The organism is uncultured Anaerococcus sp., assembly GCF_963512375.1.
Lineage (GTDB): Bacteria > Bacillota > Clostridia > Tissierellales > Peptoniphilaceae > Anaerococcus.
Genome location: NZ_CAUPMI010000014.1, coordinates 1 through 57,671 on the forward strand (window position 1 = coordinate 1; position 57,671 = coordinate 57,671).

Genomic DNA, 57,671 nt, shown 5'->3' on the forward strand with positions numbered 1-57,671 from the left:
AAAGTAAAATTAATTTCCTTTTCTCCTTGACTTTTGTTAGCAGGTTTTTGTGTCTACTTTTATAGTGCTGATATATAGGTGGTAAGTTAATTTTTTAAGAGGGTATTTATATGGCTAATTATTTTTAAGGGCTTAGAACGTAAATTATGAAGCTTTGTTGAAATTTCAACGTTTATTTTTTATGTTTATTTATTTTTTTATATATATTGGTTTTATGTGGTATTTATCGTAAAAACTAGCAAAAAAGTCTTGACATATATACCACTAGTGGTATACTAATATTAAGATAAGAGATACATAATAAATAAAAAAATAAGGAGATCAAAATGAAAAAAATTAAAGCAGTAGTAAAAGTAGAAGACATAATTGATTGGTTCGAAGATGGCGAAGAGATTGTAAGAGTAGAAATTGATAAAGACGGTTGGAATGCAGTTTTAAAAAGTGAAGCAGCTGGCTATGAAGATACAATTTATAAATTTGATCTAGAAAAATACGACTTTGAAGAGTGCGAAAATGCAGAAGAATATAGAGATTGGTTAAATGACTCTTTTAGACAAGAAATAGAAGTAGAAGAGTATACAATAAATATACAATTTGCATAGATTATAGCCCCTTGATTGGGGCTTTAATAAAAAGGAGATATAACTTGACAGAAAATAAAACAAGCAAAGCACAAATCAAGGCAAATAGGAGATGGGAGAAAAACAATCCAGAAAGGGCTAAGTATATAAGAAACCGCAGCGTGGCAAGAACCTTTGTCAGACATTGGGCGAATGAAGAAGATATAGAAGAGTTGCTGGAGATATATAAAAAAGAAAATCCAAACGCAGGTATATAAAAGCCTTTAAAGTAAAATAAAAATGACAAGAGGTGAAACAGAAGAATGAAATCAAAGCCATTAAAGGTTGGAGATAGATATGGTGAATGGGTTGTAATTGATAAAGGGAAAAAAAGCGGACATAGCCTTTGTAGATGTTCTTGCGGAGTAGAAAGAGAAGTAAATAATCAATCCTTAAAAAATGGCAGGTCTAGGTCTTGCGGTCATGTAACAAGAGAAAGAATGGATGCAAGAATTTTAGGCAAAAAATTTGGCAAACTTACCCCTTTAAAAAGAGTTAGTGGTAGTAAAAGGGCTAAGTATCTTTGCAAGTGCGATTGTGGCAATGAAGTTGTGGTTGATGGTAATGGTCTACTTTATAAAGGTAGAGTTAGTTGCGGTTGCATTAATAAAATGTATATAAAAAGCAAAAAGCCGTCAGACTTAAAGGAAGGTACAAGGATTAAGCACTTACTACCTAAATTAGATCCTAGGTCTACCACTGGATATAGGGGAGTAACGTTTTTTAAAAATGATGGGTTGTATATATCAAGCTTGAAATTTAAAGGCGAAAGTGAATACTTAGGATATTTTAAAACCGCCGAAGAAGCTTACCTAGCTAGGCTAGAAGCAGAAGAAGAGATGTATAAGCCTATTTTAAAAAAATATGGTCTATGGAATGAAGATAATTTTATAATTAAAAAAGGTGAAAAATATAAAGAGTGGAAGGTATTATTCCCTAATTCCTTACCAGGCAAAAGTTTTTGTAGGTCTGATACTGGAGAATTAAAAGAGATATCTAATGCAACCTTACTAGATGGAGATGATAGGAGATTTAAGCTATTATTGCCAAAATATAGCCCTAAAACTAATACAGACTATAGAGGGGTAGTAAAGGACAAGAAGACAAATTCTTTTACAGCTACAATTAAAATAGATGGTGTAGATAAAGACCTAGGGACTTATCCAACCGCTGAAAAAGCGTATTTAGCTAGGCTAAAGGCAGAGGATAAATTTTATAAGCCTATTTTAAGGAATCATGGACTATTACAAGAAAAGCCATTAAAAATTAAAAAAGGTGATAAGTTTGGAGATTGGACAGTATTATACCCCTATTCCTATCCATCTAAGAGTTTATGTAGGTGTTCTTGCGGGGTAGAAAAGGAAGTATATAACTCTGGCCTCATAAGTGGTAGGTCTACTTCTTGTGGTCATAGCAGTTATAAAAAGCTAGGTGATAAAGACTTTGGTAAAAAAGTTAGGATTGCTAAGTATAAGGAAATTGATAAAAAGATTTTAGACAAAACCTTTGGGGAATTAAAGGTAATTAAAAGAGTTAATTCTATTGGGGAATCTAGGTACTTATGCAAGTGTAGTTGTGGAAAAGAAGTAGAAGTTAGGGGTGTGGATCTTTTAAATGGCAATACAAAATCTTGCGGCCATGTGAGGGACGAACAAAAAGAATTAAAAGATAAACTTGTAGATGGAACTAGCCTATATGGTATCACTCAAGGCTTATCAAAAAACAACACTAGTGGATATAAGGGTGTAAGCTATGATAAAAAATATAAAAAGTATATAGCTTCTTTAACCCTTAATTACAAAAAAAAATACCTGGGGGCATACGATACGGCAGAAGAAGCATATCAGGCTAGGCTGGCTGGTGAAGAAAAGTATTTTAAGCCTATACTAGAAAAGTATGAAGATAAATTGGATAAATAAAAGGGAGGCTTGGGGCCTCCTCTTTTAAATTGTTACCAACCTGTTACCAACGGTTAATGTTTTTAAGATTTTTTTGTAAGTTTTTATCATTCAAAGCTTGGAGGTGCGGTGATTGCAATATTTGATTGATGACCACCACCGGCACCAAATACATTATAAGCGTTGGTTTTCCAACGTTTATTTTTTTAGGAGTACATAAAAAGTACTTATAATTTTATTAACAATCTCTTACAAGTGAATATATTCAATGCCTATGTCCTTATGGAAAAACCAAAACTCTTGCTCCTTGGTGAGCTCTTTAATAGTATGGATCAGGAAGGTGTAGTAGAACTTAGGGGAAATAATTAAGGCTTATGTTAGAAATAGCAGAGCAAAAATGCTTATCACATCCTACAACAAGGAAGATATAGATATTTTATCTGACCACGTTCTTGTTTTGAAAGACGGTAAGTTGACCAAGGTAAAAAGTTGAGAAAAATACCCAATATTTTTTCGGTATTTAAGTAGCAGGCTTTTACTAAAATAAAAAATTTGATATAATGAATTTGTTATCACACCCTATACTGATAGCAGTTAGGAGGTGAGTTATTTGGAAACATTGCACTTTTTCTTAGTGTCCGTTATGGTTGGTGTAACTACACATTATGTCATCAAATGGTTAGACGGGCATTCTAGTGATAACTAACCAAATAAAAAAGACGAGCTGGCACTCGTCTTTTTTAGTGAATTATTTGTACTTGCACTTTTTCACTTATAAATATTATACTATTTTATAAAAAGTTTTAAAGTTTAATTCAAGCAAAAATCTGATATATTGAATTTATCAGAAAACCCATACTTATAATAGTTAGTAAGTGGTTTATGGACATACTACATTCCTTTTACTCACTTATACTATACTACAATTTTCTTATGTTTAGAATTTTTTTCTTAATAATTTATAATTTCAAAAACAACTTTGCAGTTTTTACTCATGTATTATTTGTTCGATTCATTTAGAATATTATCAAGAGGTGATTATATGAATATAATTGAAGTGAAAAACATGAGTAAAAAATTCAAAAATAAAAATCTATTTAATGATTTTTCTCTAGAAATTGAAGCTAATACAGTCCATGCTCTAGTAGGTCCTAATGGATCTGGTAAGACTTCTCTGCTTAGAATACTCACTGGTCTTTATGAAGAAGATGGTGGCGAGGTTAGACTGAAGGGAAGTCATGCCATGTTACTTGAAAATGACTACTTGTATGAAGATAAGACAGGTCTAGAAAATATCAAATTATATGGTTTATATTTTGGCTATGGTCTAGATCCTTATCAAAAATATTCTGACTTGTTAGATCTTACAAATGAGCTGGGTAGAAATGTTTCGACATATTCTAAGGGTATGAAGAGAAAATTATCTTTGTTAATTATTGTAATGATGAATAGAGAGATAATATTTTTAGATGAGCTAACTAGTGGGGTAGACCCAATCTCAAGGGTCGAGATAAGAAAACTCATAAAATTATTAAAGAATGAAGGCAAGACTATAGTTCTTACAAGTCATGATCTTTTTGAAATTGAAAAAGTAGCCGATAAAGTATCTATGATAAAATCAGGAGTCTTACTTTTTACGAAAAATATCGGAGAAATTAAGGGAGAGAGCTTAGAAGATTTATTTATAGAGGAAGGCACGAAATGAAAAATAAGATGAATATTAATAGGGCTTGTCGCTACTATTTAAGTAAAGACAAGGATTTTATTGTAAATTTTTTATTATTTACCTTGATTTCTCTTGGCTTTATTTTTTTACTATATAAAGGGACCTTTGATTCTAGAGGAGATGATTATATTGTATTGATGCTATATGTACTAATGCTTGGAATTTCAATAATTATGTCTAATTCTATGGTTGTCAATCTTACGGTCAAGGACAAAGTAAATAAACGTATCGAATTTATCCTAGGCAAGGAATTAATATAAAAGATGTGATTAAAGCATATGCAATAGAAATGTGGAGACTATCTTCTATTGTTTCATTTTTATTGTTTTTCCTAACTTATGTCCTAGTAGATTTTCAGATTGAATTTAAGTGGATTGTGGGAATATTTGTAACAATGATAGGGATGACATACTTTGAAATCCTATTTTTTAACCTTATAAGTTTATCCCAAAAAAACTTTAAGTTTTTCAAAAATATAGTTTTCTTTGGAACAACAATTTTAATTTACATGATAGGCATATTTTCAGCGAAAATCCTATCATTAATAGAAAAATATAACCTAAACCTTATTTATATCATTTTGGGAATAAATATAGGATTAGCTTTAATCTTTGCAATATCTTCTATGAAAGATTTCTCTAAAATGAATAATGAAGATGTTCTTAATAAAGAAGGGTCATGGTCATGAACTTAGTCACTTGCGATTTAAGAAAACTTTTAGATAAAAATGCCTTATTAATGTCTCTTATGGCACTAATCTGCTCCTTTATGGCTTTGTTTTTTGGCGATGGAGGTAGTCAAGAAATAAATAAGGTCATGAATATAGTTGAAATTGATGGGATTTTAATACTTTTTCTAATGTTTGGAGTGGAACTTGCTAAAAACACCTTGGTATCAGATAAGATTAGCAAAAAACTTGAATTTTTACTTGCGAATGGACTTTCTATAAAAAAAATCCTAGGCAAATATTTGTTTAGTATCTATTTAGGGACATTAATTATAGTCCTTCCAAGCTTAATATTAAATTTACTAAAATTTGAGAGTAGCTTAATTATTATTTTAAATTTGCTTGTATCAAGTTTTCTTTACACTCTAATAATCGTTTTGATAATACTTGATACTAGAAACATGAATAAAATAAATTCTCTCCAAATTCGTTTGATAGGACTATCTTTACTAGTCATGATAAGTTCTTATCTAGTATATAATTTTACAAATTCCTTGGCATTTTATTTACTAACCAAGCTTTTGATTTTAGGATCAGTAATAATATTTTTGGGTATTAATACCAACAAAGAAAGGATTGTAGTCAGCTACTATTGAGATATGTATAAGAAATTAGAAAAAATTGTAAGCATTCATTTAATGATAATTATATTTTGGGGTCTTCTTTTTAAAAACAAGACCTTAGTAGAGGAAGGCCCAATTTTAAATGGCATTTCACTTATTTTATTTTTTACCTTATATGGACTTATATACACAGAAATTTCAAATAAAAAGATACCAGGAAAATTTTCTATTTTGGCTATACTCACATCACTTTTGCCACTAAGCTTGATTTTAATAAATGCTTTACCTTATAAGTTTATATTCGCTCTCATAAGCATCATTTCGACAAGTCTATTCATAAAAAAATACCTGGTTTTAGAGAATATAAAATATATAAACATCTTGCCAATATCTAGAAAATCCACCCAGATTTTTACTATAGACCTTGTATTTTTTATTTTTGCTGTGATTTATTTATTTGATATAGATACGGTAATGATAAATATATTTATCCAAATAATTTTTCTTATTACAGAATTTTTCTTTATTCTATTTTTAAAGGAAAAAGAGCTAGCATATGATAAAACTTTCAAACTTTATTACCTATCAGATTATATGGCTAGTGAAAGAGATGAATTTGCAAGAATTATCCATGATGATATTATCCAAGATATATTTGCGAGTAAAAATTATTTGTCTTCAAAAAATCCTGATATAGAATATACTAAAAATATTCTAAGAGAACTTGAGAAAAAAGCAAGAAACATAATGAAATTCTATCAGTCATCTTTATTTGAAAAAGCAAACTTAGAAACATCGCTCTTAGCCATATTTGATAATGTAAGTTCACTATATCCAGATAAAAATATTGAAATTACCAAACTTATCGATAGGGATCTAACAGAAGATAAAAGATTAATTAGACTAATTGCAATAATATCAAAGGAACTTATAAATAATGTTTACAAGCACTCAGATGCGACCTATTTAAACTATAAAATGTATAAGAATGAAAGTCTTATAGTTATAGAAATGGATAGTGATGGAGCAAGCCATTATGATTATGAAAAAATAAAGGAATCAAAAAGAGGAGTCTTGCTTCTTAATCTTTTAATAGATTCAAATTCAGGAAATATTTCTTATGGCTTAAATAAGGATATATTATCAACACGAGTTTGCTTGGAGGTAGAAAGAGATGAAAATTATTTTGTTAGATGACCATAAATTATTTGGTCAGTCTCTTAAAATGCTTTTAGAAGAGCAAGAAGAAATTTCATGTACTTATGTATCAAAAGTCCAAGAGTTTTTAAAAATGAAAGAAAAAGAAGACTATGATATTTTCTTAATTGACATAAATTTAAAAGATGATAGGACTGGTCTTGATTTAATTAAAGATTTGCTAGCTGAAAATCCCAAACAAAATATAATAGTCTTAACCTCTTATGATTTGGATAATTACAAGGATATGGCTTTTAAGTTAGGAGTAAAAGATTTTATAAATAAGTCTGTTAAAATTGAGGAAATGCTAGTAAGGCTTAAAAATGTTTACCAAGGCAAAAGCCCATCTAGGAAGACTTTAATCCTAGAAGCTCTTACTCAAATAGAAATAGAAGTTTTAAAGGAGCTGGTAAAGGGTGCTGATAAAAAGAAGATTGCCCAAAAACTTTTTATCAGCGAGAGAACTCTTTACAATCATCTGGCAAATATTTATGACAAGCTAGGAGTAAATAATGCTATAGAAGCCTATAATAAGGCCATGGAGCTGGGTTATATTGACCCTGTGATGTAAAATTGAAGGAGAATTTATGAAAAAAACGAAAAAGTGCCCAAAGTGTGGAGCAAGTGATATTTTATTTGTGCCAGGATCTGCTGGTGCTTACGGGACTGGAAATAATATTATGACAGGCCTTACAATTAAGTCAGCAGTGCCTGTTGATAGGTATATTTGCACTAGATGTGGCTATAGCGAGGAGTGGATTGACCTTGACTACATCGATAAATTAAAAAAGAAATATGATGAGATTTAATTAAAAAGGGAAGCATTTGTGAGAATGTTTCCTTTTTTCTTTAAAAATTTGTCAAAATACGTTATACTATAAGGTAGAGATAAGATTTGTTGCAGAAAATAGAAATATTTTTTGTTAAGGAGATATAATGAAAAAAACTGTAATGTTAATTGATGGTTCATCTTTGATTTACAGGGCCTTTTTTGCTCTTCCAAATTTGACCAACAATGACGGAGTTATGACAAATGGCGTTTATGGATTTTTGACCATGTATAAGAACGCCTTTGATAAATATAAGCCTGACTATGTCCTAGTTGCCTTTGATAGGTCGGGTGGAACTTTTAGAAATGAAGAATTTAAGGATTATAAGGCAAATAGGGATAAGACACCAAACGAGCTTTCCTACCAGTTTGGAATACTTAAGGATGTCCTTGAATCTATGGGAGTTAAATACACAGATCTAGATGGTTTTGAGGCTGATGATATAGTTGGAACCTATGCAAAAATGGCCAAGGAAGCAGGGGATGAAGCGGTCCTTATAACAGGAGATAGGGACTACCTCCAACTAGTAGATGATGGAATAATTGTCTACTTAACTAGGAAGGGTGTTTCAGATACTGTTGAATACAATGTCGAAAAAATTAAGGAAGAATATGGGATTAGCCCTAAGCAGCTTATAGATGTCAAGGGTCTTATGGGTGATAAGTCTGATAATATTCCAGGAGTGGATGGGATTGGTGAAAAACGTGCCCTCCAATATATACAAAAATATGGGTCTATAGAAGGCCTATATGAGAATATCGACGATATCACAGGCAAGAAGACCAAGGAAAATATCGAAAATGGAGAGGCCATGGCCTACTTATCCAAGAAAATTGGGACAATTGTCACAGATGCTCCAGTAGAATTTGAATATGATGACCTAGCCCTTGGAGAAATTGATAAGGAAGGCCTTAGAGAAAAATTTGCCAAACTTAATTTTAATAAGTTCTTGGATGAACTTGATTCTGATGGCAAGGAGGCTCCAAAGCTTGAATTTGAATACGAAGAGACATCTGATTTTAAGGATTTAATTGAATCTATAAAGGAAGATAAGGAGTTTTTCTTCAAATCCATTTACAATGGCGATAATTATATCCATTCAGAAATCTTTAGGCTTGCCATAAAAACAAAGGCTTCTAAGGTCTTTATAATTAAGCCAGATGAAGACTTTGTTAAAGCCTTTAAGGATATTTTTGCAGATGAATCCATTAGGAAGACTAGCTTTGATATCAAGGAAGAAATTGTCCTTCTAGACAAAGTCGGTATAAAGCTTAAGGCTCCTTACGATGATTTGATGCTTATGCACTATCTAATTGACCCATCTAGGTCCTCCTATGATTTGAAGGTCCTAAGCCAGTCCTATGCGAATTTTGAGGTTGATAACGTAGAGGCTTTATTAGGCAAGGGTGCTAAGAAGAAAAAATACCAAGATATTGATGCTGATAAACTAAATGCTTATTTAGCATCCCTAATCTATGCAATAGAATATTCCAAAGACAAGCTTTTAGAAAATCTCAAAGAATATGAGATGCTAGATCTATATGACAATATTGAAAAGAAACTTGCCGGAGTCCTTGCAGCTATGGAAATAGTTGGCTTTGCCACAGATAGGGCAATCCTAGAAGATATTAAAAAAGGCTTAGATGAGCAAATAGCAGACCTAACTAAGGATATATATGACTATGCAGGAAGCGAGTTTAACATAAACTCCACCAAGCAATTGGGAGAAGTCCTCTTTAAAGACTTAGACTTACCAGTTATTAAAAAGACTAAGACAGGATTTTCAACAGACCAATCAGTTTTAGAAAAACTTAGGGACAAGCACCCAATAATTGAAAAGATTGAAAAATACAGGGAAACCTACAAACTTCGCTCAACCTACATCGAGGGCCTAGAAAATGCCATAGATGGAGATGGAAGAATAAGATCAACCTTTAGGCAAAATATTGCTTCAACCGGTAGATTATCAAGCCAAGAGCCAAACCTACAAAACTTGCCGATAAAAACTGACGAAGGAAGAGCCATTAGAAAGGCCTTTAAGGCAGCTGAAGGAAATATCTTAATCGATGCCGACTATTCACAAATTGAGCTAAGGATTTTGGCAAGCCTTGCTGATGATAAAAATATGCAAGATGCTTTTAACCACAACATCGATATCCACACCCAGACCGCATCTGAAGTCTTTAATACACCTCTTGATAAGGTAAGCAAGCTTCAAAGGTCTGAGGCAAAGGCTGTAAATTTTGGAATAATCTATGGCATAAGCGATTATGGCCTATCACAAAACCTAAATATCCCTAGAAAACAAGCCAAAGATTATATTGATTCCTATAAGGCTTCATATCCTCAAATTAAGGCCTATATGGATAATGTCGTAAAACTTGCCAAGGACCAAGGCTATATAGAAACCCTCTTTCACAGAAGACGCTATATTCCAGAGATTTCGTCAAGAAATTTCAATGTCAGAAGCTTCGGTGAAAGGATTGCCCTAAATACCCCGATCCAAGGCACAGCGGCGGATATAATTAAAATTGCCATGATAAATACTCACCAGGCCCTTTTAAATGAAGGCCTTGATGCCAGGATAATTTTACAAATTCACGATGAAATAATTATAGAATCTTCCATGGAAGATAAGGATAGGGCTAAGGAAATCCTACAAAAATGCATGGAAGATGCAGCCAAGCTTAAGGTAAAGCTTGTGGTAGATATAGGTTTTGGGGAGAGCATGTATGAGTCCAAATAAGATTGTAATAACAGGGACAATTGGCTCAGGCAAGTCCGCCTTAAGCTCTATAATAAAAGATTTAGGCTTTGTAGTTATAGATAGCGATCAGGTAAATAGAAAGCTATTAGAAAAAGGCCAAGCAAATTATGAGGCCATCAAAAAAGATCCATTTTTTAGGAAGGCCTTTGTCTCTGATGAACTTGATAAAAACAAGATGGCCAAGATGATTTTTGCAAGTCCAGATCTCATGAAAAGATTAAATAAACTTACCCATCCAAATATAATGGCAGAGATTGAAAATCAGATAGGAAGTCTTGATGAAAAAAATGTCTTTGTAGAAATACCACTTTTTTATCAGATGGAAGCAAAATTTGACCCTGACCTTATCTTATTTGTAAGGGCAAGTGAGGAAATTCAGATAAAAAGGTTGACTGAGCGTGATGGGATAAACGAACTTTATGCCAAAAGCAAAATAGCCACTCAAGAAAAATCTATCATGGCTAAGGATGATGGTAAAATAATCATAGACAATGATGGCTCTATAGAAGACCTCAGGGTAAAAATAATAGAAATTTTAAGGACGGAAAATATTTTATGAAAGCACTCAAAGCTATAGGAAAATTTATAGGTTTTATCCTACTTGCAATCTTGCTTCTATTTGTCATAATTTATGGCATAATAGCCTATCAGACATCTAGGACAAGGATTAACTACCAAGATGAAATCTATGAATATTCAGAAAAATACAATGTAGACCCGCTTCTTACAGCATCAATCATAAAGGTAGAATCAGACTTTAACAAGGATGCGCAAAGTCATCAAGATGCCAAGGGCTTAATGCAGCTGCTTGACCAAACAGCATCCCATGCAGCTGAGCTTACAAATAAAGAATTTCATCCAGAAAAGCTTTCAGAAGTTGAATACAATCTTGACCTAGGTCTTGCCTATTATGATTATCTTTATAGGTATTACAACAACAGGGACCTAGCCCTAGCAGCCTACAATGGTGGGGTGGGTAATGTCGATAAGTGGATTAATGAGGGAATAGTGGATGCGACAAATCCAAATCCTTTAGATATTCCCTTTGAAGAAACGAGACAATATGTAACAAAAATTGATGCAAACTATGATGTCTACAAGAAGTTTTACAAAAATGGCTTGCCTAGCAAGGAGAGACTTGCAAATCTAAAACAGCTAGCCTTTGATAACTTTATGACATTTTTAGAAGATATTATCTCAAATGTAAGATAAATATTGAGAAATTTTCGATTTTATTCTATAATAGTATTATAGAGAAAAAATAATAAAAGGAGAGAAAGATGGCAACTAATACTATGACATTTGCTCATGGTGTTAAGATGGCGGAATATAAAGAGCTAACTGAAAATAGCAGCCTTAAAACAGCTGCTATTCCAAAGCTTGTTACAATTCCACTAACTCAACACATAGGCGCACCTAGTAAGTGCATTGTCAATAAGAAAGATGAAGTTGCTGTAGGAGATTTGATTGCTAGTGCAGTTGGTAACTTCTCAGCAAACATACATTCCTCAGTGGCAGGTATTGTAAAAGACATAGTCGATATACAATCAGCCTCAGGTAAAAATACCAAGGCAGTAATAATTGACACTGAGGGCTTCGATCAAGAAAAAACTTATGTTGAATCTGAAAACGTAAACTTAAGCAAGGAAGAGATCGTAGCAAAGATTAAGGAAGCCGGAATAGTTGGTATGGGTGGAGCAGCCTTTCCTGCTCACATTAAATATTCACCAAATAAACCAGTAGATACTGTAATTGTAAATGGTGCAGAGTGCGAACCTTTTATCACCTGTGATGACTACATAATGAAAAATTATCCCCTACATATAATAAAGGGTTTAATTCAAGTACTTAAGGCAGTGGATGCCAAAAAAGGTTTTATAGCCATAGAAGATAATAAACCTAAAGCTTACGAAACTATGACAAAGGCCCTAGAAGAATTTGCGAAATCTAACAAATTCGAAGGCACTATAGAAGTAGTAAAGCTTGCGACAAAATATCCACAAGGTGATGAAAAAAGACTTATAAATGCAATCCTAGATAGGGAAGTACCATCAGGTGGACTTCCAATGGATGTAGGAGCAATTGTATCAAATATTTCTACAGTGAATGCAATTTATGAAGCACTTTTCATGGATAAACCTCTATACGAAAGAATCCTAACTGTTACAGGATCATCAGTCAAAAATCCTACAAATATGAAGGTAAGACTAGGTGTAAGCTTTGGTGAGCTTCTAGAAGAAGCTGGTGGTTCAGATGATATAGCTAAGGTTATAAATGGTGGACCAATGTGTGGTATTGCCCAACCAGATCTAACAAAACCAGTAGAAAAAGCAACTAACTGTATCCTAGTTTTAGATAGCAAGGAAGCCTTCATCGAAGACGCAGATCCTTGTATAAGATGTGGAAGATGTGTAAGTGTATGTCCGGTATTCTTACTACCAAACTACATCCACAAACACGCTCTAGATGGTAGATTTGAAAAGGCAGACCAAGAGGGCGCTCTTGATTGTATAGAATGCGGTTCATGCTCATTTGTGTGTCCTGCAAGAAGACCTTTAGTAGAAGCTATCAAATTTGCTAAGAGACAAATAAGACAGGCAGGAAAATAGGGGGAATTATGGAAAATAATAAACAATTATTAGTAACTGCTTCTCCACACCTTAGAAGTAAAAGGACAGTAGCAAATGACATGCTTGATGTTATTATTGCACTTATTCCTGCAGGAGCTGTCGGAATTTACTACTTTGGTTACAGGGCCCTAGTATTAATACTAGCATCAGTAATAACCTGTGTTCTATCAGAAGCAGCCTTTAATAAATTAACAAAGAGAAAAAATACAATAAAAGATTTATCAGCAGTTGTAACAGGTATTTTATTAGCCTACAACGTGCCATTTACTTTACCAGTTTGGCAAATAGTGATAGGTTCAATGTTTGCTATAATCGTTGCAAAGATGTTCTATGGCGGAATTGGTCAAAATATTGTAAACCCAGCCCTTGCAGCTAGAGCCTTCCTAATGGCTTCTTGGTCAGATACAATGACAAATTTCGTGCCAACTGAAAGAGTTGCAACTCTAAAAACTATAAGCGATGTATCAATGGTTTCTCAAGCAACACCATTATCAGATCCAAAAGCTTACAGCCTAATGGATTTATTTATCGGACACATTCCAGGATGTATTGGTGAGATTAGTGCTATAGCCCTACTTATAGGTGCAGGATACTTACTATTTAGAAAAGTAATCCATATAAGAATCCCACTTACATATATAGTTACAACAACAGTCCTACTTGCAATATTTGGTAAGGGCTTTGATGTCAATTATTTACTAAGTCAAATCTTATCAGGTGGTCTAATCCTAGGTGCTTTCTTTATGGCAACAGATTATACTACAGCTCCAATAACTCCTAAAGGACAAATAGTATTTGCCTTTGGTTGTGGTTTCTTAACAGCAGTTATAAGACTATGGGGCGGATATCCAGAAGGTGTATCTTACTCAATCCTACTAATGAACCTCTTAGTACCAGTTATTGAAAAATATACAAGAGATAGGATTTTTGGTAAAGCAAAAGCTAAAAAAGGAGGGGAAAATGAATAAGAGTCTTAAATTAGGTATAAAATTACTATTAATAACATCAGTAACTGCCCTAGCCCTTGCTTTTACAAACAATATGACTTCTCCAATCATAGAAGCTCGTAAACAAGAAGAGCTAAAAGAATCCCTTGCTATAGTTTATAAAGCAGATTCCTATGAGCCAGTAGAAGTAGCAGATAAGCCAGACACCATCCAAGAAGTATACAAGGCAAAAGGAGAAAGTGGCGATGGATATGTATTCCAAATCCAATCTCCAGGCGGTTACGGCGGCGATATACAATTCTTAATTGGTGTTGATAGTGACCATAATATAACAGGATTTGCTCCACTAAGCCATTCAGAGTCAGCAGGCTTTGGTAAACAGATGGAAGAAGATTTCTTCAAAGAAGGAATGGTCGGAGTAAATATGGACAGTGAAGTTAAGGCATCAGCCTCAGGTGGGGAAAATGAAATAGTTGGCATCTCAGGTGCTACAATTTCTACTACTACTATCCTTAGAGGTATCAACGATGCAAGAGAAGTTCTCTCTAAATTAGAATAGGAGCTATCATGGCAAAAGAAAATAAAAAAGAAAAGGTAAATTTTGGTAAAATATTTACCGATGGAATCATAAAAAACAACCCTGTCCTTGTACAGATGGTTGGTATGTGTTCTGTACTAGCCATATCTTCATCCTTAACTAATGCTGTAGGTATGGGAGTATCAGTAACCTTCGTACTTGTAATGAGTAACTTAGTAATATCCTTACTACGTAACTTCATATCAGATGAAATAAGAATACCTTCTTTCATCGTAGTTATAGCAGGCTTTGTAACCATTGTTCAAATGCTAATAAAGGCCTATGCACCAGCCCTTGATCAGTCTTTGGGTATCTTTATACCACTAATAGTAGTAAATTGTATCATCCTTGCTCGTGCAGAAGGATTTGCATCACAAAATGGACCAATCGCATCAATAGTAGATGGTATCAGCCAAGGTATAGGCTATACTATTGCTATATCAATACTTGCCTTCTTTAGAGAATTATTAGGAGCAGGTACACTTTTTGGCATGGCAATCTTACCAGAAGAATACACTATAGGATTTATGCTTCAACCAGCATCATCATTTATAGTACTTGGAATGATTTATGCAGCCTTCCATGCGATTACAAACAAGAAGAAAGCTAGATAGGAGTTATCATGCTAGTAGAATTATTTAAAATCATAATAGCAACTATATTTGTATCAAACTACGTACTTGGACAATTCTTAGGTATTTGTCCAACCCTAGGTGTTACAAGTAAGGTTGAGACTGCTAGAGGAATGGGTTTTGCGGTAATATTTGTAATAGTACTTGCAACAATTATAACTTGGTTTATCCAATATTACATATTAGAGGCCTTTAATGTACAATACCTACAAACAGTAGTATTTATCTTGGTTATAGCAACTCTAGTTCAATCAGTAGAAACAGTAATGAAAAAATCAATGCCTGCCCTTTATGGAGCTTTGGGTGTTTATCTACCACTAATCACAACCAACTGCGTGGTTCTTGGTGTAGCAATCAAAACAATAGACTTATCTTATAACTTAGTAGAAGCAACAGTATATGCCTTTGCATCATCAATAGGATTTATGCTAGCAATCATGATCCTAGCTTACCTAAGAGAAAAGACAGAATATAACAACGTTCCTGAGTCATTTAAGGGAGCTCCACTCTCTTTAATAACCCTAGGTCTAATGGCTATAGCCTTCATGGGCTTTGCAGGTTTAGCATAGGAGGAAGCGATGAATTTATTATTACCAATGGCAATACTCGCCGTAATGGGTTTTATATTTGCGGTAGCATTAGGATTTATCTCAGATAAATTCCACGTAGAAAAATCAGTCAAAGAAGCAGCAGTTAGGGATGCCCTACCAGGCGCTAACTGTGGTGCTTGTGGTTATCCTGGTTGTGATGGACTTGCAGCAGCCATAGCAAAAGGTGAAGCAGAAGTGAATGCCTGCGCTATAGGCGGACCAAACACTATAGCAGCAGTAGCAGCTGCAATGGGTGTAGAAGCTACAGCATCAGACGATAGAAAAGTAGCTATAGTAAAATGTAATGGTACTACAGAAGCTGCTAAAGATAAATTTGCCTACCAAGGTCTAGAAGACTGTAGGGCACAAATTGCCCTATTCGGTGGTAAAAAAGCTTGTAACTATGGATGTATAGGATGCGGCACTTGTGAAAAAACCTGCCCATTTGATGCAATACATATCGTAGATGGCGTTGCCCTAGTAGATAGAGAAAAATGTGTAGCTTGTGGCAAGTGCGTAGACGTATGTCCAAAAAATATAATCGAGCTTATACCATTTTCACAAAAACAAGTAGTCCTTTGCTCATCCCATGACAAGGGTAAAGATGCAAGAGCAAACTGCTCCAATTCATGTATAGGTTGTACAATTTGTGCAAAGACCTATCCTGAAGCATTTGCAATGGATAACTTCCTATCAAAAGAAGTTCACGGTGATGAATTTGATATGGAATTATTAAAGACAGCATGTGAAAAATGTCCAAATAAATGTATAACAATAAATGAATAAAAACGAAGCCTGTGGCAACCATTTTGATAAAGTTAATTCCTACATAGGAAAATATTAAAATATATAACTACAAAGCATTCTTATACTTTATCAAAATCGGAAGCCCTGGCTTCTTTTTTTATCTTCAATTTTACATAGAAAATCCTAGTTTTATAGGGTAAAAAGCATATAATATTATAATTGAGTAAAATTATAATATTTATAGAAGGGATATATAGATGAAGATAAAAAAAGGTGATATAATCGTAATAGTCGGACTTCTGTGTCTGTCTTTAGGATTTAATTTTTTGATATATAAAGCAAGCCAAAAGTATGATGGTGACATATTGGTAGTTGAACAAGATGGGAAGGTAATAGAAAGACTTCCTCTAGAAAAAGATGGAGAATATATAGCAAGGTACGGTGGCCATTATAATAAGATAGAAATAAAGGATGGCAAGGCCAAGGTAGTTGAAGCTGATTGCCTTGATCAAATTTGTACCCATATGCACGCCATCTCAAAAGAAGGCGAAACAATTATATGTCTTCCTCACAGGCTCTTTCTTGAAGTAGAAGAAAGTGATAAAAAAAACCAGAAGGAAGAAAAAATTGATAAGGTGGTAAGATAATGAATACTAAAAAGTTAACAAATATGGCCCTTCTCTTAGCCCTTGCCCTAGTTATATCAGTTGTTGAATTACAAATTCCAATGCCTCTTCCTGTTCCAGGTGCAAAACTTGGACTTTCTAATATAATAATACTAGTAAGTCTTTATTTTTATGGATTTAAGGCAAGTCTTACAATTTCCATATTAAAATCCTTCATGCTGGTTTTAATAACAGGTGCGGTTACTTCATTCTTTTATTCAGCGGCAGGAGCGGTTTTATCGACGATTGCCATGGTAATCGCTTTAAAGTTTCATGATAAACTATTTTCTTTTATAGGCGTAAGTGAAATAGGTGCCTTTGCCCACAATTTAGGACAGATAATCGTATCTACAATAGTGATGGAAAATATAAAAATGTTTTATTACCTTCCACTCCTAGTATTTATTGGGACCTTTACAGGATTTTTTGTAGGCCTTTCATCCAACTTTATAATAAAGCATATGAAAAAACTAGATATTGGAGAAAAGCTTAAGTGAAAAAAACTATAAAGCAGATGAAGGAATCTGATAGACCTATAGAAAAATTAATAGAATCTGGCTTCGAGGCTCTGACAAATACAGAGCTTCTGGCCATTATTTTACAAACTGGAACAAGCGAGAAAAATGCCCTAGAACTTGCTGGAGAAATTCTAGATGCTTTTTCTACAGAAGACCTCCTTCAAATAGATGTAAGAGATCTTACAAAAATTAAGGGAATAAAGGAAGCAAAGGCTACTAAGGTAATAGCTAGCCTTCAGCTTGGAAAGAGGCTTAAGGAAGAATACCTGAATAGAAAATATGACAAGATTACATCTAATGAAGATGTCTACCAAATGTTTAGAAATATGCTTGCCATGGAAGATAGGGAGCATTTTTACATAGTTTTATTAAATAATAAAAATATGGTTATAGGTAAGGAATTAATATCTATAGGTGACTTAAATTCATCCATAGTCAACCCTAGGGAGGTTTTTAAGAAGGCTATAAAAAAGAGTGCCAAGTCTATTATATTAGTTCACAACCATCCATCAGGCAATCCAGACCCATCTAAGGCTGATATTATGGTTACAAGAAGGCTCATAGATGCTGGAGAAATACTTGATATAAATGTGCTTGACCATATTATAATTGGTCACACTGATTATGTATCTTTAAAAAGAGATAATTATATATAGGAGAATATTATGAAATTAAAGTTAATTGCTACAGATTTTGCCATAGACCTTGGTACTAGCAATATTTTAGTTTATAAAAAAGGCGAGGGTCTAATTATAAATGAACCATCAAGCTTAGTCCTTGATGATAACTATCAAAAAGTTTTGGCAGTAGGCCAAGAAGCCAAGGATATGCTAGGTAAGACCCACCAGGATATACAGGTTGTAAAACCAATTAAAAACGGGGTGATAACAGACTTTAACCTCACTGAAGCCATGTTAAATTACTTCTTTGAAAAAGTAAATGAAGGCTTTAGCTTTATCCAACCAAAGGTTGTAATAGTAATCCCATCTGGGATAACAGATATACAAAAAAGAGCGGTAGAAGATGCGGCTCTCCATGCAGGCAGCAGGGATATAATCCTTGTAGATGAGTCTCTAGCTTGTGCATATGGAATGAACCTATCACCAGAAGAATCTAAGGGTATTTTACTGATAAATATGGGAGCTGGAACAAGCCAGGTAGCAGTAATTTCCCTAAATGGGATCGTAACATCAAAGACTATCAATAAGGGCGGCGATTATTTAGACGAAAAAATCGTAACTTATTTTAGGGAAAATAAAAATCTAGAAATTGGTAAAAACACAGCAGAAAAAATTAAAATCAAATTAGCTAGCCTAAAGGTAAAAGATGCTAATATGGAAATGTCTGTCGACGGAAGAGACTTAATCGATTCTAAGCCAAGGACAGAAATGATAAAATCAAACGAGCTCGTTTCAACAATTTTGCCTTTTGCTGATGAGATATGTGATATGGTCTATGAAGTCCTTGAAAAAACTCCTCCAGAAATATCAGCTGATATTAAGAAAAATGGTTTTGGTCTATCAGGATCCTTATCACAACTAGCTGGTATGGCTGAATACATCGAAAAGAAAATAGGTCTTAAATCATACCATTCAGAAGACCCAAGCACAGATGCAATCTTAGGTGCAGGTATGATTTTAGAAAATCCTGAAAAATTTATGAAGTATCGTAAGTAGGTTATTATGGCATATAAAAGAGTAAAAAAAGAAAAAACACCATATATAATAACTATCATAAGTCTTTTGGTAGTAATATTGATATCAAGCCAAGTAGACGGACTTTCAAAAACTGGATCAAACATAGCAAACACTATTTTAAAGCCAATAGAAAGTGTAACTTATTCGATTTCATCTGCCATAATAGACCAGCTCGAAAGAACAATTGGATCTAAAGAAACCAGGTCTGAAGTTCTAAGACTTGAGGCAGAAAATAGAGCCCTAGTTATGGAAAATGCAAGGTACGCTACAGCTATAAATAGGAGCGACTTCTTAAAGAATGAAGCAGAAGCTACAAAGGGTTCAGACAATAAGTATATAAAGGCAAAACTAATAAATACAGATGTAAACTCCATGACCACCCACTTTAACATAGATAAGGGCAAGGTCGATGGGATTGAGAAAAATGACATAATCCTTCAGGCTGTTGGAGATAGCAAGTTTTATACAGGTCTTGTAGGAAAGGTTACAGAAGTTTATCAAACTACAGCCAGAGTTGAAACCATAAATTCAAGCCAAAATGACGTCTCCTTTGTAAATGCAAATTCAGGAGACTATGGAGTCATCGATAGGTTTGATAAAAATACCATCCAAGGCTATATGCTTGATATAGAAAGCAAGATAGAAGAGAAGGATATACTTCTTACAAGCGGACTAGGTGGTATATATCCATATGGTATATATATAGGAAGGGTTGCAACAGTAACCATGACCCAAGACTCCCTAAGAAAGAATATTACAATAAATTCACCAGTTGATTTTTCACATCTTTATAGGGTTTTGGTCTTAAAAAGTTCTAACAATTACAATTTAGATGAAAAACCAGCTAGCCAACAGACTAAGCAAAAGGAAGGAGAAATTCATGAATAAATTTAAGAGCTTTTTGATTTTATTTATAACCTTCGTTTTGCAAACATCAATTTTTGCAAAAATTGACATACTAGGAGCAAATGTTAATATAATAATACCAGCGGTAATAGCCCTTTCTCAGATCTTGCCAGATAAGACAGGAAGGGTAGGAGGCCTAATAGTAGGACTTGTAGAAGATTTCCTATTCACCCAGTTAGTGGGAGTGAGGGCACTTTCTTACTACCTAATAGGCCTATTTTCTGGAGGACATATAATAAAAGTATCAAAGGATAAGACCAAGGGCTTTATAATTTGTTTGATTGCAAGTTTGTTTAATTTCTTGCTAGTAAATGGTATATATTATGTATTTGGCAAATCAATCTTATCAATAGCAGATTATCTTGGACTTGAAATCTTTATTGAAGCCATCCTAAACTCCCTAGTATATCTAATTTATTATTATCTGATAAAGAAAATAATGTATATACCAACTTATAGAATTTAGAGGAATATATGCGCGATAAAAAAGAGAATAGACTTATCTTTATTCAAGTAGTAGTCATAGCCTTGATGCTAGTGATAGGAGTAAGACTATTTAATGTAATGGTCTCAAAAGGGGATTATTACAGAGACCTATCTGACAATAGAAAGGTCAAAGAAGTCGATGAGCTAGCAAGCAGGGGTAATATCTACGATAGAAATGGCAAGCTTTTAGCAAGCTCAATTCCATCCTTTGCCATAAAACTTTATAAGGATGAGCTTATGGCAATAGATGCAGATAAGAGACAAAGCCTCATATCAGACCTTGTAGATATACTTGAAGAAGATGGAGTTAATTATACAGAAGACTTCAATATAAAACTAAACACCTTCAAATATAAGGACTTTAAAGATTATTTTAGTCAAAAAGAAATGCCAATTGAAAAGGTAGTTGATACAATCATTGACAATGAGCTAGTAGATGATTTCCTATTTTCCTTTTATGAAAAAGATGGAATGAAATATGAGACTGTAAATACAGCCATCCTTGCCCTTAAAAAGAGGGGAATAGATATACCAGCCCACGCAAGTCAAGTAAATGGCAACCTAAAGATAGAATATAAGAAAAATTACGAGAAAAAGTTAGCATCAATTAGTTTTACAAAAGATGATGATGTAAGAGATGTAATCATAGATTCTGTAGGCAACGATAGGTCAGTACTCCTATCTGTCTTACAAAACTCACACGCTAGACTATTAGCCTATGAGCTTCTAGACTCAAACAAGCTTTTAGGAAAGCTAAGCATGGACCAATACGCCATAAAGGCTGATCAGGATTTGGTGGAGAAAAAAGCAAGACTACATAAGGTCTTTGACAAGATAAGCCTTGATTCAACACCAGCTGATGACTTTTATGAAATAGTAAAAAATGCCACAATAAGCGATGTCCTAACATCAGCTATGGTTGATGATAAGGGAGCCTATGTAATTCCGGCCAATATGCTTATTGAACAACTTGAAAATAAGGGCATCTATGCAAACTTTGAAACAGAAGTCATAACTGAGTCAAAAGATGATAAGAACCAATATTCAGTAGATCTGAGGTTTAGAAATCCTCAAGCAGGGTCAGCGGTAGATGAGCTTGTAAGACTTGCTGATGAAAATGGACTTCTAAAGCCACTTCTCTTATCAGAATATGTTAAATATATGGCTCAAAATGCCAATACAAGAAGTAATATTTATCCAAATATTGATATAACTGAAGATGATCCAAAAGATTGGTCATATACCTTTACAACAGATAAAAAAGATTTCTACACCTACTATGCAAGTAAGGATAAGACAAATTCTATAAAAGAAACTGTTGATATACTCATGAATGAAAAAAGCGGTGAGCAAGTCCTAAAATATCTTAAAAAGGTTGCAAAACTTGAGGACTATAGCGATGTAGAAGCTGTAGGAATACTCACCATAGATAACACCTTAAATCGCCAAGGAAACTTTGGCTATAGGCCAATAAATATTGTATACAACCTAGATGAGTCAACCGTTTTAAAAATCGAAGAAAAAATTGATTCAGCTTCAGGAATAGTAGTTGAGACCATCCCAATAAGATCCTATCCAAATAGAAATCTTGCCAGCCACGTGCTTGGTTATATGGGACCAATTGCAACACCAGAAGAAGTAGATAAGTATGTAAAAGAGAGAAATTACCTAAGAGATGAAATAATTGGTAAGACAGGTATAGAAGAATCCTACCAAGACAACTTAAAGGGTAAAAATGGTAGGTCACTTGTGACAGTCGATTCAGCAGGAAATAGGCGACAGTTAATATCACAGACAAAATCTGAACCAGGTGATGATGTCTACCTATCAATAGATGCTAAGCTTCAAAAGCAAGCCGAAGATTCCCTAAAAGGAGTCCTTGAAGCCCTAAGAGAAACAGGTTTTTATGAATCAGAATATGGGTCATTTAGACCACTAAAATTAGCACCGCATGCAGAAAGTGGGGCTGTTGTAGTATCTGATGTTAAAACAGGAGAGGTTTTAGCCCTAGCTTCATATCCAAACTATGATCCAAACCTCTTTTCTACAGGTATTTCCCAATCAGATTGGGAAGCCTTGCAAGTAGAAGAAAGCGATGGACCGCTAGCCCCAAGACCAATGCTAAATATAGCAACTCAAACTGCGGTAATGCCAGGTTCAACCTTTAAGCTTGTAACAGCCCTAGCAGCCCTAGAAAAAGGTCTAGACCCTCTAGCAGTAAATAATTGTCACGGTTTTATGGATATAGGAAATAGGAGATTTTCTTGCCTAATCTATACAGAAACAGGTACAACCCACGGAGAAGAAAATCTCTATGGTGCCATAAGAGATTCATGTAACTATTATTTCTACACCCTAGCCTTAGGAGAAAATCCAGAAGATGGTGATTCTCTAGGAACAAAGCTTGAGCTAAATGATATAAGACTAGCTGCAGAAATGCTAGGTCTTGATAAGGAAACAGGGATAGAAATCAATATTCCAAAAGAAGCCAAGGGCAATGTTCCTTCAATTGGTAAGAAGGTAGAAGTAACCAAGTTAATGTTAAAAGATTACCTAGAAAAAAACCTAACCCTCTTCATAAAAGAAGGAGTAAAAAAGACAAAAGAAGAATATGACCAGGACATAAAGGATATAGTCAAATTTACAGATAATCCAAAAGAATGGTCAAGGAAGGCCATAATAGATTTCTTTGATGAAAGAGGCTATGATCCACTAATGGTGCCAGAAGGACAGAGAGCAGGCCTAGCCGATACCATTAAATACACCTATTTAAATCAAGCTGTTTGGGATATAACAGATATGCTAAATATAGTAATAGGCCAAGGCCAAAACTCCTACACACCTATCCAGATGAATAGGGCCATAGCAACACTTACAAATGGAGGATATTTAAATAAATTCACGCTAATCAACAAGATTAAAAATCACGATTCTGGTGAAGTGCTCTTTGAAAATGTTCCTGAGCATCAAAGAATAGATATAAAAGATCCAAAATATTTGGAAGATATCAAATATGGTACCCTCCTAGTAAGCCAAAAAAATGCTGTCCTAAATCAATTGCCAGTAGACATTGGTATAAAAACTGGTACAGCAGAAGTAGAAGGTCAAAACCCAGATGGAACAGACTATGACACCTACGCATGGATGGTAGGATTTGCTCCTTATGACAATCCAGAAATAGCCATATCTATAGTCCTAACTCAGGGTGATACTTCATACAATGCATCTCCGATAATGAGAGACATAATAGCAAGGTACTTTGACCTCAATATAGAAATGATAAATGCAGAGCCAACAGAAGAAGACATTAGAAACCTGGGAGAATCTGCAAATGGTCATAATCAATAAAGGATGTTTTTATGAAAATATATTTAATAAATGGTGAAAATAATATAGGAAAGACAGATTTTGCAGTAAATCTTTCTGAAAGACTTTCCCAAAAAGATAAGGTAGTACTCACTTCATTTTTTAGGGATGAGAAAAAAAACCTAGAAGACTTTTTTGGCAAGGATGGAATGGTAAGCTACGATATAGCTGACTATTTCCTAGGACTTGCGGGTCTTGATAGGGTAGTAGTAAATGAAAATACAAACCTTAGCTTCATAATTCCCCCTCTAATCGAAGATAAATATGATTTTAAGGTAGAAGATGTCTACACTTTAATAGACACTTTAGATGCAGATATAGTAATAATTGATAACCTTGACCTAGATATAAAGGGCGCAATAAAAATCGACATAATATCTGAAAATGATATAGACAAAGACTTAAACTCAGATTATTTCTTTATAAACAAGGCCTCACAAGACTTTGATGTAAGAAACTATAAGGATAAAATCGACGGCAAAAAGCCTAAATATTTAGGAACAGTCAAGGAAAATGAATTCTTCAAAAATGTAATAGAAAATCTTTTGGCAGATAAAAATGAAGAGATACCAAGCCTTGGATTTTTTGAAAAATTAAAGAAAATTTTTAAAAAATGAGAAATATTTATATAGACCCTAAAGAAAAAATAATATTAAGGGAAGAAGATAAGAGAGTTATGGAAGTCATATTCTATGACTCTCTTCTTAATAATATCTACAGGGGCAAAATTGTCAACAAAATAGATAGCCTGTCTTCATATTTTGTAGAGATAAGTGATGATGAAAATTTATTTTTAAAATCAAGTCTTTCATATGCTATAGGGGACAATGCCATAGTAGAATATGTAAGAGTACCTGCTAATGGCAAGCTAGGGCTTGCTAGCGAAAATTTCATCCTAGAAAATGAATCCTATAAGCTATCAAGGTATCCCTTAAAGGCCAAGGCTAAGCGTAAGGCAGGTAAGAAAAAAGATGACATCTTATTTAAAGAACTAAATGAGAAAAAAGCCTGGCTGATAAATCAAGAAAAATTCTACCCTAGTCCGAAACTTCTTATAGAAAATTCCATCAAGGATTCTTACCTTAAAAAATATGAATCTTATAAGATAAGTGAGATAGATATAAGAAATTCATTGGTTTTTACAAACTTGATCAAGAACTTAAAAGAAAGTAAACTAGCCTACAAGGACTTATCCATAATAATAGATGAGCTCGAAACCCTAACAGTAATAGATGTAAACACAGGAAGCCGCAAGTCAAAAATGCAAAAAGAAGATTTTTTGTTAGGAATAAATCTAGAGCTAATAGATTTTATAGCCTACAATCTTAAGTTAAGAAATATAGGTGGCATGTGCTTAATAGATTTTTTAAGGGTTAATAATCAAGAAAAAATCACAGACGAAATGCAAAAAGCTATAGAAAAATATCAAATAGAAGCAGAAATCTTTGGCTTTACAAAGATGGGTTTATTTGAAATATCCATAAAAAGAAGAGGAGATAGTCTAAAAAAAGCCTTAAGAAAGAGAAAGCTCATTTCTTAGGGCAAACTTTTGGACTAGGTCCTCTTTTTTCTTTTTTGATAATTTTTTAAGCCTAGCTTCAAGCCTAAGGCCAATAGATTTGCTATCAACTCTCCTATAAAAAACTATGCTAACAGGTAGCCTAGATCTAGTGTACTTTGCTCCCTTGCCGGTATTATGGACCTCAATTCTCTTATCAAGGTCATTAGTATAGCCCGTATAAAGGCTATTATCAGAACATCTTACCATATAAACAAAATGCATTATTTAAATCTTTCATCAAGAACCCTATTGATTATATCAATATCGAAGCCCTTGCCAGCCAAATGCCTAAAGACCTTTTGCCTATTTTCAAAAGAATAATCATCCTTAATCTTCTTATCGGCAAAAAAACTAGCCTTTTCAAGCTCTCTGTCATCATCAACAAGACCTATGTATTCTTCAATAAGCCTATCATCCACATGTTTTAACTTAAGCATGTAAGAAATTTTATTCCTAGACCACCTAGAAATCTCATCCTTATCGGTAATAAAAGATTTAACATAAGCATCATCATCTAAAAAGCCATAAGAATCTAAAAATTCAATAACCCTATCGATAACATCATTAGAAAACTTCTTTTCAGCAAGCTTCTTTTTTATTTCATAGGTAGATTTTTGAGAATAGGATATTTTAGACAGAGCAAAATTTTTAGCCCTGTTATACTCATCGTTAGCCAAGATTTTCTTATAGGTATCAAAGTCTAACTCTTCATCCTTTTCTAGATTAAGCTTATAATATAAATCATAATCTACAAAGAATCTCTCATTAGAAATACTTAGTCTTATTAAATTATATTTATCTGAATACTCAATCTTTTCTATAATCATTGCATAGATAGTATTGCATTATAGATCAGTGGAGCAATCATAGCTATAGCAATAATGATAGCAAATAGTTTTAAAATAAACTTTCTTGTATTTTTCATAATTCACCTCTCTTGATATTCTACTTCAAAAGATAAAAAAAGAAAATGAAGAAAAAATTTGCATTATTTTTAAAATCGTGGTATTATATTTATTGTCAGTGAGAGAGCTAAACTTCTTACACAAATATTATTTTAATAAAAATTAAAAAAATATTTGACAAAACAAAATAAAAGTTGTATACTGTAATAGTCAGTGAGACATTAGTAGAGAACAACTTAGCGTGGTGGGTATAGTCCAGTTGGTTACGACACCTGGTTGTGGCCCAGGAGAGCGTGAGTTCGAATCTCACTACTCACCCCATGCGGGATTGGCGGAATTGGCAGACGCGCTAGACTTAGGATCTAGTGAGAATTTCTCGTGAAGGTTCGACTCCTTTATCCCGCACCAAACTACAGACGTTTGAGATAACGTCTTTTTTTGTGTCTATTTTTAATTTTCAAATAAAAGATGACTTTTCATTATATTTATGATAAAATATACATATAAACTTATTTTCAAATATTTTGCAAAAAATCGTTTTTGCACTTTTAATTTTTGCTAAAATAGTTTATACTTTATATAAGCTAGGAGGAATATTTTGCAAGATTTTAAAAGAATTGTATTAAAGTTAAGTGGAGAAGCTTTATCTGGCAAGGCTGGTTTTGGCTTTGATGATGAAGTTATTGATAACATTTGTACTAATATTAAGACTTTATCCCTAAGAGGAATTGAGGTTGCTATTGTTGTTGGCGGAGGCAATTTCTGGAGAGGTAGGTCTGGTACAAATATCGACAGGGCAAGCTCTGATAATATAGGTATGCTTGGCACTGTTATGAATGGACTAAGAATTCAAGGCACCCTTGAAGAAATGGGACTTGATACCAGGCTAATGACAGCAATTTCTATGACTGAAGTGGCAGAGCCTTATATAAGAAGAAGGGCCATTAGGCACCTTGAAAAGGGTAGGATTGTAATTTTCTCTGCTGGTACTGGATTACCTTATTTTTCAACAGATACTACAGCAAGCCTTAGGGCGCTAGAGATTGATGCGGATGTTATTCTTTTAGGTAAAACTGGTACCGACGGCATTTATGATAAGGATCCAAATGTCTATGATGATGCGGTGAAATTTGATAAGTTAACCTATAAGGAAATCCTACAAAGAGAGCTTAAGATAATGGACACAACTGCTACATCCTTGTGTATGGATAATGATATGCCACTTATAGTCTTTAATATTGATGACCCATCTAATATGGTAAAAGTATTTGAAAATCAAGATTTAGGTACAAGAGTAAAGGAGAGTTTTTAATATGCTATATGAGCAAATAAGACAAGATGCCGAAAAAGGCATGAAAACAGGAGTAGATTCTTTTGAAAGAAGAATTTCAACTATTAAGGCTGGTAGAGCAACTGAATCTGTCCTAGATGGAATTACATTTTCATACTACGGCACAGATACTCCAATCAATCAAGCCGCTACTATTTCAATTCCAGAAGCTAGACTTCTTGTTATAAAACCATGGGATAAGACTAATATTGCTCCAATTGAAAAGGCAATTTTAAAGTCAAATATTGGTATAACACCACAAAACGATGGTGAAATCATTAGATTACCTTTCCCTGCTCTTACAGAAGAAAGAAGAAAAGAATACACCAAAGAAGTTGATGCTTACGCAGAAGATGCAAAAATTGCTATAAGAAATAAAAGACGTGATTCTATGGATGAAATCAAAAAGAGTGAAAAATCTGGAGATGTAACTGAAGATGATAGATATACTCTAGAAGATGAAATTCAAAAAATCACAGATAAATATATTAAATCAATCGAAGATATTGCAAAGAAGAAAAACCAAGAGTTGATGAACGTATAGGTGAAAGAAGAACGTTTAAATAAAATAAAGGACCTATTAAATAAGGACATAAGCCCAAGGAAAATTTCTCCTAGGCTTATGTTCTTATTTTTAAAGCAATTATCGCTTTTATTAAATTCTGGCATATCTCTTTTTGATAGCCTAAGGATAATAAAAACTCAAAAGCTAGATAAGAGATTAAATTTAGCCTTGGATATAATAATTGAAAATTTGGATATGGGAAAGAGCCCTCATGAGGCTTTCCTTATGGCGGAAAAGTACTTTACTCCCATAGTTATAGCTTCTGTTAAATCATCAGATAAGACCGGAAGCTTATCACTCATCTTAGATGATTTATCAGAATTTATCTATGAAGATAGCAAAAACAAGGAAAATATCAAAGAGGCTTTGACCTACCCTATCATAGTCTTAATTGTGACAATTTTTGTGGTGGGAGTGATTTTACAATATGTCATGCCCACCTTTGTAAGTGTCTTTGAGACGGCTGAGATAAAGTTGCCTCTAATAACTAGGTTTTTGATTGGGTTTTCAAGCTTTTTATCAGCAAACTTTATTTTTATTATCCTAAGCTTAACCTTGATTGCTTTTCTTATTTTATTGGTCAGAACAAATGAGAGAAAAAAGATAAAAATGGATGAGTTTTTCTTTAAGAATGGACTTTTTTCAAAGCTTAAGAAGCTTAATTTAGAATACCAGCTTACTTCTCTTTTTTACATATTAAGAGCTGGTGGGATTGATCCACTTTTAAGTTTTGAAATTATAGGAGATTCTTTTAAAAATACTTACTTAAAAGAAGTTTTTGATCAGATAGGAAGAGATATAGATAGGGGGCTAAGTCAGGCTCAAGCCTTAAGTAGGCCTGGGATTTTTTCTCCTCTCTTAATATCGATATTTAAGATAGGTGAAGAAACTGGTAGGCTTGATGACATACTAAAGAGGTCCAAGGACTATTTTGCTAGCGAATATATTTTCAGGTCCAAAAGACTTGCAAGGCTTGCAGAGCCGGTCCTAATTATTATAATGAGTGTAATTGTTTTTATTGTCGTAATAGCGGTGGCTCTTCCTATGTTTGATGCAGTAAATATTGGAGTATAAGATGAAAAATAAAAAGAAAAAGGGATTTACCTTAATTGAATTAATTATTGTAATAGCTATACTTGGAATTTTGGCAGCTATAGCCATACCTAGGTATAACAAGTCAAAAATAAAAGCGGCAGAAACTGCTCACCAGGCTAATATTGAGATGTTAAAATCAGCTGCTCTGCTAAAGGCTCTTGACCTAGGCGAGTCTGAGAAATTTGATTGGAAAAAAGATGATGAAGAAAGTATGAAAGATGCTTTATCATACTTAGATAAATGGCCTGAAGGCCCAAAAGGGTTAAAAGACTCAGGTGACTATGAAGTCCATTACAATAATGGCGATTTAGTTATTAAATTTGCTGGAAATAAAGTTTACCCTAAGACGGAGTGATTATGGTAAAAATACTAGTATTTGCCCTAGGAGCCTGTCTAGGCTCCTTTATATCGGCCCTGATGGCCCGTAGGAGGCTTGGTATGTCAATTATTAAGCCAAATAGCTTCTGCGAATCCTGCGGCCAAAGGATAAGGACTTATGACCTGATTCCGATAGTATCTTTTATAATATTAAAGGGAAGGTGTAGGTTTTGTAAAAGTAAGATTTCCTATAAGACTTTTCTAACGGAAATTTTAGGAGGTCTTCTCTTTTTAATCTCCTTTAATATCTATGAAGGATTTAGGGCTCTAGTACTAGGTCTAGGCCTAATTATCGGTCTTTTAATAGCCTTAACAGACCATGAATATATGGAAATCTATGATATTGATTGTTACATTTTAATAGGCATAGGTGTTTTATATAGGTTGATCTATCTTGGATTTTCTTTTAGATTTTTTAAGATTTTGCTCATATTTACCTTGGTATTTTTATTAATTAGATTTTTGTCAAAAGGAGGCTTGGGAGATGGAGATTTATTTTTCTACCTGGGTCTATTTTTATATTTAGAAACTAGACAATTAACTAGCTTAATACTCCTTTCCCTATGGATAGGAGCTATTTTTGCTATAATAAAATCTATAAAAATAAGAAGCCTTAAGGGAGAAATTGCCTTATGCCCGTCCATTTTCCTAGCCTTTGTTTTCATTTTGATTTTAGGATAAAAGTATGAAAAAAGCCTTTACTCTTTTAGAATTAATAATAGTTCTTGCCATTATAGCTACGATAACTGCTATACCACTTCTTAAAGTGTCAATAATTGATGATCTAGCAGCTGATATTGAAGTCGAAGCCTTTGTAAATGACTATAACCTTGCCAGGCAAAAAGCTATGGCAAGAGGGACAAACTATTATCTAATTTTAAGAAAGGATTCTTATTACATAGGAGAAAAGCACGGAAGTATCGTAAATAAAGATGGAAAAGATGATATCAACTTTAAGCATATTAACTATTTATACATAGATAATACCATAGAATTTCGTGATGATGGTTATGCAAGTCCAAAAGATGGGGGCTCGTTTAAACTAGCCTTTATTAATAAGAAAAGTAAGAAAATACGTAAATTTACCATAAGTGCACTCACAGGATATTTAGATGAAAAGTAAAGCCTTTAGCCTAATTGAAATAATCGTAGCTCTAATGATTTTAAGTCTTATAGCCTTATTTGTCTTTCCATCAGCCTTTAATAATATGAAGATTTCTGAAAATACAAAAGATAAGGCAAAGATAACATTTGCCCTACAAGGAGGACTTGAAATTGGCAAAAGACTGCCAATGGGTGATAACACAAAATATATCGCTGGTTATGACATAGATATATCAGTAAGCCCTTATGATAATCCAGACCTTAAATCTGATAGATATATTAAAATCAGGGCGAGTTACCAGGGAGCTAGTTTGGAAGTAATCGAGGTAAGGAAATGAAAAAAGCCTTTAGCCTTTTAGAATTAATCATAAGTCTTGCCATAATATCAATTTTAATTGTAATCTTATTTTCTTTTTTTAAGGTCAATTTCAAAACTCTCTCCTCATCCTTTTATAGGGAGAAAGAATATAAAGATGCTTGTACAGCCATGCTTTATATAGACACAAATATTAGAAGGTCAAAAAAAATCGAAGCTATGAATAATGACCAGTGTAATTTTTACTTTTATAAGACAAAATCAGATGAAAATGAAACAAAGTCAGATAAGAAAAAGTTCTCAGAGAGTAAATGTTATTTTTATCAGAAGGACGGATTTTTGAGGATAAATGGTGATAATTTGGCAACTGGCCCTGGTGGAACATCAAATAATATATCAAGGATAAAAGATGTAAAGTTGATACTTGATGAGGAAAATAAGATCATTAGAATTTATCTAAAAAGTTCCAGGGGGAATTTCAACTTTGAAACAGCAATAGATGTAGGAGATAAGCTATGAAAAAGGCCTTTATAAGCATTTATGTGCTGATAATTTTATTAGTCCTAGCTCTGAGCGTTAGCTTTATTAGTGGACAAAATGAAGTTGATACAGATCTAGCCTTAAATATTTCTAACAAGAAGCAAAGTCTCTTTGACTGCGAAAGCTTTGCAAATGTAGTCATAGAGGAATTAAGCCTTGATAAGGATACAAATATAGAAAATTTAAAAGCAAGCTTATCTTTAGAGTCAGAAATAATAATAAATCCTGTTGAAGATTTGCCTTACCAGCAAGTAAATATTAATGCAAAATATAAAGATACAGTAAGTATAGCCCTAATTAAATATGATTATGATAAAAATAATAGATTCATTCTTATAAATAAGCGAATTTATTAATATTGCTAAAGTGACATTTAAGGTATAATGTAGGTAAATAGAAGAAAAATATTGGAGGAAAAATGAAAGTATTAGTAATTAATTGTGGTTCTTCATCACTTAAATATCAATTATTCAACATGGAAAATGAAGAAGTAATGGTAAAAGGCCTAGTAGAAAGAATTGGAATCGAAGGCTCAAAACTTATCCAAGAAAAGGGTGATGACGAATATATAATAGAAGAAGCTATGAAAGATCACACTGAAGCTGTTGCTCACGTATTTGATGCTTTAGTTGATAAAGATAATGGTGTCATAGCTGACCTTTCAGAAATAGATGCTGTAGGACACAGATTTGTACACGGTGGAGAAAAAATCACAAAATCTGCCCTAATTGACAAAGAAGTAAGAGATGCTATAGAAGAATATACAAAATTCGCACCACTTCACAACCCAGCTAACCTAATGGGTCTAGAAGCTTGTGAAAAACTACTTCCAAATGTTAAAAACGTAGCAGTATTTGATACAGCTTTCCACCAAACTATGCCAGCAAAAACTTACCTATATGGTATAGACTATAAATATTACGAAGATGAAGCTATCAGAAAATACGGCTTCCACGGCACAAGCCACAACTTTATTACTAATAAAGCAGCAGAAGTACTTGGCAAGGATGTAAAAGATTTAAATATCATTTCAGCTCACCTTGGTAATGGTTCATCAATTTGTGCTGTTAAAAATGGTAAATCATTTGATACATCAATGGGACTTACTCCACTTGAAGGTCTTGTAATGGGTACAAGATCAGGTGATATAGATCCAGCTGCTGTAACTTACATCATGAAAAAAGAAAATCTTTCTCCAGAAGAAATGGAAAATGTTCTAAATAAAAAATCAGGCGTTCTAGGAGTATCAGGAGTATCCTCAGACTTTAGAGACCTTGAAAATGCTGCAAAAGAAGGCAATGAAAGAGCAAAAGCTGCCCTAGATATGTTTGCCACAAGAGTAAAAAGATATATAGCAGGTTATATGGCAGAAGTAGGAGCTTGTGATGCAATAGTATTTACAGGCGGTATTGGCGAAAACTCAATTTCTATGAGAGAAGATATCATGGAAGGCTTTGAATTATTTGGAATTAAAATAGATAAAGAAAAGAACAATGTACGTGGTGGTTGCCATGTAGTTTCTACAGATGATTCTAAAGTTAAGGTAATGGTAATAGCTACAAACGAAGAATTAATGATAGCAAGAGATACAAAATCTCTAGTAGAAGCTTGACAAGCAAAGTTTTAGCTTATATAATATAAAGGATTGCTAAAACTGATAAGAGGAGGTGTCATAGATGGCAGTACCAAAAAGAAGAACATCAAAAACAAGAAAAAATAAAAGAAGAGCCTCAGCTTATACTTTGAACAGATCAAACTATGTTGAGTGTCCAAATTGCCACGAAATGAAGCTACCACACAGAGTTTGCCCATCCTGTGGAGAGTACAAAGGCGTAGCAGTAGTTGAAGAAAATTAATTTTTAAAAGAGATAGTGTTTTTAGCACTATCTTTTTTATTACCTAAAGATAGCCTAAGTTTGTAAGAAAAGTATAATGTACATAAATTATTGTATATAAAGAGGATGAAATGAAAATTGTAATAGATACCTACGGAGCAGATGAAGGCGCTAAGGTCTTGGTAGAAGGTGCCATACTTGCTCTAGAGGATAAGGACTTTATTCCTGTATTTGTAGGAAATGAAAGAAAGTTAAAAGAAATAATAAATGGAAGGATAAAAGATTACGAGATAATTCACACTGATGAATTTATCTCAAATGATGAAGAGCCAGTAAGGGCGATCAGAAGGAAAAAAGATTCCTCAATAGTCTTAGCCTATAATAAATTAGAGGTAGAAGGCTATGATGGGCTCTTATCAGCTGGTTCTACTGGAGCCCTTCTTGCAGGTGGTATATTTATATCTAAAAGAATAGAGGGTGTGGATAGGCCATCTCTTGCAGCAAGCCTACCAAGCACAGGCGAAGTATGCATGCTAATGGATACAGGGGCTAACATGGACTGCAAGCCAGCTTATCTTGAAGAATTTGCTATTATGGGTAAGATATTTTTACAAAATGTCCTAGGAATTGAAAATCCTAAGATAGGTCTATTAAATGTAGGCGTAGAAAGCCACAAGGGCAACAAACTTACCAAAGAAACCTACAAGCTCTTAGAAGAAAGAGACCTTAACTTTGTGGGCAATGTAGAGGCAAGAGACCTGTTTACAGGCAAGGTCAATGTCCTTCTTGCTGATGGTTTTGCAGGAAATGTAGCCATAAAGACAGCAGAGGGAGTCCTAGACCTACTTAAGAGTGAGCTTAAGGGAGTATTTTATAAGTCTTTTAAGAATAAAATGGCTGCCCTTGCTATTAAAAATGACCTTAAAGGATCCTTAGGCAAATTCAGTGCTCAAAAAGTTGGAGGAGCACCTTTGTTAGGGGTAAAATCCTATGTATACAAGGCCCATGGCAATGCAAATGAAATAGCTATATCAAATGCAATAAAAGGCCTAATTCAATATATAGACATGGATGTAATTAATAAAATTCAAGGAGAATTAAATGATTAGAGAACAATTAACAAAACTAGCAGAAGAAAACTTAGATATTGACGTAGCTAATATCGATTTTGAAAGCAAGATTTCTGACTTAGATATAGATTCAATCGACCTTGTAGACTTCATAATGCTTGTTGAAGAAGAGTTTGAGATTGAGTTTTCTGATGAAGAGCTTGACGAAATCGAAAGCTTAGCAGACATAGTAAGTCTTATAGAAAGTAAAAATTAATGTCTTTGTCAAAAGATAGACTAGAAAAAATAGAAGAATTTGAGAAAAATATAGGCTACACATTCAATGACAAGGCGTTGATAGATGTAGCCTTAACTCATTCTTCCTTCACAAATGAAGCGAGAGGAAACATAAAGTCAAACGAAAGGCTAGAGTTTTTGGGAGATACCATCCTAGATATGGTAGTAAGTGAATACTTATTTAAAAACTACACACAAAAGCCTGAAGGTTGGCTAACAAGAACAAGGTCAAGAATAGTCTGCACAGATTCCTTTGCCAAGGCAAGTGAGAAATTTGGCCTAACCAGGTATTTAAGATTTGGAATGGGAGAGAAAAAACAAGGGGGCAAGCTCAAAAAGCATGTCAAGGCTGACACCTTTGAGGCAACTTGTGCTGCAATTTACCTAGATTCATCCTATGATAACTTGTGCAAATTTTTATACAAAAATTATAAGGATGAAGTTTTAGAGATAATAAATGATGATTCCTTATTTTTAGACTACAAGACCCGTCTACAAGAGTATTACAATGCCAAAAACAAGAAAAATTTGACCTATGAACTCATCAAAGAAGAAGGTCCAGAGCATGATAAGACCTTTACCATGGTAGTCAAATTAAATGGAAAGGCCCTAGCGGAAGGAATAGGCAAGAACAAAAAAACAGCCGAGCAGATGGCAGCCAAAAAAGCATATGAGCGTATCAAAAATGTCTAATCAAATAATTCCAATCTTTATTCCGTTTTTGGGTTGCCCACATGATTGTGCCTTTTGCAACCAGGTAAAGATAACAAATTATAGGGATAAGGCAGACGAGACAAGCATTGTAAAGCAAATAGAAGACTACCTAAAATATTTCAAAGATAAGAAGACAAGCAAGGAGATTGCCTTCTATGGAGGATCCTTCACAGGCCTTCCCCTTGAGACGATGACTTCATACTTAGAGATAGCAAGGGGCTACAAAAAGAAGGGAATTATTGATAGAATCAGACTCTCAACCAGACCTGATTATATAAATAATTCAATTCTTGAAATCTTAAAATCCTACCAGGTAGACACCATAGAGCTTGGAATCCAATCCTTTGACCAAGAAGTCCTAGATTCAAATGAAAGGGGCCATAAGGTAAGCGATAGCGAGAAAGCAAGTAAGCTTATAAAAGATTATGGATTTAAGCTAGGCCATCAAATAATGCCAGGCTTATATAAGGATTCTAGGGAGAAAATAATTGCAACAGCCCTAAAGTCAGCAAAGATTGGCCCAGACCTAGCAAGAATTTATCCAACCTTGGTAATTAAAGACACCAAGCTTGAAAAGCTCTACCAGGCAGGTCTTTACAAGCCCCTTAGTCTAGAAGAGGCCATAAAAATATCTGCAGAAGTCCTAATGATATATGAATATAAAAATATTAATGTCATAAGGATTGGCCTTCAGCCTACAGAAAACATAAACGAGGGAGCAGACGTAGTAGCAGGCCCCTTCCACCCAGCCCTAAGACAAGAGGTAGAATCTTACATCTATAGGCTTTATTTGGAAAAATTAATTGAAGACCTGGATTTAAGAGATGACCTAGAAATTTTTACAAATGATAGGGATATTTCTATAATTGCGGGTAACAAAAAATCAAACAAGAATTATTTTTATCAAAAATATAAGATTAAGCTTAAGTTTAAATCAAGCGATTCATCTTATATTATTTCTTGTGAAAAAAAATACGACCTAGATATAGATAAATTTATAGATACTTATGTAGAAGAAAAATACGGTGGTGATTTAAATTAGACTAGAAAGTATAGAACTAAAGGGTTTTAAATCCTTTGCAAATAAGACAAAAATTGAATTTGATAGTCAAATTACTGCTGTAGTTGGACCTAATGGATCAGGTAAGTCTAATATTTCTGATGCTGTAAGATGGGTCTTGGGAGAGCAATCCATAAAGAGCCTACGTGGTTCAAATATGAAAGATGTAATCTTCCAAGGTGCAAATAATGCGATGAATATAGCAGAAGTCTGTCTTAATTTCTCAAACGAAGATCAAAGGCTAGACCTTGCTTATGATAAGGTAAGTATCACTAGGAGAATCTACCGTTCAGGTGAAAATGAGTACAAGATAAATGGCAAAAGATGCAGGCTTAAGGATATTAGAGAGCTATTTTTCGATACCGGAGTTGGGAAGGAAGGCTATTCAATAATTGGCCAGGGTAGGATTGATGAAATTATTATGTCAACTCCTGCCGATAGGAGGGCGATTTTTGAGGAAGCTGCCGGAATTTCTAAACACAAGTACAGGAGAGAAGAAGCTGACAAAAAATTAAAATCTGTAAGCGAAGACCTTGACATAATCGAAAAAGAACTAGAATACAAGAAAAAAGATTACGACCTTCTTAAGGCTTACAAGGACAATTATCTAGCCCATCAGAAATTAAGCGAAGAAATTAATAAAAAATCATATTTTTACCTAAAAAATAAGTCTTTTGACCTTGTTAAGAAAAGAGATGATATTAACTTAAAAATTAAGGGGATTGAAGAGAATCTTACATCTCTTGAATCAAGTCATTCTGAAATTTTGGAAAAACTTGGCCCCTTTAAGAAAAAATATGAGACTCTAAAGGCAGATCTTGATAGGTCAAAAGCAGAAGCGGAGACTTATGAGAAAAATATCGAGCGCTCCAAGGCAAGTCTTGACCTAAATATCCAAAAAAAGGATTACGACCTTAGAGACAAAGATAGGATAGAAGAGGCCCTTGAAAGCCTAAAGGAATCTTTAACGAGTGAAGGTGAATCCTACGACCTAAAAAATAAAGAGCTAGGAGAAATTGCTGAAAAGATATCATCCTTAGAAAGTGATTTAGCAAAGGCTAAAGATATAAAAATATCTTTAGAAAAAGAGATTTCAGACTTAAATAATATCTTAGCTGGTCAAAGGTCAAGTGTAGAAGAAATAAAAGAACAAATTCTAGATTATGAAGTTTTTGAGAAGTCTAGGGCGATAATTGACCAAAAAAGACAAAAAGATTTGGCGGAGAAAAAACAAAGATTAGCTACCCTTGATAAGGAAATTTCAGACCTAAGTCAAAAGTTACAAGCAAGCAAAGACGATCATGATGCCTTGCTTTTAGAAAAAAATAACCAAGAAATAATCCTAAGAGATCTAGCAGATGGTATTAAAAATGCGGATGAAAAGTATAGGGAAACTTTAAATGAATTACACAACTTAAAGCTTGAAATTAAATCTTTGATGGCTGATATGAGGATAGAAAAAGATAGTCTTGATAAAAATCAAGGATACTTTTATCAAATACAAGACTTCCTAAAAAAGACCAAAGAAAGCGCGATGGCAGGTTTTTATGTAGATACACTTGCAAATTTAATTTCGGTAAAAATTGGATATGAGGAAATCATCGACAATCTCATGGGCCCAGGCCTTCAAAATATTGTCACAAGGACAAAAGAAGATACAAGAGAGCTTATTAATTTTATAAATAGGGAAAAATTGGGTAGGATTACCTTCCTGCCTATAGATTCAATTAAATCCTATAGAAAGGAAAGACCAAACTTTCCAGAAGTTATAGCCATGGCCTACGAATTAGTGGCCTATGATGAGAAATTATCAGGTGTTATAAATCATTTCCTAGGATCAACCGTAGTTGTAAAAGATATAGATGATGCAATTAATCTTTCAAGAAAGATTAAGGGTTATAGGATAATAAGTCTTAACCTCGATATTATAAATAACTGGGGCTCTATGGTTGCTGGCTCTGACAAAAATAAGAGATCTAATGTCAACCTATTAAACCGAAAGAAAAAGCTAAGGGATTTAAGCCTTAATATAGAAAAGGCTGATGAAAAGAGAAAGGCCCTTGAAGAAGTCTTAGGCCAATTAGACTTGGAAATAAATAATAAGAGGGAAAATCTTCTAAAAGAAAAAGAAGCCTACGACCTAAGAGAAGGAAGCATCAAAGAGATAAGTGATGAGATCTCAAGGTTTAAGCTAAGAATAGAATCCCTAACAAGTCATAAGATAAGCTTAGAAAATGCCGACCTTGACTATGAAGAATCAATAAATAATATTGACATTGATGCTTTAAGGAAGGATTTTGAAAAGCTTAGTCAAAACTTATTTGAAAATGAAGATATCCTAGAAGGTAAAAATAAAGAATTTGACCAGCTAAGAGAAGAGATATCTAGCCTTACAAATAAGCTTGAGATAAGTAGGCGTGATAAAGTCTTAGCTGACAATGCTAGAGCAAATCTTGAAGAAAAGCTTAGAGATATAAAAGAAAATATCAAAATCCAAGAAAAGCTAGCGAGAAATTTATATAAAGATCTAGAGGAATCCACATCAAAAAATGATAAGCTTATAGCTTCGATTGACTTATATACAAAAGAATTTGAAAATTTAAAAGAAAAAATTAAGGTCTTAGGTCAAGATATAGAAGCATGTGAGTCAGAAAATTCAAAACTTATTGACCAGAATACAAAAATTGAAGAAGACCTCAACAGGGAAAACCTTGAAAAGGTAAAGCTTTCCTATAAATTAGAAAATTTGAATGTGTCTTACAGTCAATTAGAAGATGAAATATCACCATTCATAAGCATTTCCATAAAAGACTTGTGGGAGAAATACAAGCCCTGCGAAAGTCTTGAAGTTAAGAAAAATGACCTAATCGACTTACAAAAAAGGATAAATGAGATTGGGTATTTTACTCCTACAGCCCTTGAAGACTTTGATGATGTAGCCAAAGAGCTTGATTTTGTCGAAGTTCAGATAAAAGATTTGAAAAATTCTAAAGACGATATAGAAAAGATGATCCTAGCCCTAGAAAAGGAAATGAAGGAAGAATTTTCTAAAAACTTTGCTATAATTAATGAAAATTTCACAAAAATCTTCAAAACCCTCTTTATGGGAGGAGATGCAAGGCTAATCTTAGACAGCGAGGACTTTCTTACTGCTGGAGTAGAAATAGAGGCAAAACCACCATCAAAGTCCTTAAAATCAATCTCACTTCTATCTGGTGGGGAGAAGGCTCTTACTGCAGTGGCCCTACTTTTTGCGATTTTTGAACAAAACCCAGCCCCATTTTCAATCTTAGATGAAATAGATGCGGCCCTAGATGAATCAAATATCAAAAGATATATAGAATACCTAAAGAGCCTATCAGATAAGACTCAATTTATAATGATAACCCACAGGCAAACAACCATGCAACTTGCAGAAAAAATTCATGGTGTAACAATCGATGACCAGGGTATAAGCAAGCTTTACTCTATAGCCTTTAAGGATAATTGAAAATAAGCCTAAAACCAGTAAAATATAAAGGATAAAAAGAGATAATATTGCAACTCTAAATAAGGAGGAAATATGGCAATTAGAAATATAAGAATAGATGGAGATCCAATTTTAAGAAAGGTCTCAAGAGAAGTAGACCAAGTTACTGATAGGATCAGAATTTTATTAGATGACATGGCAGAGACAATGTATGATGCAAATGGAGTAGGCCTTGCCGCTCCACAAGTAGGAATACTTAAGAGAGTAATAGTAGTAGATCCTCAAGATGGACAGACAGGTCTTGTTAAGCTTGTAAATCCTGAAATAATAGAAAAAGATGGTGAACAAGTCGGTGTAGAAGGTTGCCTTTCTGTACCAAATTTCAATGCTACAGTAAAAAGAGCTGAGCATGTAAAGGTAAAATACCTAGATGAAGATGGCAATGAAAAGATTTGGGATACCCACGGTTTCCCAGCAGTAATCCTATCTCACGAAATTGACCACCTAGATGGAATATTATTTAAGGATAAGTACATCGAAGAAATAAAATTTGAGGACCAAGAAGAAATAAATGATTAATATATGTTTTATGGGCAATCCAAAGTTTGCAGTGCAGACTTTGGATGTTCTTTATAATGATGAAAATATAAACCTAAGCCTAGTTGTATCAAGCAAGGATAAGAAGAGATCGAGAAATAAATTTTCCCCAACAGAAATCAAAAAATATGCAGAAGATAAGGGCATTAGGGTAGAAACACCAGATTCTGTAAATACAGAGGAATTTGTAGGTCTACTTAAAGACCTTAAAATCGACTTTATAGTAGTAGTTGCCTTTGGTCAACTTTTAAAAGATGTATTATTAGATAATTTTAAGGACAGGATAATAAACCTCCATCCTTCAAAATTACCGCTTTATAGGGGGGCAAGCCCTATACAATTTTCCCTCCTAAATGGAGAAGAAGAAACATCAGCCACAGCCATGCTCATAGAAAAAGGCATGGATTCTGGTGACATCCTAATCCAAAAAGATTATAAAATAGACCCAAGTGAAGATTATTTTGACCTAGAAGATAAGTTAGGTGCCCTAGGTGCTGAGGCTATTAGAGAGGCTATTTTAAACTTTGATGAGGTCTATGCAAAAAGAATCAAACAAGATGATGCTGAGGCGACCTTCTGTACAAAAATATCCAAGGAAATGGGTAGGATTGACTTTACAAGGACAAGTAAGGAAATCCTAAACCAAATCAGGGCCCTAGTTGGATTTCCTGTGGCTTATTTTCCATATAAGGGAGAAAATATCAAAATTCATAAGGCAAGCCTAGCTTCTGATAAAAAGGGCAAGGCTGGGGAAATCTTAGCTGCAAATAAAAAAGATTTAATTTTGATAGGAACAGGAGATTCTGCCATAAGAATTGAAAAAATTCAGGTCCCAGGCAAAAAAGCCATGGATACAAAGAGCTTCTTATTAGGAAACGACCTAGAGATAGGATATATCATAGAAAATGACTGATTTAAAGATAATATTTAATATTCTCTACGCCATAGTCTACCAGGATAAAAAATCCAATGACATGATAAATAAATATGCTGACAAGGCAGAAAACCTAGCCTTCGTCAGCAAAAATGTTTATGGAGTATTGGAAAATAAAATCTATATTGACTACATGATAAGGAAATTATCAAATATAAGGCTTAAGAAAATCCACAAGTCAATCCTACTTATCCTAGAAATTGGAATCTACAATATACATTTCTTAGATACAAAGGACTATGCAACAGTAGATAAGTTGGTTGACCTAAGTAAGGAAAAAAACAAAAAATCGTCAGCCTTTGTCAATGCTATTCTTAGAAATTTTATAAGGGATGAAAAGGAAATAGCAACCATCTATGAGACTGATGACATAAAAAGTCTTTCGATTAGGTATTCCTTTCCAGAAGAAATTACCAGATATATTTATGATAACTATGGGATGGACTATACCAAGGCATATCTTAGAGATGCAAATAGCCTTAAAAATCTTGCAATAAGGGTAAATAGGTTAAAGATAAGCAAAGATGAATTAAGAGAAAAGCTAGAAGCAGAAGGCTATGAAATTCAAGATGGTAAAATTGCCAAAAATGCCTTGATAGTCAAAAATCCAGCCTCCCTTGCAGCAAGTAAATATTTTAAGGAAGGTTATTTCACTATCCAACAGGAATCATCAATGAAGGCTGTAGAAGCCTTAGAACCTAAGGAAAATTCTAAAATCCTTGACTTATGCGCAGCACCAGGTACCAAGACTTCTTATTTGGCAGAAATTACAAATAATACCAGCCAAATAATAGCAAATGACATCTCTTCTTCAAAAAATAAATTGATTGAGGAAAATATTTCAAGGTTGGGACTAAAAAATATTTCCATCACAAACCACGATGCTTCTGCATTTGTAGAGGATTTCGAAAATAAATTTGATTATATTTTAGTAGATGCTCCATGTTCTGGCCTTGGGGTAGTAGGAAGAAAAGTAGAAATACGATATAATAGAAATAAGGAAACGATTGTAAGACTTGCTAGCCTGCAAAAAGAAATCCTTGACCAAGCGATAAAATACCTTAAAAAAGGCGGAATTCTACTCTATTCAACCTGCACCATTGGTCCCTTAGAAAATAAAGAGAATTTTTTATATCTAAAGGCTATGGAAAATCTAGAAAGCATAGATATAGATGGAGAAGCTTTTAAGGAATACAAGAGTTTTGAAGATGGATATGATGGATTTTTCATATCCAAGTTTAGGAAGATAAATGATTAGTATAAATGATAAAAATACAAGCCAAATTGAAGACTTATTTAAAGAAAAATCTTATCAAAAATTTAGGGCCAAACAGGTCTTTCACAATATCCATGTAAATAGGATAAATGATTTTGATCAGATGACAGACCTTCCCCTAAAAATGAGAGAAGAGCTTAAAAATGACTTTAAGATTGATGGTGTAAAGCTTTTGGAGACTTTTAGCTCAAAGCTAGATTCAACCAAGAAATATCTTTTAGAATTAGATGATAAAAATATTATAGAAGCTGTATATATGGACTATAAGGATAGGTCTACAATCTGCATATCAAGCCAGGTTGGCTGTAGGATGGGTTGTACTTTCTGTGCATCTACCAAAAATGGTCTGGTAAGAAATATGACAGCTTCTGAATTAATAGAAGAAGTTTATCTTCTAGAAAGATTAAATGGGCCTATTTCAAACATTGTAATAATGGGTATAGGCGAGCCTTTGGATAATTTTACAAACATAGAAAAGTTCATCGAAATTATTACAGACCCCAAGGGTAGAAATCTTTCTCATAGGTCCATAACCCTATCAACATCTGGACTTGTCCCACAAATCTATAAGCTAGCTGATAGTAAGCTTGATGTAAACCTAGCTGTTTCTCTTCACTATGCAGATGATAAAAAAAGAGCTAAGTTTATGCCAATTGCCAAAAAATATTCAATTGACCAGCTTATAAAGGCAACAGATTATTATTTTGAGCAAACAGGCCGAAGGGTTTCCTTTGAATATGTTGTAATCGATCAGGTCAATAATCTTAATGAAGATATAGAAAATTTACATGATCTCTTATTTGGCAAAAATGTACATATAAATCTAATTCCTCTAAACCCAATCGAGGAGTTTAAACATGACAAACCAAAGATGTGTGCTTTAGAGGAATTTAAAAATAAACTAAGCAGAAGGGGCCTAAATGCCACCATCAGAAAATCCATGGGCCAAGATATAGATGCTTCCTGTGGCCAGCTTAGGAATAATTATGCGAGGTAAGAATGAAATTTTCGTCAATTACAAATATTGGTAGAATTCGTAAGGAAAATGAGGATTCATTTTCTAATGTTAGCTTAAATGATGTTGACTTCTTCATAGTAGCCGATGGAATGGGAGGCCACAGCAAGGGAGAACTTGCAAGCAAAATGGCTGCAAACTTATTTATAGATTATGTAAAAGGGGCTGATCTATCAGCTTATGACTCCCTATTAAAGCTTCAAGAGGAAGCCATAAGATATGCTAATAAGGAGATTTTCTCCCTATCATGCACAGAAGACTATGACAGGATGGGTACAACAGTGGTATGCCTATGTATAGACCATAAAAACAAAGTCTACCACCTATCTCACCTAGGTGATTCAAGAGCCTACATCTATAGAGATAGACAGCTTAAAAGGCTAACTCGTGACCATTCTCTTGTAAATGATTTGCTAGATTCTGGTTCTTTAACAGAAGATGAGGCTGAAAACTTCATAAATAAATCAGCCATCACAAAGGCTGTAGGAACAGAAGAAAAAATCAAACCTGATAGCAGAAGTTTTGACATGGAAGACGGTGATCTAGTTTTGATGGTTACAGACGGTCTGACAAATGAAATAAGTGATGAAAAAATAGAAAATATAGTAAAAGACAAAACTGATCCTTATGAAATATCATCCCTTCTAATCGAAGAAGCTATCAACAATGGCGGAAGAGATAATATTACAGTAACAACGATTTTACTATAAGAGGGTAGTATGGAAAATATAGTTTTAGATAGTAGATATGAAATCATCAAAGAGATTGGTGTGGGAGGAATGGCTAAGGTCTATAAGGCCAAGGATAGGCTCCTAGGTAGGTTTGTAGCCATCAAGGTCCTCAAAGACCAATACGCTGAAGATGATGAATTTTTAAAGAAATTTAATAATGAGGCCCAATCTGCGGCAAGACTTAGCCATATTAATATTGTAAATGTCTATGATATTGGCAAGGACATGCTAAATGGCAAGCTAATCCAATATATAGTAATGGAATATGTAGAGGGTGAAACCCTAAAAGATTTGATAGTTAGGGAAAAAATCCTACCTAATTATGACATTATAGATTATTCAACCCAGATAGCCCAGGCTCTTAAATCAGCCCATGCATCGGGTATTGTCCATAGGGATATCAAACCACAAAACATATTGATAGATAAGTTTGGTCTAGCCAAGGTAACTGACTTTGGTATAGCAAGGGTATCATCAAATGCTACAATCACCTACACTAGCTCAATTTTGGGAACGGTCCACTATATATCACCAGAACAAGCAAAAGGTAAGATAGTAGATCAAAAGTCTGACCTATATTCGCTTGGGGCTGTGATGTATGAAATGGCGACAGGCAGGGTGCCATTTGATGCAGACAATTCAGTGGGAATTGCAGTTATGCATATACAAGATGACCCAATTCCACCAAGAGAGTTGAACCCTGACCTATCCAAACATTTAAATTATATAATCATGAAGCTTCTTAAAAAAGATCCAACAGAAAGATTTCAAAATGCGACCGAATTGATAGAAGCTTTAGACGATGAATCTATCTTAAAAAATACCGAAGAATTTGAAGATACAGCTAGAATTCCTATAGTTGTTCCTAAGAAGGAAAAGAATGATGCAGATGATTTCTACGTAGAAAAGGAAGATGATAAGGAAGCAGTTTATGTTTCAACTCCTGAAGAGAAAGTAAAAAAAGGACCTAAAAAGACATCCATAAAGATTTGGCCTTTAGCCCTATTAGCCTTTATTTTGGTAGCAGCTGTTTATTTCTTCTCAACAAGATTTAATAAGGATGAAATAGAAATCCCAACAGTAGTAAACCTCACCCAAGAGCAGGCAGTAAAGCAACTAGAAATGAGAGGCTTCAAGGCTAATATCTCTAGGACTGCAGAAAGTGATGAGTATGAAAGGGGCAAGGTCATGAGCCAAGATCCCGAAGCATCTACTAAGGCCAAAAAAGGTAGCGTAGTATATTTAGTAATCTCATCGGGTAGGGAAGTAGAAGTGCCTCAGCTAAAAAATATGAATCTAAGCCAGGCAGAAGAAACCCTTAAGGAATTGGGCTTAAAATTAGGAACGACATCCACAGATTATTCTAATAGCGTAGAAAAAGATCTAGTTATAAGACAAGAACCATCAGCAGGAGCCAGCGTCCAATCAGGTTCTGAGGTAAGTCTTGTAATATCAGTAGGTCCTGAAGATACAACAGAAATAGTAGAAGTGCCAAATCTTTTGGGCATGGGTGAGCAAGATGCTATTGCAAGTGCAAAGAATGCAGGACTAAAGGTAAGAAATGTAGACTATAGACATTCAACAAACACCCAAAAAGGTCTAGTAATGAACCAGTCAATAGGAGCAGGAACCGAAGTAAAAGAAGATTCAGCAATTGATTTGACCATAAGCCTAGGTGAGGAAGAAAAAGAAGAACAAAGTCCAAATAGACAAGTAGAACTTAAACTAAATGTAGCAAGTGATAAGGATAGTTTCAACGTCAAAGTCTACCAAATAGACAAACAAGGCAATAGGTCTCAAATAATTTATGATGATTATCATTCATCAGCAGAGCTAAATGAAAATGGAGTCCTATCACTTAAAGTAATGTCAACGTCAGGTAGCAAAGTAGAAGTCTTAGTAGATGATGAATCATATGGAGTATATACAGTTAATTAGATGATTGGTAAAATAATTAAAAGTCAAAAAGAATTATATTATGTAGCCACTGAAGAGAGCCTATTAATGGCCAAGGCTCGTGGTAATTTCAGGGTAAGGGATAAAAAGCCCTTGGTAGGTGATAATGTCGAAGTAGAGGTCCTAGAAGATGATAAGGCTTACATCACAAAGCTTCTTCCTAGAAGAAATGAGATAAAAAGGCCAAATATTGCAAATGTTGACCAACTCTTAGTTTTCATTACCATTGACCATCCGCCACTAAATCTCTACAACCTTGATAAATACCTAGCCATGTGCGAGTATTTAAACATAGAAGTCGTAATAATCCTTACAAAGATAGACCTAGTAAGCCAGGAAAAAATAAAAGAGATTGCAGAGATTTACCAAAACTTATCCTATAAATTGATACAAATTGACAATTACAAGGACTTCCCAAAAGAGGAAATTCTAGAAGTCCTAAAGGGTAAGACTTCTGCAGTATCAGGAGCTTCTGGTGTTGGAAAGTCTACCTTCCTATCAAATGTTTTAGATAGGGAAATAGAAATAGGCGAGATAAGCCAAAAGTCAAGAAGAGGTAAAAATACTACTAGACATACAGAAATATTTAAGATTTCTAAAGACACTTTTATCTTTGATACTCCAGGTTTTGATAGCTTTGATTTTGACTTTCTTGAAGATGAAAATGACCTTAAGAACACCTTCGTAGAGCTAAGGGATAGGGCATGCAAATTTAAGGATTGCAACCACATCAATGAGCCATCATGTAGGGTAAAAGAAGACCTGGAAGCTGGAAAAATTGCCCAGTCCAGATATAAAAATTACCTACAACTTTTTGAAGAATTAAAACAAAGGAGACTTAACAAATGGTAAAACTAGCACCATCAATACTTTCATGTAACTTTGCCAACTTACAGGCTGACCTTGACCAAACAAAAGGAACAGGTCTTGAGATAATCCACATAGATATTATGGATGGGATATTTGTTCCAAATATATCCTTTGGTTTCAAGGTTATATCTGATATAAGGGATAAGAATGATTATTTCTTTGACACCCACCTTATGATCGAAGATCCAATTAGGTATATAGATGAATTCAAAAAGGCAGGTTGTGATAGGCTTACAGTTCACTATGAGGCCTGTAAGGATCTAAAGAAGACCCTACTTGCTATAAAAGATGCGGGGATGGAGGTAGGTCTTACCTCAAAGCCAGCAACTGATCCTAAAAAGCTCTTAGAGTATTTTGACTATATAGATTTAATTCTTGTAATGAGTGTAAATCCAGGCTTTGGTGGTCAAAAATTTATGGAAGAAAGTAAAGAGACTATCAAATTATTTAGAAATTATATCGACGAAAATAAGTTAGATGTTAAAATTCAAATTGATGGAGGAATTAAGACTGATAATGTAGAAAATGTCTTAGAGCTCGGTCTTGATGAGATAGTTGTAGGCTCTGATGTCTTTGCCAAAGATATCAAAAGCCAAATAGAAAAATATCACGAGATATTCAAAAAATATTAAAAACAAGGGTCACTTGCAAAATCAAGCAAGTGACCCTTTATTTTTAATTAAAAAAAAAACTGACCCTAGGGCCAGTAAATTTTTTAATTTAGTACTAAATTAAAAAAAGCTTAAGCTTTTTCTACTTTTCCACTTTTAACACATTTTGTACATACGTTAATAGTTTTTGGAGTGCCGTCTACAACAGCTTTTATTTTGTGCACGTTTGCTTTAAAAGATCTGTTTATTTGTCTATGTGAGAAAGTAACAGATTTTCCTGCTTTTGTGCCTTTACCACATATATCGCATGCTCTTGCCATAATTACACCTCCTCCTTATTCATCTTTATTATTCTACCAAAGATTAGACAAAATTACAAATTTTTTCTTTATTTTTTATAGAGAGATTAGGTCCATAAAGAGTATAGTGAATAGTGGAAAGATAAAAATAAGAATTTAAGGGGGATTAAATGGATTATAAATCTCTTTATGAAAATAAAAACTTCGGCCAAATTCTATTTGGCGAACAATTAAAAAACTACACAAATTTTGGCATAGGAGGAGTGGCAGATGCCCTAGCCTTACCAAGTACAGTTGAAGAGCTTGAGGCCCTTCTAAAATTTAACTATGAAAATAAGATAGAAACTAATGTTATAGGCAAGGGTACAAATCTTTTGGTATCTGATAAGGGCATCAGGGGTTGTGTGATAGTCCTTGCAGATAATTTTGATGATGTAAAAATAGAAGATAATTACCTAACAGCCCTATCTGGAACTGCTCTTATTAAAGCAAGCAGGGCAGCAATAGAAATAGGCCTTGCTGGCATGGAAGAGATTTCAGGTATACCTGGTTCTGTTGGAGGGGCCATCGCTATGAATGCTGGAGCCTATGGTGGTGAAATCAAGGATATAGTTGTAGAAGTAAAGGCCTTTGATTATGAGGGGAATCTCCACACCTTTAACAATGCTGATATGCACTTTTCCTATAGGCACTCTAGGGTTTTTGAAGATAATTTGATAGTTGTAAGTGCTAAATTTAAATTAAAGCCTGATGACAAAAGGCTTGTTATAGACAGGTTTAAAGACTATAGGGATAGGCGTACAAGCAAGCAGCCACTTGATAAGAAATCGGCTGGTTCAACCTTCAAAAGACCAGAAGGGTCTTATGCATCAAAGCTTATTGATGAGTGTGGCCTAAGAGGTTTTAGAGAGGGAGATTGCCAAGTTAGTGAAAAGCACTGCGGTTTTATTATCAATGCAGGAGATGCTACTTGCACAGAAATGCTAGCCTTTATTAACCATGTGGCAGCTATCGTCAAGGAAAAAACAGGCTTCACTTTAGAGCGAGAGGTAAAATTAGTCGGAGAATTATAGATGAAATTAAAGATAATTACTGGTTTATCAGGTTCAGGTAAGACAACAGCCCTCAGGGCTTATGAAGATATGGGCTACTATGCCATGGATAACACTCCATCATACCTAGTTCAGAAATTTATAGAATTAAATAATAACCAAGAAAAGCCAATAGAAAAAATGGCGGTTGTAATTGATTTTAGGTCATTTTCTATAGATAATAATATCTACGAATCAATCAAAGACCTAAAAAAGGCCAATGAAGATACAGAAATTATCTTTATTTATTGCAATGATGAAATCATTCAAAAAAGATACAACGAATTAAGAAGACCCCACCCACTTGGAGAATTTGGTAGTGTAACAGACGGTCTAGAAAAGGAAAAAGCTTTACTAAAACCAATTAGGGAAATATCTGATACTATAATAGATACTACTAACTATAAGATAGCAGAGCTTAGGTCTGTTATAGAAAATTCTTTAGATAAAAAGTCAAAAATGATTGTAAATCTCATATCATTTGGTTTTAAATATGGAATTAGCTCTGATTTTGACTTTGTATTTGATGTAAGATTTGTCCCAAATCCTTTTTATATAGATGAGCTTAAGCCATTAAATGGCACTAATGAGCCCTTAGCAGCTTATCTAGATCAATTTGATATTATCAAGGATTTTGAGGAAAAGGCCTATGATATGCTTATTTCGCTTTTGCCTGATTTTCAAAAGCAAGGTAAAAACATATTAACAATAGGATTTGGGTGTACAGGTGGCAAGCATAGGTCTGTCTATATGGTAGAGAAAATGTATGAAAGAATGAAAGATGATGATTATATATTAATTAAGAGACATAGAGAAAAGGATAAGTGGTAAGATGAGATATTTAAAAAGATTAGACCTAGAAAATATACAAAATGCGAGAGATATGGGAGGGGTAGCAACCCTAGATAAGAAAGCTACATCTTGGCATAAGATAATTAGATCTGCAAGCCTTGATGATGTAAAAGAAGTTGATATAAAAGCCCTAAAGGACTTAAATATTACAACTATCATAGATTTAAGAAGAGAAAATGAACTTAAGCTTGATACACCAAGCCATAAGCTAATTAAGGAAAATTTCGACTTCCATCACATATCACTAGCTCCAGATAAGGAATTTAGACAAGAAGAAATAGATAAAATAATCTCAGGAAAGATGACGGTAGGCCAATCTTATAGAAATCTCATAGATCATTTTGTGGCTGTTAAAGAAATCATGGAAGTAATAGCAAATGCTGAAGGGTCAGTTCTATATCATTGCCAGGAGGGAAAGGATAGGACAGGAATTATTTCGATGATTATCCTAGGCCTTGCCAATGCCTACAGGGGAGATATCATAGCTGATTATGAAGTATCATCAGCTCATCTTGGCTATATCGAAAGATATGGAGAAGACGAACCATACTCAGTATTTAGGATTACAGACCCATATTACATGAAAGAAGCTTACGACTATGTAGTTAGAAAATACGGTACCTTTGAGGACTACTTAGCCTATGCAAAGGTAGATAGCAAGACTATCCAAGCAATCAAGGATAAGATATTAGAATAAGATGAGTTTTTCCCAAAGATGCAAGAAAGAGGTCCTCAAAAAAGAAGCTCTTGACCTAAAGGGTGAGCTTATAAGTCTTATACATTTTATAGGTTCAATTAGGATTTCTGAAGGAAAGCTAAATGTGATTTTCAAGACAGATTCAAATGGAGAGGCTAGATATATTTATAAGCTGGTAGCTGACCTTTATGGATATTCGCCAACTTTTGAAATCCAAGACAACCCTGACAAGAAAAATAAGAGGGACTATGTAATAATTGTTGAAGATAGCGATGTTTCTGATAAATTAGTGGGCCTAATGGCTGAAGGCTTTATAGAAAATTTTCAGGATATAGAAGATGTAAGGCTTGATGAAATAAAGAGTTTTTTAAAGATTGCCTTTATCTTTAGAGGCTCTGTCAATGACCCACAAAGAGGCTATAATCTTGAGATAGTCTCAAAGGATGAAAATGAAGCAAGGCTCTTAAAGGAATCCATGGATACCTTTAGTCTCAATTCAAAATTATCAACAAGAAATGACTACTATATAGTCTATCTAAAGGATTCTGACAAGATTTCTGATTTTCTTGCCATAATTGGTGCTACAAAATCCTTATTTGAGCTTGAAAATGTAAGGGCCATCAAGTCGCTAAGAAATGATATTAACAGAGTAAATAATTTTGATAATGCAAATATCGATAGGACTGTAAAGGCTGCGGCTAACCAGCTTACAGCCATAAACAAAGTAAAGGATGCAGGAGTCTTTGAAGACTTAGATGACCTTAGCAAAAAGCTTGCCAATCTAAGACTAGACAACCCATACCTATCATTAGAAGAGCTTGGGGAGATGATAAATCCGCCCCTATCCAAGGCCAAGGTCAACTATAGACTTCAAAAATTTATCAAAATAGCAAAGGATTTGTAAATACTTACAAATCTTTTTTTGAAAGGAAATTATGACTACAAAATTTACCCACCTCCACCTACATACTGAATATTCCCTCCTAGATGGCTACTCAAGGATAGATAAACTTCTTGATAAGTGCATTGACCTAGGGATGGATTCGGTTGCCATAACTGACCATGGTTCTATGTATGGGGTTATAGAATTTTATAAACAAGCCACAAAAAAGGGAATAAAGCCAATCATAGGTTGTGAGGTTTATGTATCAGAAAAAGACCACAAGATAAAAGACCCTACTAATAAACGTTATTACCATCTTATACTTTTGGCAGAAAATGAGACTGGTTATAAGAATTTGGTCAAAATTGTATCAGAAGCCTATGTAAATGGTTTTTATTACAAGCCTAGGGTAAGCTTTGATTTTATAAAGGACCACACAGAAGGTCTTATAGCACTTTCAGCCTGTCTAAATGGGGAAGTTAATCAAAGAATTCTAGAAAATGATATGGAAGCAGCTCTAAGCACTGCAAAAAAATATGAAGATGCTTTTGGAAAGGGTAATTACTTCCTAGAAATTCAAGACCACGGCATCCCTGAACAAAGACAGGTCAATAAAGGAGTTGCTTATCTTCATAGGAAACTAGGCATAGAAATGGTAGCAACCAATGATGTCCACTATATAGAAAGGGAGGATTCCTACCTTCAAGATGTCCTTTTATGTATCCAAACAGGCGCCTTGGTTAAAGATGAAGATAGGATGAGGATGCCTAATAGGGAGTTTTACCTAAAAGACCCAGCAACCATGGCAGAAATTTTTAAAGACTATGAAAGAGCTGTAGAAAATACTACAAAGATTGCCGATAGGTGTAAGCTTGAAATAAAATTCCACGAGCCTCATCTTCCTTATTACACCAAACTTCCTGATGGCCTTAGCAATCTTGACTATCTAAAACTTTTGGTAAACCAAGGTATAAGCAAAAAATATAAAAATCCTACAAGTGAAATCATAGAGAGAGTTAAAAAAGAAATTGAAGTTATAAATTCAATGGGTTATGTGGATTATTTTCTAATTGTTTGGGATTTTGTAAATTACGCTAGAAATAATGACATAGCAGTGGGCCCTGGTAGGGGGTCTGCAGCAGGATCTATCGTATCCTACGCCCTTGATATTACACAAATTGACCCGATTAAATATAATCTAATCTTTGAAAGATTCCTAAATCCAGAAAGGGTATCTATGCCTGATATAGATATAGACTTTGACTATGTTCTTAGGGATGAGGTAGTTGAATATGTAAATGACCTCTATGGCAGAGATCATGTTTCACAAATCATAACCTTTGGAAGGATGCAGGCAAGAAATGCAATAAGAGATGTGGGTAGAGTATTGGATATAGCATATGGCAAGGTAGATACTATAGCTAAACAAATTCCAGCTACAATTGGCATGACCATAGATAAGGCTCTGGCAGAATCTGATAGCTTTAGGGCATCCTACCACAAGGATTCAGAAAGCAAGAGGCTAATTGATACAGCTAGGAAATTAGAAGGCCTTCCTCGCCATACATCAATCCATGCGGCAGGAGTTGTTATTTCTAAAGATCCACTCACAGAAATAATTCCCCTAGCCTTATCAAATGACCTAGTTGTGACCCAGTTTGATATGACAGAGATAGAGGAGCTTGGCCTTTTAAAGATGGACTTTCTTGGCTTAAGAAACCTCACGGTTATCAAGGATACTATAAAGGATATCAAGAAAAACTATGGCATTGATATCGATATAGAAAATATCGACGTAAATGATAAAAATGTCATCAAACAATTTAACAAGGCCCAAACCATTGGCCTATTTCAGTTTGAATCAGCAGGAATGAGGGCCTTCCTTAAAAACCTCAAGCCAACAGTATTTGATGATTTAATAGCTGCAAACTCCCTCTTTAGGCCAGGGCCAATGGATGAGATTCCTAAATATATCCATAACAAAAATAACCCGGAAGATGTAAGATTTCTTGATGAAAAATTAAGGCCAATCCTAGGGGTAACCTATGGAATAATCGTCTACCAAGAGCAAGTAATGCAGATAGTTCAACAGCTGGCAGGCTATTCTCTTGGAGAAGCTGATAACCTCAGACGAGCCATGTCCAAAAAGAAGATGAGCGTCATGGAAGAAAATAGGGATATTTTTATAAACGGCAAACTCGATGAAGATGGGCAAATCCTAATACCAGGAGCTATTAGAAATGGGGTTGACAAAAAGGCAGCCAATACAATTTATGATGAAATGATATCTTTTGCTAAATATGCCTTTAACAAGTCTCACTCAGCAGCCTACTCTCTTGTAGCTGTTCAAACAGCCTATCTTAAGCACTATTATCCTGAAGAATACATGGCCAATCTTATTTCTTCAGTAATGGACCAATCATCAAAGCTATATTTATATGTTTCAGAAACTAAAAGGCTAGGTATTGAAGTCCTTGCTCCAGATATAAATAAATCCTACGGACCATTTGAAGTAGCAGATAAAAAGATAATTTTTGGCCTATCAGGTATTAAAAATCTTGGAGCCAACCTCATAGCTGCGATTATTAAGGCAAGGGAGACTGGTGGAGAATTTATAAACTTCAAAAATTTCCTAGAAAGAGTTGAAGATGTAGACTCAAGGGCCCTTAACAAAAAAGGAATTGAGTCTTTAATAAAGGCTGGTGCCTTTGATAGCCTAGGCTATACCAGGTCATCGCTTATGGCGATTTTTGAAAAAGCCATAGCTACAGTCCATGACAATAATAAAATAAATGTGACAGGCCAAATTAATCTCTTAGATATGGCAGGAGATGTTGATACTAGGGATATAGACATGCCAAATATTGCAGAATATCCTAAAAATATAAAACTTAAATTGGAAAAGGAAGTCTTGGGTTTTTATATATCAGAACATCCTCTAAGTGAAAACGCTGAAGCCCTCGAAAATATAGTGAATTTTACCACTGACTACAGGGAAAATCTAGATGATAGACAAATGGCAAGGCTTGATGGAAAATATGTTACAATGGCAGGTATCCTAAATAATAAAAAGGAACTGACAACCAAAAAAAGAGATCTTATGGCCTTTGCTTCCTTAGAGGATATGTATGGAAATATTGAAATGGTTATATTTCCATCAACTTATAAGCAGTATAGGAATCTCATCGAAGATGATAATGTACTAATAGTTAAAGGTAAATTGCAAACTGATGAAAGTGATGTAAAATTATTAGCGAGTGAATTTATTGATATAAAAAAAACAAATTTGTCAACTTTATACTTAAAAATGAATTTTATAGAGTATAATGAAATTAAAGGTCTAATTTTAGGCCACAAGGGAAACAATCCTGTAAAAATATATTTTGAAGATAAGAAGAAGTTAGTAAGCCTTGATTCTAAATTACATTTTGAAATCAATGATGCAAATATAAAAATATTGGAAGATAGGCTAGGAAAAGAAAATGTTAAGGTCAAATAAGGAGTTATAATGAAGACAATAGGTATACTTACAAGCGGTGGCGACGCGCCAGGCATGAACTCTGCCATAAGAGGTGCTGTAAGAACCGCATTAAATAAATCCATGAGGATAAAGGGTGTAAGAAATGGCTATGATGGTCTTATGAAAGGCGATATTTATGAAATGAATATCTCATCAGTAGCTGACATCATCCACAAGGGTGGTACCATTCTTGGAACAGCAAGAAGCCTTGAATTTACTACACCAGAAGGCCAAAAAAGAGGGGCTCAAATCCTAGCAGACTATGGTATTGAAGGCCTAATAGTAATAGGTGGTGACGGATCCTTTAAGGGAGCAAAAGCCCTATCAGATCTTGGAATAAAGACAGTAGGAATCCCAGGAACTATCGATAACGACATGGGCTATACTGATTACACCATAGGATTTTTTACAGCTATAGAAACTGTATCTGATGCCATAGGTAAGCTTAGAGATACATCAAGCTCACACGGTAGAGCCGTAGTAATAGAAGTAATGGGCCGCCATTGCGGAGACCTAGCCCTATTTTCAGGTCTAGCTGGAGGAGCTGAATCAATAATTGTTCCAGAACATGAATTTTCAATCAATGAAATAATTGCCAAGATGGAACATGGTAGAAAAAGAGGAAAGCTTCACCACCTAATTACCCTAGCAGAAGGTGTAGGCGATCCATATGCCCTAGCCAATGAGCTTGAAGAAAAAACAGGCATAGAAACAAAGGTAACCGTTCTAGGTCACGTCCAAAGAGGTGGTTCACCATCAGCAGTTGATAGATTACTTGGATCAGCAATGGGAGCACGTGCCGTAGAATTATTATCAGAAGAGCAAACAAATCTAGCCATAGGTTATAGAAATGGAAAATTAATAGAAGTAAGTATAGACGAGGCAACATCTGTTAAGTCAACATTCCCAGAAGATCTTTACGACTTAGCAAATAGCTTGTCAAGATAGGAGTAAAAATGCAAGCAGAAATTTTAAAGAAAACCAAAATAGTTTGTACAATAGGACCAGCAAGTGAAAAACCAGAGGTTCTTGAAGAGTTAATCAAAAATGGAATGAACGTCGCAAGACTAAACTTCTCTCATGGAAGCCATGAAGAACATTTAGAAAAAATTAAGACAATCAAGAGATTAAGAAGAAAACTAAATGCACCAATAGCAATCATGCTAGATACAAAGGGACCAGAAATAAGAACTGGAAACTACGACGTAAAAGAAATCTTCCTAAAACCAGATGACATCTTTACCCTAACAACAAGAGATGTAATGGGTAACCAAAATATAGTATCAGTATCTCACAAGGGTCTACCACAAGATGTTAAAGTTGGTAGTGAAATCTACATAGACGATGGTCTAGTACAACTTGAAGTAATCGAAATAAAAGATGGCACAGATGTTGTATGTAGAGTTCAAAACAACGGTGTTCTATCAAACCACAAGGGAGTTAACCTACCAGGTTCAAAGACAAATCTTCCATCACTAACACCAAAAGATGTTGACGATATCAAATTTGGTATAGAAAATGGAATCGACCTAATCGCAGCATCATTCGTACGTAAAAAAGAAGACGTATATGATATAAGAAAAGTCCTAGAAGACCACGGTGGAGAAAACATCAAAATCATCTCTAAGATAGAATCTCAAGAAGGTGTAGACAATATCGAAGAAATAATTGAAGCATCTGACGGAATCATGGTAGCAAGGGGAGACTTAGGTATAGAAATCAAAACTGAGCTAATCCCAATGGTACAAAAAGACATCATCAGAAGATGTAATGCAGCTGCAAAACCAGTAATCACAGCAACACAAATGCTAGATTCAATGATAAGGAATCCAAGACCAACCAGAGCAGAAACAACAGACGTAGCAAACGCCATCATAGACGGAACAGACTGTGTAATGCTATCAGGTGAAACAGCAGGCGGAAAATATCCAGTAAATGCAGTAAAAACAATGAGAGATATCTGTATCACAACAGAATTATCAGATGACTTCATCGAAAAAGTATACAACACCAAGGTAGAATCTAGAAGAAA

At 34.2% G+C, this 57,671-nt stretch carries 62 protein-coding genes and 2 tRNA genes (1 of these 64 running past the window's edge); 61 read left to right on the forward strand and 3 right to left on the reverse strand.

What is annotated here, in order from left to right; genetic code table 11:
* Positions 1–326 precede the first annotated feature (326 nt).
* The 28 genes from RRB46_RS06945 to RRB46_RS07080 all read left to right on the forward strand — a co-directional run bounded on the left by RRB46_RS06945 (position 327) and on the right by RRB46_RS07080 (position 25,629).
* On the forward strand, positions 327–602 hold the full coding sequence (locus RRB46_RS06945; RefSeq protein ID WP_311537984.1) for a hypothetical protein: 276 nt from the start codon (positions 327–329) through the stop codon (positions 600–602).
* A 44-nt stretch (positions 603–646) separates the two neighbouring features.
* Complete coding sequence (locus tag RRB46_RS06950; RefSeq protein ID WP_311537985.1) at positions 647–838, forward strand: hypothetical protein; 192 nt, start codon at positions 647–649, stop codon at positions 836–838.
* A gap of 45 nt (positions 839–883) precedes the next feature.
* Positions 884–2,539 (forward strand): AP2 domain-containing protein, encoded by a 1,656-nt coding sequence (locus RRB46_RS06955; RefSeq protein ID WP_311537986.1) that lies wholly within the window; start codon positions 884–886, stop codon positions 2,537–2,539.
* A 1,021-nt stretch (positions 2,540–3,560) separates the two neighbouring features.
* Positions 3,561–4,223 (forward strand): ABC transporter ATP-binding protein, encoded by a 663-nt coding sequence (locus RRB46_RS06960; RefSeq protein ID WP_311537987.1) that lies wholly within the window; start codon positions 3,561–3,563, stop codon positions 4,221–4,223.
* Entirely contained in the window at positions 4,220–4,504 is a 285-nt protein-coding gene (locus RRB46_RS06965) for a hypothetical protein (RefSeq protein ID WP_311537988.1), read from the forward strand. Before RRB46_RS06960 ends, RRB46_RS06965 begins: the two co-directional genes overlap by 4 nt.
* A gap of 5 nt (positions 4,505–4,509) precedes the next feature.
* Positions 4,510–4,932, forward strand: coding sequence for a hypothetical protein (locus tag RRB46_RS06970; protein ID WP_311537989.1), 423 nt, complete (start codon positions 4,510–4,512; stop codon positions 4,930–4,932).
* Positions 4,929–5,567: a hypothetical protein gene (locus tag RRB46_RS06975; RefSeq protein ID WP_311537990.1), complete on the forward strand. Its 639-nt coding sequence runs from the start codon at positions 4,929–4,931 to the stop codon at positions 5,565–5,567. Before RRB46_RS06970 ends, RRB46_RS06975 begins: the two co-directional genes overlap by 4 nt.
* A gap of 3 nt (positions 5,568–5,570) precedes the next feature.
* Entirely contained in the window at positions 5,571–6,731 is a 1,161-nt protein-coding gene (locus RRB46_RS06980; RefSeq protein WP_311537991.1) for a histidine kinase, read from the forward strand.
* The gene (locus RRB46_RS06985; RefSeq protein ID WP_311537992.1) at positions 6,709–7,302 is read left to right on the forward strand and encodes a response regulator transcription factor; all 594 of its coding nucleotides are present in this window, start codon (positions 6,709–6,711) and stop codon (positions 7,300–7,302) included. The genes RRB46_RS06980 and RRB46_RS06985 overlap by 23 nt, the downstream gene beginning before the upstream one ends.
* Positions 7,303–7,318: 16 nt before the next feature.
* The gene (locus RRB46_RS06990; RefSeq protein WP_311537993.1) at positions 7,319–7,540 is read left to right on the forward strand and encodes a hypothetical protein; all 222 of its coding nucleotides are present in this window, start codon (positions 7,319–7,321) and stop codon (positions 7,538–7,540) included.
* Between the two features lie 127 nt (positions 7,541–7,667).
* On the forward strand, positions 7,668–10,307 hold the full coding sequence (gene polA / locus RRB46_RS06995; protein WP_311537994.1) for a DNA polymerase I: 2,640 nt from the start codon (positions 7,668–7,670) through the stop codon (positions 10,305–10,307).
* Positions 10,294–10,887: a dephospho-CoA kinase gene (coaE, locus tag RRB46_RS07000; RefSeq protein WP_311537995.1), complete on the forward strand. Its 594-nt coding sequence runs from the start codon at positions 10,294–10,296 to the stop codon at positions 10,885–10,887. The genes polA and coaE overlap by 14 nt, the downstream gene beginning before the upstream one ends.
* Positions 10,884–11,540: a lytic transglycosylase domain-containing protein gene (locus RRB46_RS07005; protein WP_106460028.1), complete on the forward strand. Its 657-nt coding sequence runs from the start codon at positions 10,884–10,886 to the stop codon at positions 11,538–11,540. The genes coaE and RRB46_RS07005 overlap by 4 nt, the downstream gene beginning before the upstream one ends.
* Positions 11,541–11,608: 68 nt before the next feature.
* On the forward strand, positions 11,609–12,937 hold the full coding sequence (rsxC, locus tag RRB46_RS07010) for an electron transport complex subunit RsxC (RefSeq protein WP_297689904.1): 1,329 nt from the start codon (positions 11,609–11,611) through the stop codon (positions 12,935–12,937).
* 8 nt (positions 12,938–12,945) lie between these two features.
* Positions 12,946–13,926 carry an RnfABCDGE type electron transport complex subunit D gene (locus RRB46_RS07015; protein WP_311537996.1) on the forward strand — a complete coding sequence of 327 codons (981 nt, stop codon included), beginning with the start codon at positions 12,946–12,948 and terminating at the stop codon, positions 13,924–13,926.
* Positions 13,919–14,464, forward strand: a complete 546-nt coding sequence (locus tag RRB46_RS07020; RefSeq protein WP_296128879.1) for an FMN-binding protein — start codon at positions 13,919–13,921, stop codon at positions 14,462–14,464. The genes RRB46_RS07015 and RRB46_RS07020 overlap by 8 nt, the downstream gene beginning before the upstream one ends.
* A gap of 8 nt (positions 14,465–14,472) precedes the next feature.
* Positions 14,473–15,096 (forward strand): electron transport complex subunit RsxE, encoded by a 624-nt coding sequence (gene rsxE / locus RRB46_RS07025; protein WP_297689898.1) that lies wholly within the window; start codon positions 14,473–14,475, stop codon positions 15,094–15,096.
* Positions 15,097–15,104: 8 nt separating this feature from the next.
* On the forward strand, positions 15,105–15,683 hold the full coding sequence (locus tag RRB46_RS07030; RefSeq protein WP_106460033.1) for an electron transport complex protein RnfA: 579 nt from the start codon (positions 15,105–15,107) through the stop codon (positions 15,681–15,683).
* Positions 15,684–15,692: 9 nt separating this feature from the next.
* On the forward strand, positions 15,693–16,490 hold the full coding sequence (locus RRB46_RS07035; protein ID WP_311537997.1) for an RnfABCDGE type electron transport complex subunit B: 798 nt from the start codon (positions 15,693–15,695) through the stop codon (positions 16,488–16,490).
* 218 nt (positions 16,491–16,708) lie between these two features.
* Complete coding sequence (locus tag RRB46_RS07040) at positions 16,709–17,098, forward strand: NusG domain II-containing protein (RefSeq protein WP_297689894.1); 390 nt, start codon at positions 16,709–16,711, stop codon at positions 17,096–17,098.
* Positions 17,098–17,613 carry a Gx transporter family protein gene (locus tag RRB46_RS07045; RefSeq protein ID WP_311537998.1) on the forward strand — a complete coding sequence of 172 codons (516 nt, stop codon included), beginning with the start codon at positions 17,098–17,100 and terminating at the stop codon, positions 17,611–17,613. Before RRB46_RS07040 ends, RRB46_RS07045 begins: the two co-directional genes overlap by 1 nt.
* Positions 17,610–18,290: a DNA repair protein RadC gene (gene radC, locus RRB46_RS07050; protein ID WP_311537999.1), complete on the forward strand. Its 681-nt coding sequence runs from the start codon at positions 17,610–17,612 to the stop codon at positions 18,288–18,290. The genes RRB46_RS07045 and radC overlap by 4 nt, the downstream gene beginning before the upstream one ends.
* 9 nt (positions 18,291–18,299) lie before the next feature.
* Positions 18,300–19,310 carry a rod shape-determining protein gene (locus RRB46_RS07055; RefSeq protein ID WP_297689888.1) on the forward strand — a complete coding sequence of 337 codons (1,011 nt, stop codon included), beginning with the start codon at positions 18,300–18,302 and terminating at the stop codon, positions 19,308–19,310.
* Between the two features lie 6 nt (positions 19,311–19,316).
* Positions 19,317–20,219 carry a rod shape-determining protein MreC gene (gene mreC / locus RRB46_RS07060; RefSeq protein ID WP_311538000.1) on the forward strand — a complete coding sequence of 301 codons (903 nt, stop codon included), beginning with the start codon at positions 19,317–19,319 and terminating at the stop codon, positions 20,217–20,219.
* On the forward strand, positions 20,212–20,703 hold the full coding sequence (gene mreD, locus RRB46_RS07065) for a rod shape-determining protein MreD (protein ID WP_311538001.1): 492 nt from the start codon (positions 20,212–20,214) through the stop codon (positions 20,701–20,703). The genes mreC and mreD overlap by 8 nt, the downstream gene beginning before the upstream one ends.
* An 8-nt stretch (positions 20,704–20,711) precedes the next feature.
* Positions 20,712–24,071, forward strand: a complete 3,360-nt coding sequence (locus RRB46_RS07070; protein ID WP_311538002.1) for a penicillin-binding transpeptidase domain-containing protein — start codon at positions 20,712–20,714, stop codon at positions 24,069–24,071.
* Positions 24,072–24,082: 11 nt separating this feature from the next.
* Positions 24,083–24,706 (forward strand): hypothetical protein, encoded by a 624-nt coding sequence (locus tag RRB46_RS07075; RefSeq protein WP_296128908.1) that lies wholly within the window; start codon positions 24,083–24,085, stop codon positions 24,704–24,706.
* Positions 24,703–25,629, forward strand: a complete 927-nt coding sequence (locus RRB46_RS07080) for a ribonuclease E/G (RefSeq protein WP_311538003.1) — start codon at positions 24,703–24,705, stop codon at positions 25,627–25,629. Before RRB46_RS07075 ends, RRB46_RS07080 begins: the two co-directional genes overlap by 4 nt.
* Here RRB46_RS07080 and RRB46_RS07085 read toward each other — a convergent pair.
* Both RRB46_RS07085 and RRB46_RS07090 read right to left on the reverse strand, forming a co-directional pair.
* Positions 25,603–25,872: a GIY-YIG nuclease family protein gene (locus RRB46_RS07085; protein WP_296128912.1), complete on the reverse strand. Its 270-nt coding sequence runs from the start codon at positions 25,870–25,872 to the stop codon at positions 25,603–25,605. The two genes, RRB46_RS07080 and RRB46_RS07085, sit on opposite strands and share 27 nt — an antisense overlap.
* Positions 25,872–26,477 carry a regulatory protein RecX gene (locus RRB46_RS07090; protein ID WP_296128914.1) on the reverse strand — a complete coding sequence of 202 codons (606 nt, stop codon included), beginning with the start codon at positions 26,475–26,477 and terminating at the stop codon, positions 25,872–25,874. The genes RRB46_RS07085 and RRB46_RS07090 overlap by 1 nt, the downstream gene beginning before the upstream one ends.
* A 322-nt stretch (positions 26,478–26,799) precedes the next feature.
* Between RRB46_RS07090 and RRB46_RS07095 the strand changes: the two genes are divergently transcribed.
* From RRB46_RS07095 to rpe, 26 genes are all read left to right on the forward strand, one after another.
* Positions 26,800–26,876 (forward strand) — tRNA-His (locus RRB46_RS07095).
* Position 26,877: 1 nt separating this feature from the next.
* Positions 26,878–26,963 (forward strand) — tRNA-Leu (locus RRB46_RS07100).
* Between the two features lie 190 nt (positions 26,964–27,153).
* A complete protein-coding gene (gene pyrH / locus RRB46_RS07105; protein WP_296128917.1) occupies positions 27,154–27,867 on the forward strand; it encodes a UMP kinase in 714 nt (237 codons plus the stop codon).
* Between the two features lies 1 nt (position 27,868).
* Entirely contained in the window at positions 27,869–28,429 is a 561-nt protein-coding gene (frr, locus tag RRB46_RS07110) for a ribosome recycling factor (RefSeq protein WP_296128920.1), read from the forward strand.
* Positions 28,430–29,524 carry a type II secretion system F family protein gene (locus RRB46_RS07115; RefSeq protein ID WP_311538004.1) on the forward strand — a complete coding sequence of 365 codons (1,095 nt, stop codon included), beginning with the start codon at positions 28,430–28,432 and terminating at the stop codon, positions 29,522–29,524.
* A 1-nt stretch (position 29,525) separates the two neighbouring features.
* Positions 29,526–29,900, forward strand: coding sequence for a pilin (locus tag RRB46_RS07120; protein WP_311538005.1), 375 nt, complete (start codon positions 29,526–29,528; stop codon positions 29,898–29,900).
* Between the two features lie 2 nt (positions 29,901–29,902).
* Complete coding sequence (locus tag RRB46_RS07125; RefSeq protein WP_311538006.1) at positions 29,903–30,604, forward strand: prepilin peptidase; 702 nt, start codon at positions 29,903–29,905, stop codon at positions 30,602–30,604.
* 4 nt (positions 30,605–30,608) lie between these two features.
* Entirely contained in the window at positions 30,609–31,046 is a 438-nt protein-coding gene (locus RRB46_RS07130; RefSeq protein WP_311538007.1) for a type II secretion system protein, read from the forward strand.
* Positions 31,036–31,365, forward strand: coding sequence for a type II secretion system protein (locus RRB46_RS07135; RefSeq protein WP_311538008.1), 330 nt, complete (start codon positions 31,036–31,038; stop codon positions 31,363–31,365). Before RRB46_RS07130 ends, RRB46_RS07135 begins: the two co-directional genes overlap by 11 nt.
* Positions 31,362–31,862 (forward strand): prepilin-type N-terminal cleavage/methylation domain-containing protein, encoded by a 501-nt coding sequence (locus tag RRB46_RS07140; protein ID WP_311538009.1) that lies wholly within the window; start codon positions 31,362–31,364, stop codon positions 31,860–31,862. The genes RRB46_RS07135 and RRB46_RS07140 overlap by 4 nt, the downstream gene beginning before the upstream one ends.
* Positions 31,859–32,239: a hypothetical protein gene (locus tag RRB46_RS07145; protein WP_311538010.1), complete on the forward strand. Its 381-nt coding sequence runs from the start codon at positions 31,859–31,861 to the stop codon at positions 32,237–32,239. The genes RRB46_RS07140 and RRB46_RS07145 overlap by 4 nt, the downstream gene beginning before the upstream one ends.
* 62 nt (positions 32,240–32,301) lie before the next feature.
* A complete protein-coding gene (locus RRB46_RS07150) occupies positions 32,302–33,495 on the forward strand; it encodes an acetate/propionate family kinase (RefSeq protein ID WP_296128943.1) in 1,194 nt (397 codons plus the stop codon).
* 64 nt (positions 33,496–33,559) lie between these two features.
* Positions 33,560–33,739, forward strand: coding sequence for a 50S ribosomal protein L32 (rpmF, locus tag RRB46_RS07155; RefSeq protein WP_106460056.1), 180 nt, complete (start codon positions 33,560–33,562; stop codon positions 33,737–33,739).
* Between the two features lie 110 nt (positions 33,740–33,849).
* On the forward strand, positions 33,850–34,827 hold the full coding sequence (gene plsX, locus RRB46_RS07160; protein WP_311538011.1) for a phosphate acyltransferase PlsX: 978 nt from the start codon (positions 33,850–33,852) through the stop codon (positions 34,825–34,827).
* On the forward strand, positions 34,820–35,044 hold the full coding sequence (locus tag RRB46_RS07165; RefSeq protein ID WP_296129130.1) for an acyl carrier protein: 225 nt from the start codon (positions 34,820–34,822) through the stop codon (positions 35,042–35,044). The genes plsX and RRB46_RS07165 overlap by 8 nt, the downstream gene beginning before the upstream one ends.
* Entirely contained in the window at positions 35,044–35,757 is a 714-nt protein-coding gene (gene rnc / locus RRB46_RS07170; protein WP_311538012.1) for a ribonuclease III, read from the forward strand. The genes RRB46_RS07165 and rnc overlap by 1 nt, the downstream gene beginning before the upstream one ends.
* Positions 35,750–36,820, forward strand: a complete 1,071-nt coding sequence (locus tag RRB46_RS07175) for a radical SAM protein (RefSeq protein WP_311538013.1) — start codon at positions 35,750–35,752, stop codon at positions 36,818–36,820. The genes rnc and RRB46_RS07175 overlap by 8 nt, the downstream gene beginning before the upstream one ends.
* A 10-nt stretch (positions 36,821–36,830) precedes the next feature.
* Positions 36,831–40,328 (forward strand): chromosome segregation protein SMC, encoded by a 3,498-nt coding sequence (smc, locus tag RRB46_RS07180; RefSeq protein ID WP_311538027.1) that lies wholly within the window; start codon positions 36,831–36,833, stop codon positions 40,326–40,328.
* Positions 40,329–40,400: 72 nt separating this feature from the next.
* Complete coding sequence (gene def / locus RRB46_RS07185; RefSeq protein ID WP_296129138.1) at positions 40,401–40,886, forward strand: peptide deformylase; 486 nt, start codon at positions 40,401–40,403, stop codon at positions 40,884–40,886.
* Positions 40,879–41,817: a methionyl-tRNA formyltransferase gene (gene fmt, locus RRB46_RS07190; protein ID WP_311538014.1), complete on the forward strand. Its 939-nt coding sequence runs from the start codon at positions 40,879–40,881 to the stop codon at positions 41,815–41,817. The genes def and fmt overlap by 8 nt, the downstream gene beginning before the upstream one ends.
* Entirely contained in the window at positions 41,810–43,096 is a 1,287-nt protein-coding gene (gene rsmB, locus RRB46_RS07195) for a 16S rRNA (cytosine(967)-C(5))-methyltransferase RsmB (RefSeq protein ID WP_311538015.1), read from the forward strand. Before fmt ends, rsmB begins: the two co-directional genes overlap by 8 nt.
* Positions 43,089–44,111 carry a 23S rRNA (adenine(2503)-C(2))-methyltransferase RlmN gene (gene rlmN / locus RRB46_RS07200; RefSeq protein WP_311538016.1) on the forward strand — a complete coding sequence of 341 codons (1,023 nt, stop codon included), beginning with the start codon at positions 43,089–43,091 and terminating at the stop codon, positions 44,109–44,111. Before rsmB ends, rlmN begins: the two co-directional genes overlap by 8 nt.
* A gap of 2 nt (positions 44,112–44,113) precedes the next feature.
* Positions 44,114–44,839: a Stp1/IreP family PP2C-type Ser/Thr phosphatase gene (locus RRB46_RS07205; RefSeq protein WP_297689847.1), complete on the forward strand. Its 726-nt coding sequence runs from the start codon at positions 44,114–44,116 to the stop codon at positions 44,837–44,839.
* Positions 44,840–44,848: 9 nt separating this feature from the next.
* Positions 44,849–46,798, forward strand: a complete 1,950-nt coding sequence (gene pknB / locus RRB46_RS07210) for a Stk1 family PASTA domain-containing Ser/Thr kinase (RefSeq protein WP_311538017.1) — start codon at positions 44,849–44,851, stop codon at positions 46,796–46,798.
* Entirely contained in the window at positions 46,799–47,668 is an 870-nt protein-coding gene (gene rsgA / locus RRB46_RS07215) for a ribosome small subunit-dependent GTPase A (RefSeq protein WP_297689843.1), read from the forward strand.
* Entirely contained in the window at positions 47,662–48,318 is a 657-nt protein-coding gene (gene rpe / locus RRB46_RS07220) for a ribulose-phosphate 3-epimerase (RefSeq protein ID WP_311538018.1), read from the forward strand. Before rsgA ends, rpe begins: the two co-directional genes overlap by 7 nt.
* A gap of 110 nt (positions 48,319–48,428) precedes the next feature.
* On the opposite strand, the gene rpmB is transcribed toward rpe, so the two are convergent.
* A complete protein-coding gene (gene rpmB, locus RRB46_RS07225; RefSeq protein ID WP_311538019.1) occupies positions 48,429–48,617 on the reverse strand; it encodes a 50S ribosomal protein L28 in 189 nt (62 codons plus the stop codon).
* 149 nt (positions 48,618–48,766) lie between these two features.
* On the opposite strand from rpmB, the gene murB reads away from it, so the two are divergent.
* The 7 genes in view from murB to pyk are tightly spaced (at most 31 nt apart) and all read left to right on the forward strand, a layout consistent with a single transcriptional unit that may run on beyond the window.
* On the forward strand, positions 48,767–49,669 hold the full coding sequence (murB, locus tag RRB46_RS07230) for a UDP-N-acetylmuramate dehydrogenase (RefSeq protein ID WP_311538020.1): 903 nt from the start codon (positions 48,767–48,769) through the stop codon (positions 49,667–49,669).
* On the forward strand, positions 49,670–50,518 hold the full coding sequence (gene rapZ, locus RRB46_RS07235) for an RNase adapter RapZ (protein ID WP_311538021.1): 849 nt from the start codon (positions 49,670–49,672) through the stop codon (positions 50,516–50,518).
* A gap of 1 nt (position 50,519) precedes the next feature.
* Positions 50,520–51,236 (forward strand): tyrosine-protein phosphatase, encoded by a 717-nt coding sequence (locus RRB46_RS07240; RefSeq protein WP_311538022.1) that lies wholly within the window; start codon positions 50,520–50,522, stop codon positions 51,234–51,236.
* Between the two features lies 1 nt (position 51,237).
* Positions 51,238–52,140: a DNA-binding protein WhiA gene (gene whiA, locus RRB46_RS07245; protein ID WP_311538023.1), complete on the forward strand. Its 903-nt coding sequence runs from the start codon at positions 51,238–51,240 to the stop codon at positions 52,138–52,140.
* Between the two features lie 31 nt (positions 52,141–52,171).
* Positions 52,172–55,618 (forward strand): DNA polymerase III subunit alpha, encoded by a 3,447-nt coding sequence (locus tag RRB46_RS07250; RefSeq protein ID WP_311538024.1) that lies wholly within the window; start codon positions 52,172–52,174, stop codon positions 55,616–55,618.
* 9 nt (positions 55,619–55,627) lie between these two features.
* Complete coding sequence (gene pfkA, locus RRB46_RS07255) at positions 55,628–56,587, forward strand: 6-phosphofructokinase (protein ID WP_106460076.1); 960 nt, start codon at positions 55,628–55,630, stop codon at positions 56,585–56,587.
* A gap of 8 nt (positions 56,588–56,595) precedes the next feature.
* On the forward strand, positions 56,596–57,671 hold the 5' portion of the coding sequence (gene pyk, locus RRB46_RS07260; protein ID WP_311538025.1) for a pyruvate kinase. The gene runs 697 nt beyond the window's last position; the window shows 1,076 of its 1,773 coding nt (coding positions 1–1,076); its start codon is at positions 56,596–56,598; its stop codon lies beyond the right edge, outside the window.

Excerpts from the sequence above, each read along its gene's own strand:
- mreC (WP_311538000.1), top strand. The coding sequence starts at position 19,317 with ATGGCATATAAAAGAGTAAAAAAAGAAAAAACACCATATATAATAACT.
- coaE (WP_311537995.1), top strand. The coding sequence starts at position 10,294 with ATGAGTCCAAATAAGATTGTAATAACAGGGACAATTGGCTCAGGCAAG.
- RRB46_RS07020 (WP_296128879.1), top strand. The coding sequence starts at position 13,919 with ATGAATAAGAGTCTTAAATTAGGTATAAAATTACTATTAATAACATCA.
- RRB46_RS07005 (WP_106460028.1), top strand. The coding sequence starts at position 10,884 with ATGAAAGCACTCAAAGCTATAGGAAAATTTATAGGTTTTATCCTACTT.
- rpmB (WP_311538019.1), bottom strand. The coding sequence starts at position 48,617 with ATGGCAAGAGCATGCGATATATGTGGTAAAGGCACAAAAGCAGGAAAA.
- RRB46_RS07150 (WP_296128943.1), top strand. The coding sequence starts at position 32,302 with ATGAAAGTATTAGTAATTAATTGTGGTTCTTCATCACTTAAATATCAA.
- rsmB (WP_311538015.1), top strand. The coding sequence starts at position 41,810 with ATGACTGATTTAAAGATAATATTTAATATTCTCTACGCCATAGTCTAC.
- RRB46_RS07250 (WP_311538024.1), top strand. The coding sequence starts at position 52,172 with ATGACTACAAAATTTACCCACCTCCACCTACATACTGAATATTCCCTC.
- def (WP_296129138.1), top strand. The coding sequence starts at position 40,401 with ATGGCAATTAGAAATATAAGAATAGATGGAGATCCAATTTTAAGAAAG.
- RRB46_RS07075 (WP_296128908.1), top strand. The coding sequence starts at position 24,083 with ATGAAAATATATTTAATAAATGGTGAAAATAATATAGGAAAGACAGAT.
- rapZ (WP_311538021.1), top strand. The coding sequence starts at position 49,670 with ATGAAATTAAAGATAATTACTGGTTTATCAGGTTCAGGTAAGACAACA.
- RRB46_RS06955 (WP_311537986.1), top strand. The coding sequence starts at position 884 with ATGAAATCAAAGCCATTAAAGGTTGGAGATAGATATGGTGAATGGGTT.
- RRB46_RS07205 (WP_297689847.1), top strand. The coding sequence starts at position 44,114 with ATGAAATTTTCGTCAATTACAAATATTGGTAGAATTCGTAAGGAAAAT.
- RRB46_RS07015 (WP_311537996.1), top strand. The coding sequence starts at position 12,946 with ATGGAAAATAATAAACAATTATTAGTAACTGCTTCTCCACACCTTAGA.
- RRB46_RS07070 (WP_311538002.1), top strand. The coding sequence starts at position 20,712 with ATGCGCGATAAAAAAGAGAATAGACTTATCTTTATTCAAGTAGTAGTC.
- rnc (WP_311538012.1), top strand. The coding sequence starts at position 35,044 with ATGTCTTTGTCAAAAGATAGACTAGAAAAAATAGAAGAATTTGAGAAA.
- RRB46_RS06945 (WP_311537984.1), top strand. The coding sequence starts at position 327 with ATGAAAAAAATTAAAGCAGTAGTAAAAGTAGAAGACATAATTGATTGG.
- pknB (WP_311538017.1), top strand. The coding sequence starts at position 44,849 with ATGGAAAATATAGTTTTAGATAGTAGATATGAAATCATCAAAGAGATT.
- frr (WP_296128920.1), top strand. The coding sequence starts at position 27,869 with ATGCTATATGAGCAAATAAGACAAGATGCCGAAAAAGGCATGAAAACA.
- RRB46_RS07145 (WP_311538010.1), top strand. The coding sequence starts at position 31,859 with ATGAAAAAGGCCTTTATAAGCATTTATGTGCTGATAATTTTATTAGTC.
- plsX (WP_311538011.1), top strand. The coding sequence starts at position 33,850 with ATGAAAATTGTAATAGATACCTACGGAGCAGATGAAGGCGCTAAGGTC.
- RRB46_RS07045 (WP_311537998.1), top strand. The coding sequence starts at position 17,098 with ATGAATACTAAAAAGTTAACAAATATGGCCCTTCTCTTAGCCCTTGCC.
- mreD (WP_311538001.1), top strand. The coding sequence starts at position 20,212 with ATGAATAAATTTAAGAGCTTTTTGATTTTATTTATAACCTTCGTTTTG.
- RRB46_RS07135 (WP_311538008.1), top strand. The coding sequence starts at position 31,036 with ATGAAAAGTAAAGCCTTTAGCCTAATTGAAATAATCGTAGCTCTAATG.
- polA (WP_311537994.1), top strand. The coding sequence starts at position 7,668 with ATGAAAAAAACTGTAATGTTAATTGATGGTTCATCTTTGATTTACAGG.
- RRB46_RS07240 (WP_311538022.1), top strand. The coding sequence starts at position 50,520 with ATGAGATATTTAAAAAGATTAGACCTAGAAAATATACAAAATGCGAGA.
- RRB46_RS07120 (WP_311538005.1), top strand. The coding sequence starts at position 29,526 with ATGAAAAATAAAAAGAAAAAGGGATTTACCTTAATTGAATTAATTATT.
- RRB46_RS07165 (WP_296129130.1), top strand. The coding sequence starts at position 34,820 with ATGATTAGAGAACAATTAACAAAACTAGCAGAAGAAAACTTAGATATT.
- rsxC (WP_297689904.1), top strand. The coding sequence starts at position 11,609 with ATGGCAACTAATACTATGACATTTGCTCATGGTGTTAAGATGGCGGAA.
- murB (WP_311538020.1), top strand. The coding sequence starts at position 48,767 with ATGGATTATAAATCTCTTTATGAAAATAAAAACTTCGGCCAAATTCTA.
- RRB46_RS06960 (WP_311537987.1), top strand. The coding sequence starts at position 3,561 with ATGAATATAATTGAAGTGAAAAACATGAGTAAAAAATTCAAAAATAAA.
- RRB46_RS06990 (WP_311537993.1), top strand. The coding sequence starts at position 7,319 with ATGAAAAAAACGAAAAAGTGCCCAAAGTGTGGAGCAAGTGATATTTTA.
- RRB46_RS07140 (WP_311538009.1), top strand. The coding sequence starts at position 31,362 with ATGAAAAAAGCCTTTAGCCTTTTAGAATTAATCATAAGTCTTGCCATA.
- rsgA (WP_297689843.1), top strand. The coding sequence starts at position 46,799 with ATGATTGGTAAAATAATTAAAAGTCAAAAAGAATTATATTATGTAGCC.
- fmt (WP_311538014.1), top strand. The coding sequence starts at position 40,879 with ATGATTAATATATGTTTTATGGGCAATCCAAAGTTTGCAGTGCAGACT.
- RRB46_RS06980 (WP_311537991.1), top strand. The coding sequence starts at position 5,571 with ATGTATAAGAAATTAGAAAAAATTGTAAGCATTCATTTAATGATAATT.
- RRB46_RS06985 (WP_311537992.1), top strand. The coding sequence starts at position 6,709 with ATGAAAATTATTTTGTTAGATGACCATAAATTATTTGGTCAGTCTCTT.
- RRB46_RS07035 (WP_311537997.1), top strand. The coding sequence starts at position 15,693 with ATGAATTTATTATTACCAATGGCAATACTCGCCGTAATGGGTTTTATA.
- RRB46_RS07090 (WP_296128914.1), bottom strand. The coding sequence starts at position 26,477 with ATGATTATAGAAAAGATTGAGTATTCAGATAAATATAATTTAATAAGA.
- RRB46_RS07175 (WP_311538013.1), top strand. The coding sequence starts at position 35,750 with ATGTCTAATCAAATAATTCCAATCTTTATTCCGTTTTTGGGTTGCCCA.
- whiA (WP_311538023.1), top strand. The coding sequence starts at position 51,238 with ATGAGTTTTTCCCAAAGATGCAAGAAAGAGGTCCTCAAAAAAGAAGCT.
- RRB46_RS07080 (WP_311538003.1), top strand. The coding sequence starts at position 24,703 with ATGAGAAATATTTATATAGACCCTAAAGAAAAAATAATATTAAGGGAA.
- RRB46_RS07055 (WP_297689888.1), top strand. The coding sequence starts at position 18,300 with ATGAAATTAAAGTTAATTGCTACAGATTTTGCCATAGACCTTGGTACT.
- RRB46_RS07085 (WP_296128912.1), bottom strand. The coding sequence starts at position 25,872 with ATGCATTTTGTTTATATGGTAAGATGTTCTGATAATAGCCTTTATACG.
- RRB46_RS07130 (WP_311538007.1), top strand. The coding sequence starts at position 30,609 with ATGAAAAAAGCCTTTACTCTTTTAGAATTAATAATAGTTCTTGCCATT.
- RRB46_RS06975 (WP_311537990.1), top strand. The coding sequence starts at position 4,929 with ATGAACTTAGTCACTTGCGATTTAAGAAAACTTTTAGATAAAAATGCC.
- rpmF (WP_106460056.1), top strand. The coding sequence starts at position 33,560 with ATGGCAGTACCAAAAAGAAGAACATCAAAAACAAGAAAAAATAAAAGA.
- rsxE (WP_297689898.1), top strand. The coding sequence starts at position 14,473 with ATGGCAAAAGAAAATAAAAAAGAAAAGGTAAATTTTGGTAAAATATTT.
- RRB46_RS06965 (WP_311537988.1), top strand. The coding sequence starts at position 4,220 with ATGAAAAATAAGATGAATATTAATAGGGCTTGTCGCTACTATTTAAGT.
- RRB46_RS07030 (WP_106460033.1), top strand. The coding sequence starts at position 15,105 with ATGCTAGTAGAATTATTTAAAATCATAATAGCAACTATATTTGTATCA.
- RRB46_RS07040 (WP_297689894.1), top strand. The coding sequence starts at position 16,709 with ATGAAGATAAAAAAAGGTGATATAATCGTAATAGTCGGACTTCTGTGT.
- rlmN (WP_311538016.1), top strand. The coding sequence starts at position 43,089 with ATGATTAGTATAAATGATAAAAATACAAGCCAAATTGAAGACTTATTT.
- rpe (WP_311538018.1), top strand. The coding sequence starts at position 47,662 with ATGGTAAAACTAGCACCATCAATACTTTCATGTAACTTTGCCAACTTA.
- RRB46_RS07125 (WP_311538006.1), top strand. The coding sequence starts at position 29,903 with ATGGTAAAAATACTAGTATTTGCCCTAGGAGCCTGTCTAGGCTCCTTT.
- pfkA (WP_106460076.1), top strand. The coding sequence starts at position 55,628 with ATGAAGACAATAGGTATACTTACAAGCGGTGGCGACGCGCCAGGCATG.